Genomic DNA, 57,671 nt, shown 5'->3' with positions numbered 1-57,671 from the left:
TGCCGCCACCACCGATCTCGCGTTCGAGGGTGTAGCCGTCACCGAGCGTGGCTAGGAGTTGCGCGCGGAGGTCGGTCACGCCGTCGCACTCACGCGAGCACGCAGTCCGTCTGTGGAAAGTCGTCGCCCACGCACAGCAGCGGCGCGCCGGCCACCACCGCGATCGCGTACGACAGACAATCGCCGAAGTTGAGCGCCGCGGGATGTCGGCCCTTGCCGTAGCGCAGCCACGCGTCCATCGCCACGCCGAAGTGCGCTTCTGTCACGTCAACGACGGTGATGCCGCTTTCCTGCAGCACACGCGCCAAGAGCCCGCGCGCGTCATCGTGCAAGCGGGCGGACAATACGATGCCGGTTTCGAGGAGCGTGGCCGCACCGATCGCCAGAAAGGACGCATCGCGCATGCGCTGCAACAGTCGCTCGGCGGCCTGTTCCTGCAGCACGATGGCTACCAGCGCTGAGCTGTCGAGGATCACGCGCCGTCGGGTCCGTAGCCGAGGATCTGCTCCTCTTCTGCTTTGCTGAGCCGTGTGCCGCGCACGTCGGCCGGAATGGAGGGCCAGATTTCGCGTTCCAGCAGTCGACGGAGGCGGTCGGCAGGATGGAGTTGTGCGCTGCTCCGTGCGAGACGATCTCGACGCTCTTCGAGGGCGCGCCGGATGGCTTCGGTCTTTGTCTCACCGGTGAGCGCCGCCACCTCGTCGAGGAGCCGCTCCACGCGTTTGTTCTTGATATTGACCGCCACGGAGCCTCTTCTTGGTGGATATGAAGAAAAACTACACCGTTAAAGATTAAATGGCAAATCGGCCCGGCAGGCCATCTGCCTGCCCGCCTTCGAGCAGCGCGGGAGGGTGTCGGGTGCATTCGCCACAGCTGCGCCCCATCTCCTCGGCCAGCACCAGGGTGGATCGGCCCGCTCCCCGCGGGTCAGAGGTTCCGCTGGCTCGCATGGAGCGTGCGAGAGCCCGTGGACAGCGGAATCTCAAAATGGGTATACCGACAGACCTCCCAGGAGGTGTGTCCGTGGAACCATACATTCGCTAAGCCGCTGTCCGAGTCGGCATTTGACGCGAGGCGCTTTCTCGACGGCGTCGATGCGGTGCAATTAGCGCGCAGGCTACTCGCGCTCTGCCCGGACGAATACACATCGGCATTCAAAGGCTCCCCGATGAAGCGGGCCAAGCGCCGCGGACTCGCACGGAACGCCGCGGTAGTCTTGGGCAACGTGGGCTCCGCCGCCGACGTGCCACTGCTAGTTGCTTCGCTCAAACACGAGGAGCCGCTCGTCCGATGCGTGTCGCGTGGGCGCTCGGAGCGATCGGTACAGCCGAGGCCCTGCTCGCATTGAGCACACGCTTGCCCGTCGAGGACGCCGAGCCAGTGCGTTCGGAAATCATGGACGCGCTGGGACGCAAAGTGTGCTGACCTACTTGAAGCTCAACGTACTTTGGAAGGCCGGCTGTCGTAGATAGGTCGACAAGTACGGTCTGAACAGCGATGCGCCCGCGCGTCTACTACCGCCTGACGCGCCCACAGCTGCGCGCGACATGCTGCCTGCCTGACGGGCGCGACAGCCAAGTAATCGCCTGCCCAGTGGAAGCGTGCATCGACCTGCAGCACCGTTGGCAGCGTGCCCGGCGTGCCGTGCTCCTCCGACACCTAGCTTTCGTCGCCCTCACGCGTTTCGTGGATCGGCAACAACGGCTGCGGGGCTCAAGTGCCCGGCTGGTGCAACCGATACGTTCCAATGGATGCGACGCGGCACCCATTGCTCGCCATCGTTGACGGTGAGCAGCCGACCGTCATACTCCACGAGCGAGTTGCTGCCGATGGCTGACCGTGATGGTACCACGCCTGCGCTGGTAAACACCTCCCGCGACGATGCGACCCTTCGCATTCTGGGCGAAGCCGTGGCCTCGGCGTACGATGCCGTCATGATCACGGACGCGCGGCTCGACTTGCCGGGCCCACGCATCGTCTTTGTGAACGCCGCGTTTGAACGCATGACGGGATGGAGCGCCGCTGAGCTCACGACGCTCACACCGCGCATTCTGCAGGGTCCCGAGACAGACCGCACCACACTCCAGCGTCTCCGCGCGAATCTGAGCGCCGGCGAGCCGTTTCAAGGCTCCACCGTGAACTATCGGCGCGATGGCTCCCCGTTCATCATGGAGTGGAGCATCAATGCCGTCACCGACGACGACGGCGCGCCCCGATACTTCGTCGCGGTGCAGCGTGACATCACGGCGTTTCGCCGTCGCTTGGCCGAGGCAGAGGAAGGCGCGCGGACGGATGCGCTCACCGGGCTCGCCAATCGCCGCGCCTACGATGCCCGATTGTCTGCCATGCTCGCGCAGCCCGATCTGGTGTTGGGGTTGCTGGCGATGGATATCGACCGCTTCAAGAGCGTCAACGACACGTACGGACACGGCGCGGGTGACGCCGTCCTCGTCGAGGTGAGCCGACGCATGGCCTCTATTGCCGCATCGACGCCAGGCGCCCTCCTCGCTCGGACGGGTGGCGAAGAATTTTCAATGCTGATGCCAGTCACGAGCGCAGATTCCGCCGCCGCCATCGGCGAACGCATCCGCGCGACCGTCGCCGCCCAGCCCATCGTGATCGATACAGGTGAGCTGGACATCACGATCTCCGTGGGCGCCGCGACCGCGGATCCATCGATGCTCGCCGCCGACCGACTCAGTCACGCCGCTGACCGCGCGCTGTATCGCGCCAAGGAAGGTGGCCGGGATCGCGTCGAGCTCGCCGGCGTCGGCGACGCGTAGGTCGACGGCCTCTCCGCCGTCGCGAGCCACCCCATGCCTGCCACACACAACCTACCGGTGCGGCACGGATATCGCTGTGCAGAGCACGTTGTACGATGTTCCTTGGTCCTGCGTTCGCCACGACAACCCGTCGTGTCCGTCTGACGGCGGCCCGCCGCTTTACCCAACGGACAACTGATGGCAGACGCGCCCACCGCCGTGCCCGCGACGCCGAACGCCGTGGGAAGCGCCTTCGAAGGCATGGGCTCGCACATCGCGATCCTCAACGCCATTCCGGCACACGTGGCTGTGCTCGATCACATGGGGATGATCCTCGTCGTGAACGAAGCGTGGCGGCGATTCGGTACCGCGAATTCGCTGCAGTCGGAGGACTTCCTGACCGGCCACGACTATCTCGCCGTGTGCGAGGGCGCCACAGGCGAAAACGCCGACGATGCCGCGGAGGTCGCTGTCGGGATCCGCGCCGTCCTCGACGGACGGCTGTCCGAGTTCGATATTGAGTATCCTTGCCACTCACCCACCGAGGAGCGCTGGTTCCGACTCCTGGTGGCGCCGCTACAACTCGGGGAGCACCAAGGCGCGGTCGCGATGCACGTCGATGTCACCATTCGCAGGCGCGCGGAGGTAGAGGCGCACCGCTTGGCGAGCATCGTGGAATCGTCGGAAGACGCCATCATTGGCAAGACGCTGGACGGTCGCGTCACCAGCTGGAATCGCGGTGCAGAGCGCATGTTTGGCTACACCGCCGCAGAAATGATCGGCACGTCCATCACGCGACTCTTTCCCGTGACGCGTCTGGCGGAAGAGGCGGACATTCTCGACCGCCTTCGTCACGGCGACAGCACGGAGCACTTCGAGACGTCCAGGGTGCGTAAGGATGGCCGACCGATTGAGGCGTCGTTGACGGTGTCGCCGATGCGCGACAGTACCGGCGCGGTCGTCGGTGCCTCAACCGTGGCTCGCGACATCTCGGATCGAAAACGACTGGAGCGACAGTTGTTGCAGGCCCAGCGACTCGAAGGCATCGGCACGCTGGCTGGCGGCATCGCCCATGATGTAAACAACGCGCTGTCGCCGATCATGCTGGCGGTGGATCTGCTGCGCATGAGTCCCCAGGATGCGTCGAGTCGCGAGTTACTGGATGCCATCGACAGCAACGCACAGCACAGCGCAGACTTGGTGCGCCAGATCCTTACGTTCGCCCGCGGCGTCGAGGGAGACCGCATCGACGTGAACGTCAATCGCCTCGTCAGTGACGTCGAGCGGACGGCGCTTGGCACATTCCCAAAGGAGATCGAGGTGCGCACGTCGGTGGCCGACAATGTCTGGCGTGTCGGCGGCGACCCCACGCAGTTGCAGCAGGTTCTCGTCAACCTGTGTTTCAACGCGCGCGATGCGATGCCGACCGGCGGCACGCTCATCATCTCGGCCGACAACGTCACGCTCGACACGAATGACGCGGGCCGCTACCTCGGCGCGAAGGTGGGACCGTACGTGCGGCTGCATGTTGAGGACAATGGCACCGGAATTCTTCCTGACGACTTGGAGCGCATCTTCGACCTGTTCTTTACGACCAAGACGGTGGGAAAAGGCACCGGCCTTGGCCTCTCTACGTCACTGGCCATCGTCAAGAGTCATGGGGGGTTCGTCCGCGTCGATAGCGAGCCGGGCCACGGCACGAAGTTCGATGTGTATCTGCCAGCGCGTACGAGCGTCGTGCACGTGGCCCAAGACCGTGCCGTTGAACGGCCGCATGGGCATGGAGAGCTCGTGCTCGTGGTGGAGGACGAGCCCTCGATCCGGCAGATCACGCAGAAGACGCTGGAGGCATTTGGCTACCGCGTCATCGTCGCGACGGATGGGGCGCAGGCATTAGCGATCTATGAGCAGCATCCCGACGAGATCGCCCTGGTGCTGATCGATATGATGATGCCGGTCATGGATGGGCCGACCGCCATCCTTGCGCTTCGCACCCTGAACCCGACATTGCGCATCATTGCGGCGAGCGGCTTGGTGCGTAGCGGGCATGACGCGACCGCCAGTCTTGGCGTCCGCTACTTCCTCGCGAAGCCGTATTCGGTAGACGCACTCCTCGCCATGCTCCGGGCCTGTCTCGACGACGTGCTCTAACTGGCGTATGCCGCGTCGGGCAAGTGCCGTGCAAGGCATTGATACGTGAACGTCCACCAGCCCATGCTGGTGCGGGCACCGGTCGCGCTCAGGGCGTTACTCGCATCGGACTCGCGGTCTAAACTCACCGTAGAGTCGCGTTACACCGTCGGTACCCGTCGTGACTTTAGCTTCGCCGCGTTCGTGTCGATGAAACGGTGAGAGGCTTCGCGTGCGTGGCGGAGACCCTGTCAGTGACCATTATCGACGACGACGCCGAGCAAATTCAATGCAATCCTGGTTCAACGATCTCAAAATTGGCAGCAAGCTGCAGATGACGGTCGCCGTCGTCCTTGCCTCAACCGCACTGCTCGGCGCCTATTCGCTGCAGCAACTCGCCACGGTTCGCCGCCAGGGGGATGTCATTGCACGCGAATGGCTACCCGGCGTGGAACGCATCGCGGCCGTGCGATCGTCGGTCGCGACGTATCGCGCACTGCAGTACGCGAACATCGATGCGGCCAGCGACAGTAGTCGCCTGCAACTCGAGTACGAGATGGCCGCCGAGCGTTCGGCGATTGCAGAGGCCACGGCGGAGTATGGCCGTGCGATGACGCTCGCCGCGGACAGCACGCGCTTCGCGACCTACTCGGCGCGGCTGGTATCGTTTTTTGATGAGTGGCCCACCGTGCAGTCGCTCGCCAAGAGCGGTCAGGCGGCGCCGGCGCACGAGCTCATGCGGGGCCGCATGCGACAGCGCTACGACGAGCTGCACGACGCTATCGATACGCTCGTCACGTTTAATCGCGAGGCCAGTCAGCGCGCCGCCAGCGTGAGTGCCCGCGCCTACAGCACCGCCAAACTCGGCATCACCTCCGGCGTTCTCGTGTGCGCGCTGTTTGGCCTCTGGTTCTCGTGGTTCGTAGGACGCACCCTGTCGCGGTCCACCGCGCGCATTATCAAGCAGGCCAGCTCGCTGCAGGAAAACTGCTTGGCCGGACTACGAAACGCACTCGAGGCATTGGCGCGCGGCGAGACCGCGTCCGAAGTAAAGCCGGTCACGACACCGATCAACATCACGAGTCTCGACGAAATCGGTGACATTGCCCGCACCGTCGATCGGATGATTGCCGCCACGCAGGCGATGATTGTGTCGTTCGAACGCACGCAGCAGTCTATCAACGCGGTCATCGGTGACGCGCGTCAACTCACCGACACGGCACGTCAGGGTCGTCTGAGCGAGCGCGCTACAGCGGACACGCACGCCGGCGCCTACCGCGAACTGGTGACTGGAATGAACCACATGCTCGACGCGGTCACGTTGCCGCTGACGGAAGCGAACACGGTGCTTGCCAAAGTCGCCGAGCGCGATCTATCGACACGCATGACGGGCGCGTATCAGGGCGACTACAACACGCTCAAGGCCGCGATCAATACGGCGGTGGCAAACGTCTCAGCCTCGCTGGCGGAGGTGCGCATCGCGGCGGAGCAGGTCGCGAGCGCCGGCACACAGATCTCCAGCGCCAGTCAGTCGCTGGCCGAAGGCGCAAGCGAACAAGCGGCCGGGCTCGAGGAGATTGCGTCAAGCACGACCGAGTTCTCCGCGATGTCCCAGCAGACGGCGACCAGCACGAAGCATGCGCTGACGCTGACTGAGCGCGTGCGCGAGCAGGTGGACGAAGGACAGACGCGCATGAACCAGCTTACGTCCGCCGTACAGGACATCCAGCAGGGAAGCCGAGAGACGGCCAAGATTGTCAAGACGATCGAGGAGATCGCCTTCCAGACCAATTTGCTGGCGCTCAACGCCGCGGTCGAAGCGGCGCGCGCCGGTGATGCGGGCCGTGGGTTCGCGGTCGTGGCCGACGAGGTGCGTGCCCTGGCCATTCGCTCCGCTGACGCGGCCAAGCTGACGGCCGATCTCATCGAGCGCGGTGTGAGCAACGCCGAGCGCGGCGTCACGTTGAACGTCGAGATGCTGGGCAGCCTGCAGCAGATTCACGCGCAAATGGCCGAAGTGATTAGCGTCGTCTCGGAAATCTCGGCGGCGAGCGCGCAACAGGCGCTCGGCGTGCAGCAAATCAACGTGTCGGTGGATCAGCTCAATACGACGACACAACATGTGGCCTCGAATGCCGAGCAATCGGCCAGCACGGCCGAGGAGCTGTCGAGTCAGGCGCAAATGCTGCGAGCGACCGTCGCCTCGTTTGTGCTCGAGGACGGCGACCACACACCAAAGCGCGGCCATCGGCATCCGTCTGCTCCACGACTCCGGGCGCGCGAGCTCACGACTGCGTAGCAGATCGAACCGTACCATTTGACGGGCCGCGCGCGGCTCCGCCTGCTGCGCGACGCGACTCGCGGCTGTGGGGAGGAGACGCGAGGTGTGCAGGACATCTTGATCGCGGTCGTCGATGGCCGACGTCCGCTTGGCCGATGAAGCCGAGGCGGCGGTGCTGGAAGAAATCGTGCCGGCGCTTCGCGCGTAGCGATCGCAGGCCGCAGTGTCGCCTCAGGCGATGATGTCGTGGACCACCTTGCCGGCAACGTCGGTCAGCCGGAAGTCGCGACCGCTGTAGCTGTAGGTCAGCTTCTCGTGGTTGATGCCGAGCAGGTGCAGGATGGTCGCGTGCATGTCGTGGATGTGCACGGGGTTCTCGGCGACCTTGAAGCCGAAGTCGTCGGTGCGGCCGTAGGTCATGCCTCCCTTCACACCGCCGCCCGCCAGCCAGATGCTGAACCCGTACGGATTGTGGTCGCGCCCGTTCGTGACTCGGCCGCCGGCGCCACCACCGCCGGTCTCGAGCACCGGCGTGCGTCCGAACTCGGTGCCGCAGACCACCAACGTGTCGTCCAGCAGGCCCCGGGACTTGAGGTCCTTCACCACGGCGGCGAATGCCCGGTCCGAGTGCCTCGCGTTGATGCGGTGCTTGGTGATGTCGTCGTGGTGGTCCCAAGGGTCGCCCTTGGCGTAGTAGACCTGCACCATGCGCACACCCTGCGCGACGAGCCGCACCGCCATGAGACAGCCTCGCGCGGTGCTTCCCGGGCCGTAGAGCTTCTGCGTGGCCTCGCTCTCCTTGCGGATGTCGAAGACGTCGGGCGCTTCCGTCTGCATGCGGTAGGCGGTCTCCATCGCCTTGATGGCGCCCTCGAGCTCCTCGTCGTGCGGCCCGACGCGCGCCATGCGCATACGGTTCAGCTTCTCGACCAAGTCCACCTCACGTCGCTGGTCGTCGAGCGACGTCGAGTCGGAGTGGATGTTGGGGATCAACTCGTAGGGGTCGAAATCGTCCGCGAGCCGCGGCGCCTTGTCGGCGATGAACGTGCCCTGGTGCATCGCGGGCAGGAAGCCGTTGCTCCAAAGCGGCGGCCCGACCACCGTCGGCTGGTCGGGACAGAGGACCACGAACCCCGGGAGATTTTTGTTTTCGGTGCCGAGCCCGTACGTGAGCCACGCTCCCATCGACGGCCGGCCGGGCTGGATGTGCCCGGTGTTCATCATCAGCAGTGATGGCTCGTGGTTCGGGATCTCCGTGTGCATCGACCGGATGACGCAGATGTCGTCCGCGATCGACCCCACCTCGGGGAACAGCTCGCTGACCTCGAGACCGGACTTCCCGTAGCGCGAGAATTTGAACGGCGACTTCATGAGCGAGCCGGTCTTCCGCTCGGTCTTGATGGCGTTCGGAATCGGCTTCCCGTCGTATTTGGTTAACTCGGGCTTGGGGTCGAAGGTGTCGACCTGCGACACGCCCCCGTTCATGAACAGGAAGATCACGTGCTTGGCGCGCGGCGCGAAGTCGGGCTTGATCACCCGCTCACCCATCGACGAGAGCACGGAGCTCGACGCCTCCGCGATCGAGGCGCCCACCATCTGCGCGAACGCCATCATACCAAATCCGGCGCCCATCGTCCTGAGCGCCTCGCGTCGTGTGCGTGGCTGGGAATTGACCCCGCAGCCATCGTCATGCCCGCCCTGCCCGTGCCCTGTTGACATCCGTTCTCCTAGATAGCGCTTCTCAATCGATGAATCGGAATTCTGCCGCGCTGAACAGCGCCCGTGCGTACTGCGTCCACGCCTTCATGGACACTCTGCGCGCGAGCAGGTCTTGGTCTTTCTTTGCCTCGGCCGCGGCCTTCGTGGTGTCGGCCTTCGTGGTGTCGGCCTTCGTGGTGTCGGCCTTCGTGGTGTCTGCCTTCGTGGCGTCGGCCTTCTTCGTCTCGGCTTTCTTCGCCTCGGCCGCGGCCTTCGCGGTCTCGCTCACCAGCAACGACGCGCGTTGATTCGCGAGGAACGCGAGTCCGAGCTCTATCTCCTCCCCGGCCGCCTCCCGTCCGTACAGCAGCGGATAGGCCGCCCGTATCATCGCGCGATCGTCGAATCGCTTTGGCGGCGGAGGGCCGGCGGCAGCCGCGCCCGTGTCCGTCGACGTCGTCGCCATCGGCTTCAAGGCGGTGCGGCGAGGGGCCGCCGGCCCGCCTGTGCCAGAGTCCTGCGCAACGACCGTCGCCGCGGTCGAGTCGGCGAGGCGCCTCACCAGTGCCTGGGCCTGTCGCAACACGAACGGGGAGTTCATGAAGTACAGGCTCTGGAGCGGAACGTTGGTGGCGAACCGCCGCTCAGCGCTCAGGCTCGGGCTCGGAAAGTCGAACGTCTGCAGGAAGATGTTCGGCTGGAATCGGCTCACGCTCGCGTACAGCGTGCGACGGTTGTTCTTCTCGTCATCGAGCTCGAGCGATGGCCCGCCGATCGAGTCGACGAGTTGGCCGGACACCGACAGCAGCGCGTCGCGGATGCCCTCGGCGCTCAGGCGCTGACGGTTGAAACGCCACAGGTACTGGTTCTCGGGATCGATCGCCGCCGACTTCGCGTCGTGGTCCGACGCCATCTGATAGACCGAAGACAGCATGATGTCCCGGTGCAATCCCTTGATGGATCGTCCGTTCGCGACAAAGCGCGCGGCCAAGTACTCGAGCAACTCGGGATTCGTGGGCCGCGCGCCGGCAAAGCCGAAGTTGCTGGGCGTGCGCACGATGCCCGCACCCATGTGCCAGCCCCACACGCGATTCACGATCACGCGCGCGGCGAGCGGATGCTTGGCGATGTCCTGGGCGAGCTGGAGCCGGCCGCTTCCCTCCTGATAGACCACCGGGGTGCCGGGCTGCAGCACGAGCGGGAAGCCGCGCGGTACGCGCTCACCAAGGCTCAGCGGGCTGCCGCGGATGTGAAGCGCGATGTCATCGAGCGACTCCTTCGGCTTGTCCTGCACGCCCATCACGAACGGGATGTCCGGCAGTGCCTTCTGGAGGCGCTTCACTTCCTCGCGCATGGAGGCGAGGTAGTCCGCGGAGACGCGGCTGAGCTGCCGCTCCAGCCCCCAGCCGTTGAAGCGCAGCAGCGCCGGCTTCGGGAAGAACGTGTCGAGCTCGTTGTCGAGATCGACGGCGAACACGTCCAGGTACAGGTTGAAGCGCGACCGATCCATGGTCGCCAGCTCGAGCTGGTGCTGGTCGAAGAAGCTCTCGAAGCCGTTGGGCATCGGGATGGACTTCACCTCATCGAGCGGCGTGCCCTTGGCGATGATCCTCTTGTTCTTCTCCTCGAGCTTCTTCTGCTCGGCCGTCACGTCGATGAGCAGGCGCTGGAAGGCATCGGCCAGCCCCTGGGCCTTCTTCTTCGCTTCGGCCTTGGCTTCGTCGGTCGTGCCCACCGGCGCGGCGATCATCGCCTGCCAATCGGTCAAGAATGGGTAGTGTTTGGGCGGATCGTTCAGGAAGTCGATCCACCGTTCCAGCGTCTCCAAATCCAGGCGCGCCTCGAGGGCCGCGCGCTCCTTCGGGAGCTGCTCACGGGCAGTCACCCGCCACGCCGCCATCATGTACTTCGAGACTTGGAGCGTGAGCACGCGCGCGAGCTGGTCCGACTCGGTGCGCATGTACTCACCCATGCCGTCGTTCAGCTTCTTGATGAACTCCTTGTCCTTCTTGAATCGGTCGGCGCGAGCCGAGTCGGCGATCGGATACTCGTGGTAGTTGGCGTTGTTGAAGATGCCGGCGATCGCGTAGTAGTCGTGCGTGCCGATGGGGTCGTACTTGTGGTCGTGGCAGCGCGCGCACCCGACGGTGAGCCCGAGGAAGCCGCGCGTCGTCACATCCACACGGTCGTGGCGCTCGTCCGCGCGCGCCACCGGGGGATCGGCGAGGTCGTAGTACCAGGGGCCCTGGCCGAGGAAACCAAGGGCCGGGAGCAGATCCTTCCGGCGCGGCTCCGGCATCTGGTCCGCCGCCAGGTGCGCCATCACGAGGGTGTCGTACGGCATGTCCGCGTTGAAGGCGTCAACCACCCAGTCACGGTACACGTGAGCCATCGGGTATCGCTCCCGACCCGAGCCGTCCTGTGCCAGGCCGCGGGTGTCGTCCTCTCCGTAGCGCGTGACATCGAGCCAATGCCGGCCCCATTTCTCGCCGTACTGTTCGGACGCGAGCAGCCGGTCTACGACCTTTTTGAACGCGACGACGGTGGTGTCGGCGAGGAAGGCGTCCACCTCCTTCCTCGTGGGCGGGAGCCCGATGAGGTCGTACGTCGCCCGGCGAATGAGCGTGCGCTTATCGGCAGCACGGGCCGGGGTGAGCCCGCGCTGCTCGAGCGTGGCGAGCACGAAGCGATCGATGTCGGTTTTGGCCCAGTCGGATTTCGCCGGCGTGGGGACCTTGATCACCGGGTGCGGGCTGAACGACCAGAACTCGCGCTCCACCTTGGTGACGGCGCGGCGCTGCATGGCGATGGGCGCCTCGGTCTTCGCCCACTCGGCGCCGGCCTGGACCCACTCGACGAACCCCTGGATTTCCGCGTCCGACAGCTTGGCCGCGTTGCGGGGCATGCGCAGATCCTCGCGCTCGTGGCGCAGCGCCGCGATGATGAGACTCTGCTCGGGGTTGCCGGGAATGACCGCGGGCCCCCGCTTCCCACCCTTGAGGACGCGCTCGCGCGAGTCGAGGCGCAGGCCCCCACGCTCCTCGCTGGTGTGGCACGCGAAACACTTCTGTTCGAGCACCGGGCGGACCTTGCTGACGAAGATTCGGGCGCCGGGTGTCATCCCGCCTTCTTCTGCTGACACGGAGGCAGCAAGTACGATACGGGGCGCGGACTCCGGCCACGGCGCCCCCATTTTCACCCACTCCACCAGCCCCTCGATATCGCGAGGCGAGAGGGGCGGTGCATCTCGCGGCATCTCCATCTTCGCGATCTGGTGCCGAACCGCCTTGATGAGCAGGCTGGCGTCGGGGTCACCGGGGACAATGGCGGGGCCCGACTTCCCGCCGGTGAGGAGCTCGGCACGCGTCGTGAGTTTCAGGCGGCCGCGCGTGCGCGCCTCTGAATGGCACTCGACGCACTGCCTGGCCAGAACCGGGCGCACACGCGATTCGAAGAAGTCGTCGGTTGACTGCGCCGCGAGCGGAGTGGCGGATGCAGCCACGGCAGTGGCGAAGGACGCAAAGAGCGTGACGAGGGGCTTCATGGCATTAAACTACAGGAAGTTCGTTGTCCGGGCCTCATCGTGAGGCCGGCACGGGGCGGCAGCTCTCGTTTCCAGCGGCGTCCACCGCGCAGACCCGGAGACCGCCGGCGTTCGTCGGGACCACCGCGCGCCAGAGAAACTCCCCGTACCAGGAGAGCGGTGTCGCGCCCGCGCCAGCGGGAGAGGTCCATCGCACTTCGACACGTCGCCACTCGGTCGACAGCGTCGGACCCTTGCGGTCGTGGACGCGCGCGCGGACGACCACACCGTTGCTCGACGGCACCTGCGCGACCGGCCCCACGACCGGCGGGGAGACATCGGGCACGAGGCCCCGGCCCAGATAGATCCGCTCACGTTCGGCGCCCTTCACCTCGCCCTGCGCCTGCACGACGTCCATCCTCCCGTCGCCGTCCAGGTCGCCCAACGCTAGCCCAAGCGTGCCCGGGGTGCTGTCTCCCACGAAGACGTCGTTGGCGGTCCGGAGGTGGCCACGGCCGTCATTCAGCAGGAGACGGTCCGGCCCACTCAGCGAGCCGATCACGAAATCGGCGTCGCCGTCCGAGTCGACGTCGAGGAACGCCACGACGTTATCGTCTTCGCCGATGTTCTCGCGGTCGGGCCACCAGGCGTCGGTCGCGTCGAGATAGCGGCCCTTTCCGTCGTTGCGGAGCACGTGCTCACGGCGGCTGGAGCCGACCCCACCCACGATCTCGCCGTCGTTCACGGTGACCAGATCGAGGAAGCCGTCGCCGTCCAGGTCCATCGCCTCGTACTCGTAGTTGTTCGTGTACTGCGGAAGGCCACGAGGGTCGTTGGCAAACTTTCCTGACCCATCGTTGCGATACAGCGATCCGCCGCCGCAGCGCTTGCAGGACACCAGGACATCGAGGTCGAAGTCGTTGTCGACGTCGACGAGTTCGAGATCCCACGAGAACCGCACCAGTTCGTCGGGGAGTTGCGCGGCCGTGGCGTCGGTGAAGTGCCCCGCGCCGTCGTTGAGCCAGAGCCGGACGCGACCTCCCGCATTGCTCATGTTGTTGCCCGGCCCCCAGTCGGCGAGCACGAGGTCGAGGTCACCATCACCGTCCACATCACCGGGCTCGGCGTCGCCCACGCTCAGCAGAGCGACAGGCAGGTGGGACGCGGTGCGCTCGACGAACCCGCCCTTGCCGTCGGCTAGATACAGCCGGCTCTGCGTCTGATACGTCGTCCCGACAAAGACGTCGACCCGACCGTCGCCGTCGAAGTCGCGCGCCTTCACGACACGGGCAAGGTCCGGCGTTCTCCCGAAGACCTCTGTAGTGCGCTCGACGAACGGCTTGCCCGCACCGACGTTGTAGAATGCCCGGTTGAGCTCCGGCTTGCCGGGCGTCGAGTAGTCGCCTCCGTTCGCAAACAGGAGGTCGAGGAGTCCGTCCCCGTTGAGATCCGCCAGCTCGACCTTGTTCGTCCACTCGGCGGTCGGCGTGAGCAGCGCGTCAGTCGCTTCGACCCACAGCGCCCGGGGAACGGGGGGCTGAGCCGCCGAGGCGTCCGACCGGCCGGCCACAGTGCGCGGCGTGCAGGCCGCCACGAGAAACGCGACGGCAGCGGCGAGGGCGAGATGACGGGGCACGACGGGTGGGTGATCGATTCGCATTATCGGCAACTCGATTGGGGTCGGTTGACTATACGGCCCGATGGCCGATCGCGCGACGATGGCGTTGTGGCTTTGCCAGCGCACGGATGGCGGCCTGCGGCTCGCCGCTACCCATTCGACCCGCTTCACGTCCGTCGCGCGTCTTCGCGCGGACACCGGGCGCTGCGCGCGCCTACTCTGGGTGCATCACTCACCTCGAACAGGAGCGCATCACCATGTGCCATGCCATGAATCGTCACCGCCGTCGCCCAACGTGGCTCGTCGCGAGCCGCTCGGCGATCTCCGTTGCGGCGCTGGCCGCCAGTATGCTGGCATCCCGAGCGGCCGGCGCGCAGTCGACGCGGACAACGGCCGCGATGCCTCCCGACCAGGCTGCCGCCACTGCGCCCACGCGCGGGGGCGACGCCGACCTGCAGGGGATTTGGGACTTCACGATCCGCGCGGGTGAACGGACCTCCCCCGGCTTCATCGCGCTCGGTCCGGTTGAGCGGGGATGGGCAGGCTCAATCACGATGTACCTCACGAACACGCTGGCCGTCCGCGAGTTCACTATTGAGCGGGACTCGGTCCGGATGGTCGTTGCCTCGCGGGAAGGCGATGTGCTGTTCCGCGCTCGGTTGACCGACGACGCGCGTACGATGGAAGGCATCGTGGAATACCACGGCGGCGCGCGTCTTCCGATGACGGCCACGCGCCGCGCTCAACCCGTCGTGCCGCCCGTCGTGCCGCGCTGACTCCGGTCGAACGCGCGGCGTGCCGATTGGCCCACCCTTGATCGCGCCGAGTCCTGACTTCGATATTGCAACGTGACGACAAGCACGCAGGGGTCGGGGGACATCGGCTCTCCGGAGCCGTCCATGGAGCGGCGCATCGTGCCTGTCGGGGCCGTCGTACTGACGACGTTCTTTGCCCTGCTCTACGCGTTGCGCGGCAGCATCGCGCTCCTCGACCGTGGCGAGGATCCGCGCTGGGCACAGCAGGTTGGCTGGTCTCTCGCGATGTGGTGGACGTGTTTGCCACTGCTGCCGCCGCTCGCGGCTCTCGTCCGGCGCTTTCCGGTCGGACGCCCTCGTCCATGGCGCAACGCGGGCATCCTGCTGCTCGGCACGACGGCGGCTGCGTGGCTCCGGCACGTCCTGATGACCCCCGTCGTGGTGGCGATCACCGGCGTCCCCGACGTCACGGCGAGCGCTGCCGCACGCACCCTCACCTACTTCACCGTATTCCTCGTGATGGTCGCGCTCCTCCACGCGGTCCACTACTATCGCGCGGAACGCGCCCGTGAACTGCGCGAGGCTTTGCTCACCCGCGGACTGGCCGAGGCGCGGCTCGCCGCGCTGCGGACGCAGCTGCAACCACACTTCGTCTTCAACGTGCTCAACGCGGTCACCACCCTTCTGCACGCCGATCCCATGGCAGCCGACCGCATGCTCACGCGCTTCGCCGCGCTCTTGCGCATGATCCTGCACGAGGAGACGGAGGAGCACGCACTCGAGCGCGAACTCGATCTACTCGCGCGCTACGTCGAGCTGATGCAACTGCGTTTCGGTGACCGCATCGTCGTGGAGTGGGCCGTGGCCGATGCGGCGTGGGGCGCACGGGTGCCGTTTCTGGTGTTGCAACCTCTCGTTGAAAACGCCTACGAACACGGGCTTGCAAAGCGGGAAACGGGAGGACGCGTGCGAATCGGCGCCGCACGAACGGGCGACGCGCTCCAACTCATCGTCGAGGACGATGGGGAGGGAATCGACGTCGAGGCACGGGCGATCATCGGTCTGGGGAATGCGGAAACGGGCAGTGGCATCGGCCTGCGCAACACACGCAATCGCCTCTCACAGCTCTATGGCGCGCGCGCCTCGATGGTGCTCGAGCGAACGCCTGGTGGCGGCACGCGTGCACTGGTAACGCTGCCATTCATTGACGGCCCGCACGAGAGCGAGGGGCCTCGCGCGTGAACGAACCGACGCGCACTCGGGGTGAGAGACCCATCGCGAGCGACGGACGTTCCTGGAAGGTGCTCGTCGCCGATGACGAACCGCTCGCCCGCGCACGACTTCGTGCGCTACTCGCGCGACACCCCGAGTTCGAGCTCAGTGCGGAATGCGGCAGCGGTACGGCAGTTCTCGCCGCGCTCCGCGATGGACCCGCGGACGTACTGCTCCTCGACATCCGCATGCCCGGCCTCGATGGCATGGCAACGGTGGAGGCGCTCGCCCAGCAGGCGCCATGGTCGCTAGACCGCCCGCCGTGCATCGTCTTCGTCACCGCGAGCGAGGAGCACGCCATCCGGGCGTTCGATCTCGACGCGGTCGACTACCTCGTCAAACCGGTTGACATCGACCGATTTGACCGCGCAATGCGGCGGCTGCTCGAAAAACTTGGCGCACCGTCGCGAGTCCCCGATGCCGGAGCCATTGCGGCGGCCGATACCGCGCTTCGGGCTGCGCTGCAGGCGCTTCGGGGAGACGCCTCCGCGCCGGCCGGCGATTCCGGTAGTCGCACCGCTTCCCTCGCAGGAAGTGAGGCCGCGTCGGAGGCCGGGTATGCAAAGCGATTCGTGATCCGCGACGCAAGCGGAATGTACTTCGTGCCCGTCGTGGACGTCGATCGTGTGGAGGCGGACGGCAACTACGTGGCGGTCGTCGCCGGCGGGCGGCGCCACCTCCTGCGTGAATCGCTGCATCTCCTCGCGTCGCGCCTCAATCCGGAGGAGTTCGTGCGGGTGCATCGATCGCATCTGGTGCGGATCAACCGGATTCGACGGCTGGAACCCTGTGGCCACGGCGAGTACGAACTGACGATGACCGACGGCACTCGACTCACTTCGAGCCGGAGTTATGGGGAGCAGGTGCGGCGGCTACTCCGCTGACCACAGCGCGCGAGCCGTGCTGCACATCCATCTTTACCCCATCCCTAGCTCACGGCCTCGCCCGCCCCATTCCGCGATATCGATTGGCAGAACGATCTCAGACCGATGCGGGTTCGGCCTGCGCATTGCGCCCCGGCGTGGCCGTGCTGGTGATTGCCACGTGCACACTGGCCTTTGCCTACCTCGCGTCACACGTCTCGACCACCGGGGCACTGGCAGCTCTCGACCTCCAGATAGCGCGTTGGCTTCACGCCAACGCGTCGCCGGCGTTGGTCACCGCCATGTTCTGGGTCAGCAACGCGCAAGGCATTGCCGGGATTAGCGTGCTGTCGCTGCTGATGGGCGCGTTCCTTGCTAGGAAGAGGGAATGGAACTGGCTGCTGGTACTGATATTGTCCGTCGCGGGAGGCATGCTCTTGAACGTGCTGCTCAAGGAAACCATCCGTCGTCCCCGACCGATGTTCGACGACCCGCTGTTGACCCTGGCGACGTGGAGCTTTCCCAGCGGCCACACCGCCGGCGCCACGGCATTCTATGGCGTCGTCGCGGCGTATCTGACATCGAATACGATGTCGAGGCGACGCCGCACGCTCGTGATCGCCAGCGCCATCACGTTGCTGGTGTTGGTTGCATTCAGTCGCATGGTACTTGGCGCGCATTATTTGAGTGACGTGTTGGCCGCCTTTGTATCGAGCACGGGGTGGCTGGCGCTCTGTTTCGCCGTCGTCGGTCTCTGGGGCCGGCATCGCCTCACCCGCGCATGATCTTTCGATTCCTGACAGGCCGATGCTGAAGATGGCCGTCATCATCAACCACGACGCGGGGACGAGCCACGCCATCGACGTCGCGGACCTGGCTGAGTCGTTGCGCGCGGGCGGGTACGAGCCATCCATCACGCTGAGCCGAAACGGCGCGGACACCGTCACGGCCGCGAAAGCCGCACGCGCCGACGGAGCGAACATCGTCGTTGCCGGTGGCGGAGACGGCACCATCAATGCGGTCGCGGCGGAGCTGGTCGGATCCGACATCGCGCTCGGCGTGCTTCCGCTCGGCACCCTCAACCATTTTGCGAAAGCCCTCGGGATTCCGCTGAAGCCGAACGACGCGATTCATACGCTCGTTGCGGGATACCGCACGCAGGTGGATGTCGGAGAGGTCAACGACACGATCTTTCTGAACAATTCGAGTATCGGCATTTATCCCGAGATGGTACGGGAGCGGGAAGTGACGCAGCGGCGCTTCGGCCGATCCAAGTGGGTCGCATTTTTCTGGGCGAGTCTGAAGGCGCTCGACCGCTATCCGTTCCTGAATGTCCAACTCGATGTCAACGGCACACGGCTCCACAGGCACACGAGTTTCGTATTCATTGGCAACAATGAATACCTGATCGACGGTTTCGAGCTGGGCGAGCGAACAACGCTCAGCGCTGGCTGCCTGAGCCTCTACGTGTCGCAGCGAACGGGACGTCTGGGACTGCTCGGGTTCGCGTTACGCGCGCTGTTCGGGCGACTACGACAGGCGCGTGATTTCGACATGCTCCTGACAGCGGGGATCGTGATCAAGACAGGACCCGATCGAGTGAACGTGGCCACCGACGGCGAAGTCACGACGATGAACACGCCGCTCCACTACCGGATCCGAGCCGGCGCGCTCAGCGTGATCGTGCCGCGACCCACATCAGCCTGAGTGTGAGGTAATGCGCACGCTCGTTCATCTGTCAGATCTGCATTTCGGCCGCGTCGACACGCGGCTCCTGGCGCCGCTGATTGATCGCATCGTGAAGATCCAGCCGGACCTGGTGGTGGTGTCCGGCGACCTGACGCAGCGCGCGCGCAGCGATCAGTTCAAGGCAGCGCGCGAATTCCTGGACGTGCTACCACGTCCGCAGATTGTCGTTCCGGGCAATCATGACATTCCCCTGCACAACGTGTTCGATCGATTCGTCCGGCCGCTGCAGAAGTACCGCCGCCATATCAGCGACGATCTCGAGCCGGCGTACGTCGATGGTGAAATCGCCGTGTTGGGGGTCAATACCGCGCGTTCGGCTACGATCAAGGGCGGGCGGATCAATCAGGACCAGCTCGGTCGCCTGCGCGCGCGCATGACCTCCGTTCCCGGAGGGACGATCAAGGTCGTCGTCACGCACCACCCGTTTGATTTACCAAGCCATTACCACGATGGCAATCTCGTCGGACGCGCGCCGGCGGCGATGCAGCTGTTTGCCGAATGCGGGGTGGACCTGCTGCTCGCCGGTCATTTCCACGCGAGCCACGCGGGCGACACGGCCGTGCGTTATCGTATCGGCGGTTATGTCGCCGTGGCAGCGCAGGCCGGTACCGCCACATCGACGCGTGGCCGTGGCGAAGTGAATGCGTTCAATCTGGTGCACCTCGATCCGTCGCACATCACGATCGAGCGGTACGGGTGGGATGCCGAGAGCGGCACGTTCACAGCATCCCACGCGGATGTCTTCACGCGCACGGCTGGCGGGTGGTCACGGTCGACCCCCAGCGATCACGCACGGTAAGCCGACGTCGGCCGCGCGGTTCAACGACTCTGACCCCTTGAACCGGAGCGTTCAAGGGGTCAGAGTCGTTGAAAATCCTCAATCCTGCACCAGCTTACGCAGTGCTTCGAGACTCCGCAGCGCGGTTTCCGTCGGTGCGATGCTCCCCGACACGGCCTTCACCAGCGCCGCATCACGGCTGTACAAATCGTTGCCGAAGTAGAGTTGTCCGTCGCGCTCGTAGGCCGTCGCGTACACGATGTACACGGGAATTTTCTTCGCGAGCTTCGTGGACTGGTTGTCCGTGCCCTGCTGCATCGCGGAGTCGACGCGCGCTGGCTCCCAACCGAGTACCCACTGCGCGAGCTCGTCGGGCTTCTCGAGACGAATGCACCCATGGCTGAAGGCGCGCACATCCTTCGCAAACAGCGCATCGTCGGGCGTATCGTGGAGGTAGATGTTGAACGCGTTCGGGAACAGGAACTTCACCAGACCCAAGGAGTTCTTCGGCCCCGGCTTCTGCCTGATACGCGTCTCGCCACCATCCTTGAAATACTCCAGATCGTTCGCCTCCATGTACTTCGAGTCCTCAGCGATCTTGGGCTCCGTTTCCTTCTCTTGAATGTCCGGCGTGATGTTCCAGTACGGACGAAACACGACGGTCTCCATGGAGTCGGCGAATACGGGCGTCGTCTTGCCCTCGAATTCCTCGCCGACGATCACCTTCATCTCGAGCGTACTCGTCGAATCGTGCGCCTCGAGCCGGAACGCGGGGACATTCACGATGATGTACCGACCGCCGAACGAGCGCGGCAGCCAGCGATACCGCTCGAGATTGGCGGCAATCTGCGCCAGTCGATACTGCGCGGGCACGTTCAGCGACTGCATCGTTTCGGCGCCGAGTGCGCTATCAACGGCAATGCCGTGTCGCGCCTGGAAGTCGGCGACGAGCCCCGCCAGCTCGGTGTTGTAGACGTTCGCGCCTGCCGCCCCGGACGGCGCCACGTCCGATGCCGCCCCCGATGCACCGCCCGGTGCACCGAAACCCTCGACCCGAAGACGCTCACGAAGCGCTGCGATGCGCGCCGGTTTGTCCGCCTGACGGGGCTTGAGTGCCTTCCCAGCCGGCACCACCGCCCATCCGCCACCAGCCACGATAGACTGGAAGCGCACGAGCGACCGACGCAACGCGTCGTAGTCGGCGTCACGCGGACGCATGCGAGCGATGGCCGAGTCGAGTTGCGGATCACGAAGGCTGCGCGCGACCGCACTGTCGATCGGCTCGTGACCCACCGCAATGTGCCAGTCCTGCTCGATCGACTTGGGGTCGACTTGTCCCGTGAGGAGATCCTCGGCGAGCTCCACGTAGGTCGCCGTGAGAAGTACGTCAGCGTTCGCCAGCTGCGTCGCACTTGCCTGTTTCGTCGCCTGCACGGCACCCACCGTCGCGACCAGTTCATCAAGTGGATACCCGTCGAGTCGGAGGGCGTCGGTGCGCACATCGACCACCGCGCGCAACAACGCCTTACTGCGCGATTGACTGAATCCGTCCTTTTCAAGCCAGAGCGGAACGTTCCCGTACGTCGTGTACAGCTGCTTGATGTGCCGCCACCGGTCGGCGGGGACGCTTTCCGGCCGCGTAGCGAGCTGCGCCTGAATCGATGACGTGACGTCGCCGATCGGCACGCCCATCACCAAGTCGCCCGGGCTCGGCGTCCATTCCTTGGCGGCATTAGGTGCCGTGCGCCCCTTGCAGCCGACAACGAGTAGCGCCGCGAGGCTGCAGGTGAGCAGCACGCCGCGTCGCGTGGCGCTCATGACGCCAGTTCGCCGCGCCGGGATTCCGTGTCGAATGAGCCGTTGTGCCACGCCGAGCCTCCGAAATGAGCAGATGTCTGCGACCGGACCCGGCCGTAAGTGCTGTTCAGTGCGAAAGTGGTGCCACCACGAGCTCAGCGGGCAAACTGGGATCGCGGCGACGCCGGTCGGCGTGGGACGGCCGGCGCACGATCCATTCGGCCGCCAGCACATTGATGACCCATCCGGCGCCCATCATGACAGCGCGCGGAAGCTCGCCGGGCGGCTCGGCCATCAGCAGAAACCATGGCAGGTGCGCGAACACCTGCGTGCCCGCGCCGAGGCCAATGGCGTACGCGCGGATCATCCAGCGTCCGTGCGCGTGGAAGTCGCAGATCCGAATCGCCGTGACGGCCAGCACGAGCGAGAGCAGCATGGCCGTGCCGAACACGAGGCGCTCGAGATAGAGAATCTGCCCATCTCCGCTGGGCCAGGCGTAGCGGAGCGTCATCCAGAGCCCGGTCGTGGCCGCCAATACGCCGGCCGCCACCAGCACCCGGCCCGACGCGCGATGCCAGCGGCTCGACCGACGACGGATGCCGGCCGAGAACTGTACGGCGCCGAGCATGCTGTAGATCACGACCGCGATGATGTGGAGTACCACCGGCCACGGTGCGTCCATGAATCGGGCGTTGGCCGGAGTGACAGCAGCATTGCTGGCGATTTCCACGAGTCGTGCTGTTCCGGCGATGGCCGGCACAGCGCTGAGCGCGACCAGGGCGAGGGGAATGCGCCATTCAAAGATCGTCGGGCGCATGCGCTGACCCCGCCCGGGCGTGCCCCGTGCGCTACTCAGGCGTGGCATGGTGCCGATTGAAACGCACGCCGGCCATGAGCATTACGTCGTTGCGCGTGTCGGAGCGCCCCGCGCCGATGAGTGGCTTGAAGCCAGTCGCGTAGTCTCGCACTTCAAGGCGCAGGCCGACGCGGCGGAAACCCAACTCACCGCCGGCGGCGAGATAGCCTGCCACGTTGTTCGTGGCATCCACGTCGAGCTTGCGATAGTTGTAGCTCCGCACGCCGGCACCGGCGCCGACGAATGGACTCAGCGACACCTTCCGCTCGGCGAACCACTGGGCTGGCCGGAGCTCCGCACCGAGGTCACCGGTGAAGACGTCGAGCTTCGGCGTGTTCACGAGAAGGCGATCGCGGCTGCGCGCCCATCCGGCCGTACCGGTGATCGCGATCGCGGGGTGGACAAGCCACGACAGCTGAACGGCGCTCAACTGGCCGTCCTTGACCGCGTTACGCTGTTCGCCGGTGGCAACGAGGGCGCCGCTGGTGAAGCGCAGTTCCCACGTCGGCGACGACGGCGCGACGGTCGTGGCCGCGGACTGGGCGGATGCCACTCCGGCCGAGGCGGCGGCGAATCCGAGTACGCCGGCGGCGCGGCGAAACGTGGTGGCGAACGCGCGATGCCGTACGACGGCGGCGGATGAGATCGACATGCGGATATCCTTGTAGAGAGAGATGGTGAAGCGGCGCGAGAGCGCTTCCGTTCGTGCGCCGCCTGTATTAGTGTACTACATACACTGTACGGGTGTATCATATACACAGTTTCAGGATTGTCAACAGTTTCTTTGGCGAGGTGCGATGACGAAGCGAAAGACGCCGGAGGCACTGACTCGAGACGACCTCATGCAGGCGGCGGCGACGGTCGACCCGGAGCTGCGGCGGCGCAGTCAGCTGTTGTGGGAGGACCGGGTCCAATCCACGCGTGGCCCGAAGGCGGCGCTGACCCCGGACGATGTCGTACGGGCGGCCATGCAGCTCGCCGACGAGGACGGCCTCGGCGCCGTGACCATGAGTGCGGTCTCGACGCGGATCGGCTACACGACGATGGCGGTGTATCGGTACTTCCCCAGCAAGGAAGCACTCCTCGATGCGATCGTGGATGCGGCACTGGGCCTGCCGCCGCGCCCCTCGGAGCCACGCGATGATTGGCGGAGCGAGCTGGCGCGGTGGGCGCGGGCGAAACGCGCGATGCTCTGTGCACGCCCATGGCTGGCCGAATTGCCGTTCGTGGCGGCACCGCACGGACCGAACTGGCTGAGCTGGTCGGAGGCGGTGATCGACGCCCTCTCGACCACCGGCCTGGATTCGGCCGACATAGGCGAGATGCTCAGTGTGCTCGACGGCTACACGCGCGGCGCGTCGGACACCGCAATCTCACTCGCGCGGGCGCGGGCGCGCGGCACCTCGGATGCAGAGTGGGCCGCTGCGGTTGGCGCCGATCTCGGGCGCGCCATCGGCGATCCGCGATTCCCGCGCTTCGCGGCGCTGCTTACGACGCCGCCGAGCCGGCCGTCGCGCACGATGGACGAGTCGTTCGAGTTCGGACTCGCGCGCGTGCTTGACGGCATTGAACGCTACGTCAACGGGGGCAGGCGCTAACGCACCGTCGTCAACTCAGCCTCTACGTACAACGCGTTAGCCGCTTCGTCCAAGAGCGCCGATCCCCGATGCCATAACCTGAGGCCACGTCTACCAGACGTGGCCTTTTCGTTTTCCAACGCCCTTCTCGAGGATCACATGTCCACTCTCATCGACTCACGCGTACGTCGCTCCGTGGCGCGCGCCGCCGCTGTCGCACTTGCTCTGACCGCGCTCAGTCTCCTCACCGGTTGCATGATGTTCGCCAAGGCACCGTCCGACCTCGACTACGCGCGGACGCGTCGAAGCGAAGTCGGACTGTATGTCGCCACGATTCATCCGACGGGCGATTCGATACCGCGCGGCAAGCTGCACCAGTGGACGCTCCACCTTGAGACGTCTGCCGGCGTGCCCGTGGACAGCGCGAACGTGTCGATTGATGGTGGCATGCCGCAGCATGGGCACGGGCTCCCCACCAAGCCTCGCGTGACGCGCGCCCTCGGCCACGGAGACCACATGGTGGAAGGGATGAAGTTCAACATGGGTGGATGGTGGGTGGTCAAGTTTCGCATCAGCGCGGCGAGCGGCCGGGATTCACTCGTGTTCAACCTGTCACTCTGATGCGCTCGACGTCCGAACGCACGCCGCGCGTGGGTCTTCGACGCCTGCTCGGTGGGCTGCCCTCGCGGCCGATTGCGACGTTAATGGGGGTGGCCGCCTGGACACTGCTGCTAACGATGGTTCCCGATGCGATCGCCGGTCCTGCGTCGCGCTGGACCGCTGGGCAGCGCGAGGTGCTCCGCTCGTTGTCGATCGCGTCACTGGCGCCGCTGCCGGCCGATCCCTCGAATGTATACGGCGACAACCAACGCGCCGCCGCACTCGGGCACCGGCTGTTCTTCGAGCCACGCCTGAGCGGCAACGACCGCGTTTCGTGCGCGACCTGCCATTCGCCGACGCGCGACTTTCAGGACGCAAAACCGCTGGCCGACGGCGTGGGCCGTACAGCACGACGGACCATGCCGGTGGCCGGTACGGCGTACAGTCCATGGCTGTTCTGGGACGGACGCGCTGATAGTCAGTGGGCGCAGGCACTCGGTCCACTCGAGAGCGCGGTGGAGCACGGCGGCACCCGGACGCGCTACGCGCATGTCATTGCGGAGTCCTTCCGAGCCGAGTATGCGGCCCTCTTCGGCGCGCTCCCGGATTTGTCGGGACTACCGCGCAACGCCGGCCCGGTAGCGGACACAGTGTGGGGCGCCGCGTGGGGCCGCATGCCCAGCAGCCGGCGTGACGCCGTGTCTCGCGTCTATGCCAATATCGGAAAGGCCATCGCTGCGTACGAGCGAACGATCAACTACGCGCCGTCACGGTTCGACTACTTCGTGGACGCGGAGCTCGCACGCAGACCGCACACCACACGGAGTGCATTCTCGAAAGACGAGATCGCCGGCCTGCAACTGTTCATCGGCAAGGGCAACTGCGTGAACTGCCACAACGGCGCGCTGTTCACGGACAGCCACTTTCACAACACGGGCGTTGCCGCGTCTCGCGAGGTGGCAGGGCCCGATAGCGGTCGCGCGGTCGGCGTGCACCAGGCCCTGACCGGAGAGTTCAACTGCGCGAGCCGCTACAGCGACGCCAAGCCGGATGCGTGCGATGAGCTCCGCTTCGCGGTGACCGACGGTGACGAATTACTGCGGGCGTACAAGACGCCTTCGCTACGGAACGTGGCCGCACGAGCCCCGTACATGCACGCCGGGCAGGTCACGTCGCTGACGGCCGTCGTCGAGCACTACGATCACGCACCGCAGGCGCCATTCGGCACCACCGAACTCAGACCACTGCGCCTGAGCGCGACCGAACGGCGACAACTCGTCGCATTTCTGCAGACTCTGACGGGGCCGCTGTCGGCACCCGCCGATTTTCTCCAACCGCCCGCTACACGTCGATAGCGAGTCGCCGCGCCCTCGCTTCACGCACGCATCCTTCGCCCCCTAACGCCGGAACTCTTGCCATGCCATTCGCCACGCGCCATCGCGATGACCCCATGCCGCTACTCCGCCCGCTTCCCACCCTGCACGTCACCACCGAAGCAGACGCCGGCGTGATGGCTCAACTTCAAGGCCGACCCATTGATGACATCTCTCGACGCTTCGACGCGGGGCACCGGGCGTACGTCGCGACGCTCGGCGACATTCCCGCCGCCTGGGGGTGGGTCGCCACACGCACGGCGGAGATCGGCGAAGTCGGTGCCAACTTTCTCATCCCGGCGAGTGAGCGCTACCTCTGGAACTTTGTGACGCTGGCCGCGCACCGCGGCCGCGGCATCTATCCGCAATTGCTCCAAGCCATCGTTCGTGCCGAATCGATCGACGCCGAGCGCTTCTGGATCGCCTACGCACCAGAAAATCACGCGTCGGGGGCTGGCATCGCAAAGGCCGGCTTCCATGCGCTTGCGGAGATGTCGTTTGACGCCGACGGACGCCCGGCACTGAGGGCGACGGTCGAGGGCGGAGCCGCCATTGCCTCGCGCGTGCTTGGTCTGCGCGAAACCAGCGAATCGTTGACGCCGTGCTGGCGCTGCGTGCGTGCAGGCCGCACCGGAATGACGTGTGCGCCGGGCAGCTGCCGTTGCGACTACCAACGGACAGAAGTCGCGTGCGCCGACTAGTCCGTGCGCAACGGAGTGTGAGGATGTGACGAGCCCCTGCACACAACGGACGTGTGCAGGGGCTCATTGCAGGCGAGTGAGAGGGATCTCAGTGGATTGCACGTACGACATCGCGTTCGGCGGTGATAACCACCGTGGGTCGCTCACGTTGAATGTCGCAAGAGGCGCAGACATAAGTCTGCGCCCCCGAAGGCGTCGCGCATGGCGGTCACGCCGACAACCCCTGATACGACGTCAGTTGCGACTCCCCTGCGGCTCGCCCCGCGCATACCGCGCGTCGATGCGCGCCGCCGCCATCTCGGCGAGGCGCTCGATGCGCTGCACGCGCGCGGCCGAGAGCGACGCTTGGGCCGTGATCACTTCGGCATTTCCGACTACGCCCGCCTTGAAGCGGTCGAGCGTTTGATCGAGCTCGCGTACGGCGAGTGTCAGTCGCTCATTTGCCGCTTCGACCGCAGCCTGCGCCGTCGCCTCCGCAAGCCGTGCCTCACGTACCTCGAGCTCCACCTGCTCCTCCAGGTCACGTCGTATGATGGCGGTGATCTGGAGCAGCGCCTCCTGCTCGTCGACCCGACGGAGGCGGCGCAACCCGTCGAAGATGGGAACGGAGAGCTGAACGCCCCAGCTGTAGGTGGGCAGCAGGCGGTTCCGCGTCGTGCCCAGCGCGCCGCGATCGGCGACCACGGAGAGCGTGGGGAGATACTCTGCGCGCAAGGCGCTTCGCACCCGCCTGGCAGCCGTCACCTGGGCGTCGGCGCTCCGCATATCGTCGCGCGTTCGCAGTGCACTCGCGACCGCGAGGCGCAGCCTGTCGCTGTCCGCTGCCGTCGGTATGCCTGAAGGTTCGTCGCCGGAGCGCGCGAAGGCGCCGAGGGAATCGGCGAGTACGAGAGTCGCGTCAACGGCGAGTCCCATCGCACGCTTCAGGTTCAAATCCGCCCGCGCACGTTGTGCCCGCGCTGCCACGAGAGCCGCTCGTGTTCCCACGACCTGCGCATCCGCCCGTGTGACATCAAGCGCGATCGCGAGACCGGCCGCCTGTCGGCGTGCGGCATCGGCGGCAAGCTCCGCCGCCATGCTCGAGTCCTCCGTGATCGCGGAGAGCTGCGCTGCCGAGCGCAGGACGCTGATGAACGCGTGAGCCGCCGCCGTGGCAGCCTTGCTCGTCGCAGCGCCGGTCGCGGCTTCGGCTGTGACCTGCGCTGATTGGGCCGCACGGACCTGGGCGATTGCCGCGGGATCGAGCAGTGGCTGCGTGATGGTCGCGCGCACATCGAGAGCGCGAATCGGGCCGAGGATCTCGCCGGGCGGATTCAGCAGGGGCTGGCCGCCTGCGTCGCGCATGACGAACCCGAACTCGGCGCTGTTCCTCGTCCATTGTGATCGCACCGCCGACGCGTTCACCTGAGGCAGCAGCGCCGAGCGCGCCTGCTTCACGCGAGCGCCGGCCGCGGAGACCTGCTGCTGCGCCACTGCCACGGCGGCACTCTGCGCGACCGCGCGCCGTACCACCATATCCATCGTGAGCGCCACGGGCGCCTGGGCGTCCCCCATCGCCTTCGCCATGGATTGCGCGGAGATGGGCGTCGGGATGATGACCGTGACAAGTTCGGCCAGGACGACGCACACTGCTGCCGTTGCCCCCCTGCGGAGCCGAGCGCCTCGTGAGCGCAGCACGAGGGGGCTCATGAGCGCGGCCCGACTGAGGCCGTCGCGGATGACGGGATCACGCGGCGTGCGCGTGGCGTGTATCCCCACACCCGCTGACCCGGAACGAGGGCAGGCGATGCCGGCACATCCACGAAGACTTCACGGATGCGAACATCAGCGCGGGCGGTCGGCGACTCGAGTGTCAGCGCGCGGCGACCCATGCGCGGCGCGAGCCGGACAATCGTCCCGGTCGCCAGCGGTGCACCGGCATCGGAGACAACTGACGTGCGCGCACCAACACGTATGTCCTGCCCGTCGATCTCGTCGAGTTCGAGCCGCACCTGCAATCGAGTGAGGTCGCCCAACGCGAACAGTGGGGCGACGTGGGGATCGTAATACTCACCGGCATGGAAGCGACTGAGCAGCACCGTGCCGGCGCGTGGCGCATGCACACGTCGCCGAGCGAGCGCGCTCGTCGCCATGGCGAGTCGGGCGCGCGCCGCATCAACCCGCGCGGCCGCGGCGTCACGGTCCTCGCGGCGTGCACCACGGCGAAGCTCCTGGAGCCGTGCATCGGCGTGTTCGGCCAGCGCCCCCTGCGCGGCTGCCTCTGCCTCGACTCGCTCGATTTCATTGACCGACGTGCCAGACGTCGCCCGTAGCTTGCCAAGGCGGGCCGCATTCGACTTTGCAAAGACGGCCCGCGACCGCGCGGCCAGGCGATCCGCTTCCCCCTGCTGCAACTCTTCCGCCGTCGCACCACGTGCCTGTTTGGCGCGCACCGCTTCGGCCTCGGCAAGATCCGCCCGTGCCGCATCGACCCCATGACGCTGTGCGGCATCCGCCAGCACGGCCAGCAGCTGTCCGGCGCGAATCTCCTCGCCCTCCCGCACGAGGATGCTATCGATCCAGCCGGGTTCCTGAGCCGCCAGCTCGACCTGCGCGTCCCACGGCTCCACGACGCCGGGAGCGACGACAGGCGCTGCACTATTACTGTCGGTGGACAGCCCGCCCGCTGTGGTCGCGAGTGGGGGAGCGTTGCGCACGTTGTCCGCTGATCTCCGCTCCACTTTCGGCCGGTCGTGAAGTCCGCAGGCGGCCATCGAGACGAGCAGGATCGCGGCGCATACGGTCCGCGCGATGGAGATCTGGCGGCGCGTGTCGCGCGCGCGTGTCATATCAGTCATGCTGCACCTCTGAGTGGGTCGAAGAGACGTGATGGATGGAGCCGTCGTCGGAGGTGACGCGGCCATCTACGACGTGGACAAAGCGGTCAGCGATGGCGCGCACGCGGTCATCGTGGGTCACGATCACCACAGCACGCCTCTCGCGATCGGCGAGTTCCCGAAGCGCGGCGAGAATGCCGCGGCCGGTCTCCCCATCGAGCGACGCGGTTGGCTCGTCACAGAGCAGTACCGGAGCACCGGCGACCAGCGCCCGTGCGATCGCCACGCGTTGCTGTTGGCCGCCCGACAGGAGCCGAGGCCGGTGCGACGCGCGCGCGCTCACCCCCACCAACGCCAGTGCATCAGCGGCGCGCGCGAGGCGCTCGCGGCGCGGAACGCCCGCAAGCAGCAGCGGTACGGCCGCGTTCTCGAGCGCGGAGAGACTCGGCAGGAGATTGAACTGCTGAAACACGAATCCAAGGCGCTGGCGGCGAATCAGCGCGAGTGCATCGGCCGACGCGTGTGTGACGTTGTCGCCGCCGAGCCGGACCTCTCCACCGCTCGGGCTCAGCACCAGGCCGAGCATACTGAGGAGCGTGGTCTTGCCGCTGCCAGACGGTCCCATGATGACGAGCACCTCGCCTTCGTGCACGGCGATATCGGTGGGATGCAATGCCGTAACCGCGAGTTCACCGGCGCCGAACACCTTCGTCAGGCCACGCCCCTCGAGGGCGATCGTGCGGGAATGGGTTGTCATCGGGCTATCCGCGGAAGACGATGGCGGGATCGACACTCAGGACGCGGCGGACCGCGACGAGCGATGCCAGCGTACACGCGACGAACGCGCCGATACCCACACCGAACACAAGATGCGGTGATGCCGCCATCGCGAGTTCAGTAAACGTGGCGCGCATCGCGAAGAAGGCGCCCATACCGATCAGATACCCGGCGGCGCAAAAGAGCCACGCCTGCATCAGCAACAGCTGCACGATCTCGGCGCGTCGGGCGCCGATGGCCTTCAACGTTCCGTAGTCGCGCGAGCGATCCACTGCGGTCGAATACAGCGTGACGGCGACAATGGCCGCCCCGATGAGCGCCGCGACAGCCGTCCCGAGACCGAACAGCACACCGACAGGCGTGCGCACGAGGAAGAAGCGCTTTTCCATCTCGCGCATCTCGTCGCGCGTGCGCACCAGCACTTCAGGCACGCGCGCCTGCAGACGGTTCTTCACCTCGTCCGCGTGTGCGCCTGGCGCGAGCCCGACGGCGACGTAGGTGACGCGATCGAGCGGAAAGCTGGTGAGCGATCGAGCGTCGTCGAGATTCGCGAAGACGTAGTAGAACGGATTGTGCGGATTGACGCTGGCGAAGAACCCCGAGACGACGCTCGCACGACCGTTGATCTCGATGCGGTCACCGACGCGCGCGTCCGCGAACGTGGGTCGATCGACCCAGTTGAGCAGGATGCGGCCGGAGCCGCGCAGCGCAGCGATGGTGGTGCCGCCCGCCAGGGTGCGCGGGAGTCCCGCGTAGCGCGGTGCCTCGACGCCGAGCACCTTCACGTTCTCCTGCACACCATCGGGACGCGTGACGCGACCCAGTCCCTGAACAATCGGTGCTGCCCACGCGACGCCTGCGGTCCCCGCCACGGCCGCCACCTTGCTCGCCGGCAGGCTGCCCGTAGCGTCGGTGCTTTCGGTGGCGGGCGAGACGACCCAGATGTCAACGCCGGTGTTGTCGATGAACGACGTGACGCGGCCGAGAATTCCGGTGAGCAGCGAAAGCTGCTGTGCCATGAGAAACACCGACACAATGACCCCGATCAGGGTGCCCAGACTTTTCACCGGCGCATCGAAGAGCATGCGCCACGCGAGTTCGCCGAGCTCCGCTGAGCGTCGCCACACGCGTGGCGGTGACGCGCGGTGCGAAGTAAGGCCGACGGCAGCCGGGGTGACGCGGAGCGGGTGCATGGTAAAGCCCATGAAAGCCTCGTGACGGTAGCGGGACAGGTGCAGTGAATCGAGTCCCGTACCGCGCACGTCATCACGCGTCGGGCTCACATGCCGAGTCTACCGCTCGCGAGGCGAGCATCCTTGAACGGAAAGGCTGCGTCGTTGAACGCAGAGGCTATCGTGGCATCACGCTCCGTCGTCGGTGCGCTACGCACAGACGGGGCACGACTCGAAAGTCGCGCCCCGTTTGTACTGGAGCCGTCAGCTGGGTGACAGCGTCCCTACGTCGCACCATTCAGGCTATGGCCAGCACTTCCGGCAACGACCTGCGGGCGCGAATCCTGCGCGTGGTGATGCGCCAGGCCAAGTACGCCGCCGCCGTCACGTCGTACGTCGAACAGAACGCGGGCCACCACGCGGGAACTCCGGGATTGTCGATGATGCTGCCATGGCCAATATCGAGCAGTCCGTGGAGCGCGAGCGCGCCGACCACCAGCCAGAGTGACCGCGCGAATCCCCATGCAGCCGCGACGAGAAACATCGCCCCGATCAGCAGCTCGACTGCGACGACCTCGGTAGGCGCGCCCATCAGCGCGAACAACACATAGTACGATGCCACGATCATCGCCACGACAGGATAGAAGCTGAGGTCGCGGTCAACGCCGAATCGACTGGCGAGTAGTCCGATGGCGCAGGCCAGACCTACGCCGATAATGATCCCCATAATTCCTCTCCGTGCGGTTGATATGTGGTGAATTGCTACGGGATGCGGGCGGACGCCCGCGCGACAGTGTCACGACGGCGATTCAGCTTGCCGGCGCTCCGCTCGAGCAGGGCGCGAACAATGTCGGCAGGCGCGTGCTGCGGCGACCCGCTGTCGAACGGAGGGTCGGGACAATATTCGATCGCGAGTTGGATGCTTTGCGCGACCGAGACGCCGAACAGCTCCGACGCCACCAGGAGGGCGAAGTCGATGCCAGCCGTCACCCCCCCTCCGGTGATCCGATTACGATCGCGGACCACTCGATCGTGCACAGGCTCGGCACCGAACGATGCGAGCAGATCGAGCGACATCCAATGTGTGGTGGCGCGATAGCCGCGCAGCAGGCCCGCAGCGCCGAGCAGCAATGCTCCGCTGCAGACGGATGTGACATATCTCGCGTCCACGGCTCGCGCGCGGAGGAAGCCAAGGATGCGCTCGTCCTCGAGGCAGTCGTCCACGCCCCAACCGCCGGGCACACAGAGCAGGTCGAGCCGCGGGGCGTCTTCGAGGGTCGTGTCCGGCGAGATGCGCAGACCCCACTCCGTTCGCACCGGAGCCAAACTCGCCGCGATGAGGTGAACGTGGGTATTCGGCATTCGGGAAAACACCTCGTATGGTCCCGTGAGATCGAGTTGGGTAACCCCATCGAAGAGCAGGATCCCGACGTCTACTGGCTTCCACGCTGAATTCACAAAGCTCTCGCTGGTGAAGGGAGGCGACTGCGCATCCTCCAGTCTATGGACGCCGGCGCTGCGGGAGCTTGAATAGACGGGCTATTGTTGCCGCGAGGATCGGTCGGCACCTCGCATTCGCCGAGCGGGGCAGCAGATGATAAGATGTTCGGACCTCATCACGAGCAGACCATATGAGTGCGATGATCGGCGCCGGCGATTTCATTCCCTGGGAGGGTGGCTGTGCGCTCATCGGGCGGGCGCTCAGCATCACGCCCATGCACGCCCACTACGCGATTCAGATCGGCGTCGGGTCCGAATATGGAATCCGCTTCCGGCCCGACGAAGAATCGGAATGGACGGCGTATCAGGCGGCCATCATTGCCTCCCGACAGCCGCACATGATGGACGCGACGGGCGTGACGTACGATGCCGTCATCTTCGTCGAACCGGAAACGCCTCAAGGACGCGCACTGGTGGAGCGCTACCTGGACGGCGGCATCGCACCGATTACCGCCGAATCGTTTACGGCGGCATCGACCGCCCTCTTCGACACATGGCTCGCCCATGGGAATGCCCCGCCCACCGTCACCGCACTGCAGCGCGCCATCGACGTGCTTACCCATGGAGCCCGAGCAGCGGTGGTGTCCGACGAGCGCATCCTTCGCGCGGTGGCATATATCAAGAGCCACCTTGATGCGCCGTTGACGCTGGAGCAGGTCGCCGACGTGGCCTGTCTTTCTCCGAGCCGTTTCCGGCACCTCTTCGTAGAGCAGACGGGAACAGCGCTGCGCCCCTACCTGCTGTGGCGTCGATTCCTGCTGGCCTGGGAACTCGTCATGCGTGGCGAGTCACTCTCCACCGCCGCGCACGCCGCCGGCTTTGCCGACGCGGCGCATCTGACCCGTACGTCGCACCGCATGTTCGGCTTTCCGCCGTCGGCGTTGCAGATCAATACACCCTCGCCGGGTAGTGAGCGGTTTTAGCAGCGAGAGGACAGCCGCTGCGTTCAATCCGCATCGTGAGGGAATCGGTAGCATGAGTTCACGTCACATCGACACGCAGACTCATGTCCTTCACCGGTTCGACCTCCCATGCCCTCTTCGCGATCCGCAGCGCCCGTCACACCGACGCGCGTCGAGCGATACGAAACGCTCGTCATCGGCGGCGGACAGGCCGGCCTCGCGGTCGGCATGCAGCTTGCCAAACGTGGCGTCGATTTCGCCATCCTCAGCGATGAGAAACGCGTCGGTGATAATTGGCGGCGACGATGGGATTCCCTGCGTCTGTTCACGCCGGCCCGATTCAGTGGACTACCGTCGATGCCGTTTTCGGCGGCGCCGACGCATCTGGCCGACAAGGACGAAGTTGCCGACTATCTGGAGCGGTACGCCGAGCGCTTCGACCTGCCCGTCCGGCTCGATTCGCGGGTACGCGCGCTCACTGCGCGTGGGACGCGCTTTCAGCTTGTGGTCGACGACGGGACGGCTCTGCTGGAAGCCGACAACGTGGTGGTCGCTACGGGGCCTCTGCAGATCCCGTGTATCCCGGATGTGCGCGCACACCTGTCGGATGCGATTCACCAGCTGCATTCGAGCGAGTACCGCAATCCGTTCGCCCTGCCCGACGGCCCCGTGCTCGTTGTCGGCGCCGGGAACTCGGGTGCACAGATCGCCATGGAGCTGTCGCGCTTTCGGAAAGTCTGGCTGGCCGGAAGCGTCGCGGGGCACATGCCGCGACGACTGCTGGGCCGCGACATCTTCGACTGGATCTGGCCCATCATCACGCGTTCGAGCGTGCAGACGCGGTTAGGGCAACGCATGCGCGCCAACACAGAGCGCACCAGCGATGCGCGTATCGGCATTTCGGAGCGCGATCTCCGCGCGGCGAACGTACAGCGGGTAGGCCGTGTGACGGAAGCGCGCGGTGGCCTTCCGGTATGCGGAGACGAGGTCTTCGATCCGCGTGTGGTCATCTGGTGCACCGGCTTCCAGGCGGACTATCGTTGGATCGATCTCCCCGGCTTCGACGCCACCGGGGGAATTACGCACGAGCGAGGCGTGCTCAGTGGCATTCCCGGGCTGTACTTCGTTGGATTGCGATTCCAGCACCGATTGAACTCGTCACTCATCGGCGGCGTAGGGGCGGATGCCGAATTCATCGCCGAGCACATCGCCCGCCGAACCGAGGCCGCCCTGCTGCGGTAGGTGGGCATCGCCTGTGGAGAGTCGGCCTCTTCGCCCAAGATCGCCGACGTCGGATCCCATACCAACGGCCACGTCCACACGACGTGGCCATTCGACTATCCGCGAGCGCACCGGTGGACCGTGTCTGCGTCCTGACGCACCGCCTCGACCACCTCGACAATGGCATTGACCACGGCATTGGGCCGATCGATCTGAATGAAATGGGAGCTTCCCGGCACGATCTGATGACGGCCGCGGCACGAGAGGCCGGCAAGCTCGGCGTGGAGCTGGTGTTGAACCTGGAGCAAGCGATCACCTTGGGCCTTCGACAGTCTCATCGCATCGAGTGCCGCCACAGACTGCGGGTTCGCCGCGCTGAGCACGACGATTGGCCGACTGCCGAAATCGCGAATCGTCCGTACGTCGCGCAGAGTGGCCGGAATTGCTGCGGCCTCGTCGCCAAGCGCAGCGAGGGACGTCGGCAGAAAGGCCGCCGACGCAGCGCGGAGTTCCAACGGCCAGTTCGGCGGGCTTTGCAGCGGCAGGAGGCGCAGAAGTCCTGTCCACGCCAGCGCTGCCCCCACACGCACAATCGTGGTCGACGGCTCGAGGGACTTTCCCGTGACGGCCTTGAACGCCGCAAACTGATCCGGATGCGATGGATCGACCAGCACCAGCCCTTTCACTTCATCGGGGTACATCGCGGCGAAGCGCATCACATACGCCCCGCCGATGGAGTGCCCGACCATCACCCAGGGCGGGATCTCCCCCGCGGCACGTAGCGCGTCGTGCAGTTGTCGCGCAGCGTCGCGGCTGGCGAACGCGGTGCTGGCCGTATGGCTCCACATGATGCCCGAACGACTGTACGCGCACACTCGAGCGGTGCGCGCGAGAGTGTCATGTACCGCGAGCCAACTCAGCGAACCAAGATTATCCAAACCCGATTCGAGCACGACGGTGGGCGCCCCCGCGCCACGGCAATCGATCTGTAGCTGCTGTCGATCATGCGTAGTCACCATGCGACCGCGAAGCGGGGTATCGGCCGCCGCTTGGCGTCGCGCATCCCGTTCGGCGCGCGCGCCACAACCGACCAGCATGGCCACCAGCGCGAGTGCGCCCAAGCCCACGACTCTGAGCGCACGCACGGTGGTCGATTTCATGGCTGCACGCGCGCGCCGAGGCGGATGATGGCCATGTGTGTGCGGCTCTCGCGCGGCGTCACGGCGATCTGCGCGCCAGGCAAGTCGACGATGCTGCCTTTGGTGAGATAGCGGGCGGATCGGCCACCGACATACTGCACACCCAGATCGAGCTGCACCCGCGTTCGGCCGGCAACGAGCGGCATGTACGCGCCACCACCAAGCGACCACGCAGCGGCCGACGCGGAGTGATTCGTGGTACTGGCCAGCACAGTTCCGGACGTGGTGCCTTGAGCGCGACTCTCCGAGAAGAGGAGCTGCCCGCCCACGCCGACGTGCGCGTATGGGCGAACCGGACCTCGCGGCCAGCTCACCTGCGGCCCGATGCTCATCGGCACGATGTAGTTGCTGGTCGTGACCTTGACCTGCACCCGACCGCCAACCGACTCGCTCAGCGCGCTCTCGCGCGACTCGTTTCCGTAGCTCAGCGCGCCCACGCTCGCACGAACACTGACGATGCCGGCGCGATCGAGACGCAGCAGATACGCGCCGTCGATTCCATAGCCAAGAGCCACATGGCGTGCGAAGCCACCCTGCGGTCGGCCTTGGATGACCGAGAGACTCGCGGCGCTTCGCCGTGCGAGTTCTGATGCAACGCCAGTGCTTTGCGCTGCCGCCGGTGCGGCCACTATCATCGCGAGCGATGCCGCTCGGCGAACTGACCATTTCAACATGATGCACTCCGACTGTTGACGGTTGGGATCTGACCTGTGCTGCGCGCTCGGGCATGCACCCGTGCAGCGTGAAGGTCAATCTTGATCACCATCACATCGACCGTCTTGAACGAAGCGGCTGCATCTCATTTGGCCGCGCGGGCTGTCCGGCCGTCGGGCGACCATCTCCAGCAGCACCGCGATTCCCGCACTTCGCGGCGCTGCTCACGACGCCGCCGGGCAGGCCGTCGCGCACGATGGACGAGTCGTTCGAGTTCGGACTCGCGCGCGTGCTCGACGGCATTGAACGCTACCGATACAGCTGCGCGATCACCTGCTGCAGTAGCGTCGCCGGCACATTGCTGAATCGCAACTGGTCAGTGCCGGGGCTCACGATGGCCCGACGCTCCGAGCCGTCGGGCATTCGGTAGTACACGTATTGTGATTCACCATACGGTGTGATGCGACGCACGGGATAGCCGTTCCGGCCGAAGATATCGCCCAGCACCGTCGCGCCCTCGCGCGTGCCGTAGCGCTTCTTGTACTGACCGGGTGGCATGCCACCGGGCTTCTTTGCGAGCCCAGGCGGAATGTTTTGTCCCGAAGTGTTGCCCGACTTCTTTGCCTTCCCGTGGCTCGCGCCCTGCGCGTGAGCGGACGCGCCGCCGACGGTCAGCGCAAAGGTCGACAGCGCGATAGCGCGAATGAATGCATGACGCATACGAAGCCCTCCCTGAAGAGAATATCATCCCGCGCCGATACGGTGCGGCGGGTGACTACTACTCTACACCGCAGCTTTTGAGCCAGCTCAGCGGTGCGAGTACGTGGAAATCAGCGTCCGATCAACACATCCAGAAACGCCGAGCCGTACCGCTCGAGTTTTGCTTCGCCGACTCCCGGCACTTGCAGCAATTCGCGCGGGCTGGCCGGCCGTCGGGCGACCATCTCGAGCAATACCTTGTCGCCGAAGACGATGTACGCCGGCACGCCCGCTTCATCGGCGAGTTCACGCCGTACCGCGCGTAGCCGCTCGAACAGCTCGCGTTCATCGTCGTCGAGCATGGCCGCGTCGGGACCACGCGATGTGCGCCCGCCCGTACCGGCTGGCACCGCCGCCCGACGACCACGCGCCGTGCCCACCTGCGACTCCACCAGCTCCGCGATGCGCTCGTCGGCGCGATGTCCCGTACAGACATCGCACGACGATCCGCAGGATGCGATCACTTCGTCGAAATGCGCGACCAGCGCCTGATGGCGGCACCGCGAGCGCTCCACGAGATCGAACAGCGCGACGGTCGCGAGGCGCGTCCGTTCACGAACACCGTCGTCATCGAGATTGTCCAGAAAGCGCTCGTGCAGCTTCACGTCGGCCCAGGAGTAGAACATCACACAATCGCTGGGCAATCCATCGCGACCGGCACGGCCGATCTCCTGGTACCACGATTCGATGTCCTTCGGCATATCGCGATGAATCACGAATCGCACATTGGACTTGTCGATGCCCATGCCGAATGCCACCGTCGCGACGATCACGTCGATGTCATCGCGCTGGAAGGCTTCCTGATTGCGGGCGCGCTCGTCGGGCTCGAGACCCGCGTGATACGGCCGCGCGCGAACGCCCTGTGCGGCGAGGAAATCGGCCGTCTGATCCACCCCTTTGCGGCTCTGACAATACACGATGCCGCTCTCGCCGTCGTGCGCGCGAATGAGCGCGAGAATCTCGGCGCGGGTGTTGCCCCCCTGCCCTTTCTTGCGCGTCGCGATCTGCAAGTTCGGGCGGAAGAATGAGCCCTTGAAACCAGCCGGCTTTCGCATGCCGAGCTGTCGCAGAATGTCGAGCGCTACGCGTCGTGTTGCGGTCGCGGTGAGCGCGAGGACCGGGACGTCGAGTTGCTCCTTGAGTCCCTGCAGGCGACGGTACGACGGGCGGAAGTCGTGTCCCCATTGGCTGATGCAATGGGCTTCGTCGACCACCAGAAGCGAGATCGGACAATCGCGCACGAAATCACCGAGGTAGCCATCGAGTGCTTCGGGGGCGAGGAACACCAGTTCGTACTCGCCGGCGCGAAACGCGTCCATGCGGGCGCGACGCTCGTCGAACTCCAGCGTGGAGTTGATCGCGGTGACCTTGAAGCCGAGTCCGGCCACCGCGTCGACCTGATCCTTCATGAGCGAGATCAGCGGTGAAATCACCAGCACGGTGCCTTGGAGCAATCGTGCCGGGAGCTGGTAGGTGAGCGACTTGCCCGCGCCCGTCGGCATCAGCGCAATGCAATCCTTGCCGGCCAGCACCGCGTCGATGACCTCGCGCTGTCCCGGTCTGAACTCGTCAAACCCGAAGACGTCGCGGAGGACATCTTCGGGTGTGCGTGACGTGGCGGAAGGCGTGTGGGGCATGCTCCATCAAACGTAATGGAGCCACCCCACCGCAGACATTGGTATCGAGTCGCTGCTTACTTGGCCGGCAGCAGCACGTGGTCGATCACGTGGATCACGCCGTTCGACTGCTTGACATCGGCAATCGTGACCGTGCCCACGCCGCCCTTCTCATCCTTCACCACCACGTTCGCGCCCTGCATCATGGCCATGAGCTTGCCACCGTTCACGGTCGTCAGCGTAGCGGTGCCGTTGCCGGCCTTGATGGCCTTCACGATCGCGGCGGCGTCGAGGTTACCGGCCACCACGTGGTACGTGAGCACGCCGGTGAGCGCGCCCTTCATTTCGGGCTTGAGCAGGTTGTCCACCGTGCCGGCCGGCAACGCCGCGAAGGCCGCATTCGTGGGCGCGAAGACCGTGAACGGCCCCTTTCCCTTCAGCGTTTCGACCAAGCCAGCAGCCTTGACGGCGGCGACGAGCGTGGTGTGGTCCTTGGAATTGACGGCGTTGTCGATGATGTCCTTGGTGGGGTACATCGCGGCACCGCCCACCATCTTGGTGCCGTCCGACATGCCCTGCGCCTGCACGGCGGCGGGGAGAATCAACATCGCGGATACGGCGAATGTCTTGAGTACGCTGCGCATTGGAAAAATCTCCGGAAAGTCGCGTTGAGGAGGCAGCCCGGTCGGCTGCGCTGTGCGAGGGCTACGCCTCGCCGCGACGCTCGGATTCATGGCGTTCCATGTCTCGTGTCATTTCCAGCATGGTGGGGCGAAATCCGTGACGCGCGAACAGTTGTTGCGCGTGCGCATTGCGGGCGGCGGTGGACAGCACCACTTGTCGGGCTCCAGCCGCTTCCAGCGCGACGATGGCCGCCTCGAGCAGCAGACTGCCGATGCCGCGTCGTCGGTACGACTCGTCAACGACGAGATCGTGCAACACGCCGGCCGGGCCGCGGAGCGACATGTAATCGATTCCCTCCAAACTGCCCCACGCGTAGCCGACCACCGTTTCCTCGACGGTAGCCACGAGCACCGTCGTATCCCGCTCAGCGAGTTGCGAACCGAGATACGATCCGTAACCGCGCTCGGTCTGGTCGGTGGCCGCCATGAACCGTGCGCGGTCAAAGTCGTGATGCAGACGCACCAGCAGCACGGCGAGGCGTCCGAGGGCCGGCAGATCGGTCTTCGTGGCTGAACGGATGACGACTGCGGCGGACGGTATCACGTGATCGGTACCACCACCACCTTCCCCACCACCCGTCGCTCCAACATCGCCCGCAGCGCGGCGGCGCTCTGCTCCAACGGATAGCGCGCGCTGACGACCGGCGCGATCGTACCATCCACCACCCACTCCATCAACCGTGCGAGATGGTGCGCATTTGCGGCCGGCTCGCGCTGTTCGAACGCACCCCAGAACACGCCGACTACCGAGGCGCCCTTCAGCAGCGGCAAGTTGAGCGGTAACGACGGGATCGTGCCGCCGGCAAAGCCGACCACGAGGTACCGCCCACCCCACGCGATGCTGCGGAAGGCGGACTCGGTGAAATCGCCCCCCACGGGGTCGCAGATCACGTCGGGCCCGACCCCGTTGGTGAGTGCCTTGAGCCGATCGCGCAGCGACTCCGTGGTGTAATTGATCACCTCATCCGCGCCGTGGGCGCGACACAGCGCCAGCTTGTCGTCGGTGCTCGCGGCCGCGATCACGCGCGCACCGAGTGCCTTGCCGATCATGACGGCGGCCAGTCCGACGCCACCGGATGCGCCCAGCACGAGCAACGTGTCGCCCGAGGCGAGGTGCGCACGATCGATCAGGGCGTGCATCGCCGTGCCGAAGGCCAGCGGCAGCGTGGCGGCAACATCGAACGACAGCGCCTCGGGAATCGCCGTGACGGCCGACGCGGGCGCACTGAGGCGTTCGGCGAATGCACCCGTTCGCGTGAACGCCACCACGCGCTGACCCACGTGCAAGTGGCTCACGCCCGAGCCCACCTCGATGATCACGCCAGACGCTTCGCCGCCGGGCGTGAATGGTAGCGGCGGACGCACCTGATACTGTCCCAGCACCATCAGGGCGTCGGGAAAGTTCACACCGGCGGCGTGCACGGCGATGACCACCTCACCGGCCGCGGCTACGGGATCAGCCACGGTGTTTACCGTGAGCGTTTCGGGTTGGTCGAAGGCACTACACAGCACAGCACGCATACGGATCAGCCGGTCGAAGTCGGAAGTGTTGGCGCAGGCGCAACGCGCAACGTCTCGAGGGCGCGACGCACCGTATCGGGAATCGCCACGGACGTGCGTGAGCCACGATCGACGTACACGTGCACAAAGTGCCCGGTCGCCGCCGGCGCCTCGTCGTCGTTGCGAAAGAGCGCCAGCTCGTAGCGCACGCTCGAACGGCCGAGATGCACCACGCGAATACCAGCCGTCACACGATCCGGAAACGTGATCGGCGAGGCGTACCGACACTGCGTTTCCACCACGAGGCCGATGGCCTCACTGCCGGCGATGTCGAGCAGGCCACGCTCGATCAACCAGCGATTCACCGCCGTGTCGAAGAAGCTGTAATAGACCACGTTATTGACGTGCCCATACGCGTCGTTGTCCATCCACCGCGTATCGATCGCCGTCAGGTGCGCGTAGTCCGCACGTGCATCCGAGGCCGTACTCACAGCGCCTCGCGGTAGAGGGCCAGCGCCTGGTCGTAGTCCACGTCGCGCGGGTTGTTCACCAGCAGTCGCTGCACTTTCATGGCGTCGGTCGCGAGACTCGGCAGGTCAGCTTCGATGATGCCCACCTCGCCGAGCGTGCGCTCGAGGCCGAGTTCGCCCACGATCGTCGCCATCGCATCGACGAAGGCGCGGCCGCTCGCGCTCCGGTGCCACGTGCGCTCACCAGCCCGCACGGCATCGGCCAGCTCGCGATACAGTGGCTCCGCTTCCGACAAGTTGAACTCGAGCACCGGCAGCAGCACGAGCGCGTTGCTCAAGCCGTGTGGCACATGGAACTGACCGCCGAGCGGATACGCGAGCGCATGCACGGCGCCGACGGGCGCGTTGGCGAACGCCATGCCGGCCAGCATCGAACCCTGCAGCATCGCGCGACGCGCGGCGAGATCGGTACCATTCTCGATCGCCACGCCGATATGATCCGACAGCAACCGTAGCGCGCGCACGGCCAGCGTGTCGGAGAGCACGTTCTTCGCGTGACGGCTGGTGTACGCTTCGATCGCGTGCACCATCGCGTCGATGCCGGTCATCGCCGTGACGCGCGCCGGTAGCCCGAGCGTGAGCGTCGCATCGAGCACCGCTACGTTGGGATACAGCAGCCGCGATACGACGCCCTGCTTTTCGCCGCTTGGTGTCGTGACAATCGCGATCGGCGTGACTTCCGAACCCGTGCCTGCGGTGGTCGGCACCTGAATGAGCGGCCAACGCGGGCCACCCGCGAGACCCACGCCGTAGACTGCCTCGAGCGACTCTCCGGAGCGCGACAGGAGCGCCACCAACTTGGCCACGTCGAGCGAACTTCCCCCGCCAAAGCCAATGACGCCGTCGATGTGCGACGCCTGCGCCGTCGCCACCGCGGCCTCGACGCATGACGCAGGCGGATCAGCCACCACGTCGTCGAACACGGTCACGTCGATACCCAATGCCCGAAGCGATGCGAGCATCGGCTCCAGCAGCCCCGCGCTCACGATGCCAGGATCGGTGACGACCAGTGGCCGGTTGATCCCAAACTCACGGAGCAGACCACCCAATCGCTCGCTCTCGCCGTCAGCACAGATCACACGCGGCGTCGTTTCGAAACTGAAGTTGGACATACTCAAGGTTAGCCAGCAGGCCTACACCGAGTAAGGCTCGGCAGACCTCGCTATCCGCCGGCCATCGCACCAATGATGAGCAGCGGTTCGTTCCCCGCCGCCACACTCGGCGGCAACGGCGCGTCAGGCGAGTCATGCGACAGATCGCGCTCGCAGGCGAAAAACCGGACGAACGCCCGCCGCTGTTGTGTGACCTGATCGCGAATCGTCCCCCGTAGCGCGGGATGCTGCGCTTCGATCACATCGAGTACGCGGCGCAGGGTGACCTCGCCGCTGACGGGCACGGAGATCTCCGCGCCCACCTGGGCGAGTGCCCGCAACGGCGAGGGAAGGACCACACGGATCATGACAACGTCTGCACTTCGACCGAGAGCACGGCCGGCAGATCGTGGACGATCGTGTCCCAGTGGTCGCCTGCATCACTCGACACGTATACCTGTCCACCGGTGGTGCCGAAGTAGATGCCGCACGAATCGAGCGTGTCCACCGCCATGGCATCGCGCAACACGTTCACATAACAGTCCTGCTGCGGCAACCCGTCGGTGAGGGCCTCCCACTCATCGCCACCCGTGCGACTGCGATACACGCGCAGCTTGCCGTCGGGCGGAAAGTGATGCGCATCGCTCGTGATCGGCACTACGTAGATCGTATCCGGCTCGTGCGCGTGCACATCGATGGGAAACCCGAAGTCGCTGGGCAGATTGCCGCTGACCTCGCGCCACTGATCGCCACCATCGTCGCTCCGCATCACGTCCCAGTGCTTCTGCATGAAGAGGCGTTGGGGGTTGGACGGATGCATGGCAATGCGATGGACGCAGTGGCCCACTTCTGCGTCTTCGTCGGGGATGCCTCCCGAGCGCAATCCCTTGTTGATGGGTGTCCATGTGACGCCGCCGTCGACCGTGCGAAACGCGCCGGCGGCCGAGATGGCGACGTACATGCGATTCTCGTCGGTGGGGTCGAGCACGATCGTGTGCAGGCACATACCACCGGCGCCGGGCTGCCAGTGGGCGCCCGATCCATGTTTGCGCAGTCCCGAGAGTTCGTGCCAGGTGACACCGCCATCGGTGGACTTGAACAGCGCCGCATCTTCGGCGCCGGCAAAGACCACGTCGCGATCGGTGAGCGACGGCTCGAGATGCCAGATGCGCTTGAACTCCCAGGGATGCGGCGTGCCATCGTACCACATGTGTGTGCCGGCGATGCCATCGTAAGCGAACGCGTTGCCCACCGGCGCCCACGTCTTACCGCCGTCGTCGGAGCGCTGCATGACTTGCCCGAACCAGCCACTCGACTGCGACGCGTAGATGCGATCGGGATCGACCGGAGAGCCCTTGAGGTGGTACATCTCCCAGCCGGGGAAGTGAGGACCATCTACCGACCAGTTTTTTCGCGCACCGTCCGACGTCAGGATGAAGGCACCCTTCCGCGTCCCAACCAGTACACGCACTCGGCTCATGACAGGCTCCTCGCTTGCGGTGATGTCCGCAAGTATATGGGTCGTTTCTGGAATCGTCACGATTGCGAGACGCCTCGCGCGTGACCAACGTGTTCCTGGGTTTGACTCCACTTCCTTCCGGAATTCATCGTGGACGGACAAGATCACGGCCACGCTGGTGCCCACTCGGCGCTCCCGCCGCTCAGCACCGACGAGCTGAACCGCTATAGCCGGCATCTGACCCTCCCCGGCGTCGGCCTCGAAGGGCAGCAGCGGCTCAAGGCCGCGCGGGTGCTCATCGTCGGCGCCGGGGGACTCGGCTCTCCCACCGCGCTCTACCTCGCGGCGGCCGGCGTCGGTACTCTCGGGCTGGTAGACCAGGACGAGGTCGACGTGACGAATCTGCAGCGACAACTGCTGCACGGCACGCGCGATGTCGGGCGGCCGAAACTCGAGTCGGCCCGTGACCGCCTGCTCGACGTGAACCCGCATGTGCAGCTGGAGCTGCACGCGACGTGGCTGACGTCAGAAAATGCGCTCGAGTTACTGGGTCGCTACGATGTGATCATCGACGGTACTGACAACTTCAATACGCGCTACCTCGTGAACGACGCGTGCGTGCTGCTGGGCAAGCCGAACGTGCACGGGTCGGTGTTTCAGTTCGACGGCCAGGCGTCGGTGTTCGCGACCGAACATGGTCCCTGCTACCGCTGCCTGTATCCCGAGCCGCCACCGCCTGGGATGGTGCAGAACTGCGCAGAAGGTGGCGTGCTCGGTGTGCTGCCGGGACTCATCGGGACCATCCAGGCCACCGAAGCACTGAAGCTCATTCTGCAAACCGGTGAGACGCTGGCCGGACGCCTGCTCATGATCGACGCACTCGCGATGCAATTCCGTTCGGTAACGATCACGCGCGATCCACAGTGCCCGGCGTGCGGCACGCGCACGCTCACGCAGCTCGTCGACTACGACGAGTTCTGCGGCGTCGCGGGGCCGGCGACCGCGACCGCCCTTGCGGCGGTCACTGAGATCACACCGGCTGCGCTAGCGTTGCGCCATGCGCGTGGAGACGATTTCGACGTGATCGACGTGCGCGAGCCACACGAGGCAGCACAGTCCCGTATTGCATGGTCCCGCCTGATTCCGCTGGGCAGCTTGCCCGGCGCCCTCGAGACGCTCGACCGGACACGCGATGTGGTGGTCATTTGCCGAAGTGGCAAGCGTAGCGCTGATGCAGCCCGACTGCTGCAGGCGGCAGGGTTCTCCGGCGTGACATCGCTGGCGGGCGGCATGCTGCGCTGGGCGCGCGACTCTGAGGGCGAGGGGGCGGCCTCCTGAGCTCGTGGCACCACCATTGCACTGAGAATCGTCGATCGGTGCGATGTGCCCACACTTGGGTACGCCGCGCCGGATACCAATGACCACCTCTTTCGGGAACGCACCATGCTCATGACACTCGCCATTATCCTCGTCGTCCTTTGGCTGCTCGGCATGGTCAGCGCCTACACGATGGGCGGCCTCATCCATATCCTGCTCGTCATCGCCGTGATCGTGATCCTCGTGCGCGTGATTCAGGGACGGAAGGTCCTCTAGCCTCGTTCGCGCACGCGGCGTCCCCTTCCACATGAGGTAGGGGGCGCCGTTGGTCGCTCCTTACGCCTGCGGGTCCGCACCGTCGGCGCCGGCATTCGGTCGTGTGTCCGGAATCGTGAGTGTGAACGTGCTCCCCACGCCCTGTTCACTTTCCACCGTGAGGTCACCGCCGAGCCCACGCGCGAATTGCCGACTGATGGCGAGACCGAGGCCGGCGCCGCCGAAGTGCCGGTGGGCGGAATCGCGCACCTGCACAAACGGCTCGAACACCTCCTCGTGATGATCGACCGCGATGCCGATCCCGGTGTCGTGGACGCGCAGTCGAATCGCGCCGTCGAGCCGGTCCGCGACGAGCAGCACATGCCCCCCGGCGGGCGTATACTTGGCCGCGTTCGACAGCAGATTCAAAATGATCTGCGTGAACTTGCGACTGTCGGTGTGCAGCGCCCCCAGCGTCTCATCGACGCGTAGCTCCAGCTGCACATGTGCCTGCGTGAACTGCCATGTCGCCATGTCGGCGGCGACCGCGACGGCCGACGTGACGGATACCGGCGCGATCTCGAAGTGCATCTTGCCGACGGCGATGCGCTGCAGATCCAAGAGTTGATCGACCAGCGACATCACGTGCTCATGACTTGTCGCCATGCGATCCAGGACGGCCCGTTGCAACGCCGTAACCGGGCCGCAGATCTCGAGCTGCAGGATCTCAATATTGTTGGCGATCGCACCGAGCGGTGAACGCAGTTCGTGGCTGATCATGGCGATGGCGCCATCCTTCGCGATGTTCTCCGTCTGCGCCACGTTGCGTGCGGCCTCGGCCTCGAATCGACTGATATCGGCCGTGACTGACATGGCGTGCTCCGTCTCGAAGCGCCGCGCTCCTTCCAGCGCTTGGGCGCAGCGTGCGGCCAACGCCTCGCTGTGCGCGATCTCCTCGACGCTGAATGGCGCGTTGGAGTCCGGTCCCACGAACGTGATCGCCCCTAGCAATCCGTCCTCCCCGAGCAGCGGCACGATCAACACCGGGCCGACGCCGAGCCATTCGACCACGCGAATTGCGCCGGGAACGCGTTCCGCCGCCTTTGCTATCGCTCGCGTATCGACCAGCGCCACCGTGGTGTGTGCGAGTCGCAAAGCGGGAACGCCGATGACGTCGTCGTCCGCTGGCGTCCAGGAACTCGCCAGGGCAAGGGCGGCCGCGTGCTTGAGCGGGTCGGGATGAATGACCGCGACGCGACGCAGCAGTCCTTCCACGTCGACGACGTCGACGACGCACCACGCCGCACGACGCGGCAGCACGAGATTGGCAATCGCACTATAGGTCGTCTCCTGATCGAGCGACGCATTGAGCTCGAACCCAGCGTCGGCCAGGAATTGCGCGTCGCCCCGCTTGTGCTCGGCCGCGTCGGCAGCATCCTGCTCACGCAGTGCGCTGAGCAGGATGCGCTCGGTGAGGTGCTGCAACTCGATCACCGGCGTCTCATAGTGCGGACGAACGCCGAGTGGGGCTCCCAGTGAGAAGGCCGTCAATATCCGTGATCGCGTCGCCGATCGTGGCGCCTCGGTCGGTGATCTGATATTTGCGGAATTCCGTGCTGTGAGCGCTCCCTCGCATTTTGATTATCGAGACGACTTTCACCAATTTCCCCTCGACTTCGACGTACCGCTGCACGATGATATCGTCGGTGATGAACGACACGCGCTCGCCGGTAAATCCAACCTCATCCGAGGTCGACACGGCCTCGAGAGTCATGAATACCGTCACGCCGGTTGCCGTCAGTGCACCAACCAGACGATACAGCGACTCGCGGAAATCTTCCCGGAAGGTCGGGGCTAGCGCGATCTCGAAACCGGTGAGTGAGTCGATCACCACGCGCGTCGCCCCGGTTTCTTTCACGTTCGACAGAATATCGGCCAGCGTTTCATCGACCGACAGATCGAGAGGGCGCAGGTACGACACCCGTAGCTTCCCGGCGGCAACTAGGGCGTCCGGATCGATATCGTGAGCACGGAGCCGCGCGAGGTAGGCCTCCGGGTACTCCTCGAACACCGCCACCACGACCGACTCGCCCTGCCGAAGTCCTTCGGCAGCGAACTGCATGCCGAAGGTAGATTTGCCAGTGCCGGTGGCGCCGGCGACCATCACCGCGTCGCCCACGGGAATGCCACCGCCCAGCATCGCGTCGAGTCCGGGCACACCCGAACTGAGGCGAACAGCAGACGCCGGATACGTACGGCGCCGATCGGCCTGCTGTTCAGGAATCCGCGGGAAGACTTGCAACCCGTCGGTAGTGATGCGAAAGGTGTGCAGTCCAGGCATCTGCGCCTGGCCACGCACTTTCACCGCCTGCAGCTTGCGCACGACCGAGTTCCGGTGAGTCTCCTGCGTGAGCCAAACGATGCCGTCGGCGATCGTGAACAGCGGCTGGCGCTGCTCCGGCTCATCGTATTCGCCGATTAGCAGCGAGGTCACTTCCCACGAGGTGAGGTGCAGGGCCAGTCGCTGCACAAATTGCTCGAGACCCACGGCGCTGAACGTGGCCGGCGCCGAGATCCCGCTCGCCCGCTCGCCGGCGGAAGGCTGAATGGTACGGAATGAATCCACCACCACGATACCGGGATTCAGCCGCTCCACCTCGCTGGTCAACCGGCCGAGTACCGCGCTCAGGTCGCCGGCAAGCGCTTCCTCGCTGAGATTCAAATAGTGCACGGCGTTCCCAACAAGTTCAGGCTTGAAAAAGCTGAACTGCTGTTGATAGCGGAGCATCTTCACCGTGGGTTCACCGAGTACGGTGAAGTACAGCGCCGGTCGCTCTCTGGTGGCGTTGGCGAACAGAATCTGTTGCGCCAAAGTGGTCTTGCCCGCACCGGGACCGCCCGCCAGCATGTTGAACGAAAACTCCGGCAGGCCGCCGCCGAGCACCGCATCGAGTCCCGGGACTCCCGTGCGCAGGTGCCTCAGCACCTTCTGGCCAGGTGCCGGGCGGCGGGTAGGCGAATCAGCGCCTTCCGTACGGTCGCTACGAGTTGCTTCGTCGTTCATGGATCGCTCGCGTTCGAGGAGACAGGCATCTCCGTAGTGCTTGGACCCGCTGCCACGTCGCGCTGTGTCAGCAGCGTTTCGGCGAGGTCATCTCCAATCAGTCGGATCAGTGCTTCATGCAGCGAGGAAAGCACGGCGATCGCCGCTTCCCTGGTCGCCACGGATCCTCCGGCAGTGCTGCCGCTCGTCCAACCGGTGACATGCGGCACGTCCGAGGCACTCACGGCAACGTCGGCTAACAACGCATGTTGGGTGCGTGCGCGCGAAACGGCGCGCATCACAAGCGCGTGCGCTCCGTAGGGACCAAACCATCGGGACAGCCCGACGTACACGCGCTCCACGAGCAGCGACGTTGCCGCCGCTTCGTTTCCACTCGCCCCTGACAGCTCCTGCTCGACGAGTCGACGCGCCAATGACTTCGGCGTCTCGTCGCTCGCTGGATCGGTACTCGGTGACACCACCAACGCTCCCTGCTGACGAAGGCCCGGCATCGTGAGTGGAATATACCCGTCTCGTGCGCTGCGCGGAGCAAGCTGAGTGCGGCGTTCGTTTTGGCTCATCACGACGGGTCGTCGTTTCGTCAACGGCGCTGGCAAACTCAGCTGGTTCGCTCCAAACCTTTCGCCATGTCCGTGCCCCCGTTCGCTCCGAGCGACGTGACCGGTCGAAACGCTCAGCGCTTCGCAGCAGCCGGCGTGTTCGGTCGAACCGGCAGCAGTTCCGACACGGCCGAACCATCCTTGCGCGGATCCGACGCGCCGGAGTTGATCCCCGTGGTGTAGTTGCGCATAACGGCCTGACCGGCCCCCATGCGGGTGCTCGAGTAGTCGCCGCGCATCACGATCTCGTGTCCCATCGCGGCCAGCGCTTTCAGCACGGCATCTGGGATACGTGATTCGAAGTTTACGTCGCATCCAGGAAACGTTTCCTTGGAAAAGCGCGGTGCATCGAGCGCTCCCTGAATGTTCATGCCGAAGTCGGCGATGTTCGACACGAATTGGGCGTGCGCCTGGGCCTGATTCCAGCCACCCATGATCCCGAACGCCACACGCGTATCGCCCTTCTCCATGAACGCCGGGATGATCGTATGCAGCGGCCGTTTGCGTCCGGCGAGCACGTTGGCGCTGGCGGGATCGAAGGAGAAGCCGGCGCCGCGGTTGTGCCACACAAAACCGGCATCGGCCACGGTAATGCCAGCACCAAAACCCACGGTGGAGTAGTTGCTCTGGATCAGGGAAATCATGTTCCCCTCCTTGTCCACCGCGCTCAAATAGGTCGTGCCGTTGTCGGTGCCGCCGGGCGTACCAGCACTGAGATCGCACGTGGCCTTCGACGCATTCACCAGCTTGGCCCGTTCGGCTGCGTACGACTTCGATCGCATCGCGGTCACCGGGATCTTCACGAAGCGCGGATCGCCGTCGTACTGCTGCATGTCGGCGTACGCAAGCTTCTTTGCTTCGATCATGTGATGCAACGCCGGCGCGGAGTTGTGGCCCATCGTGGCCAACGGAAACGTCTCCATGATATTCAACATCTCGAGCGCGGCGATGCCCTGCCCGTTCGGCGGCAGCTCATAGACCGTCCACCCGCGATACGTCGTGGAGATCGGCTCCACCCATTCGCTGTCGAACTCCGCCAGGTCGGCGGCCGTCATCGTGCCGCCATGCGTCTTGCTGCTGGCCAGCAGCTTGGCGGCGACACTGCCCTTGTAAAACGCGGCCGCGCCGCCGCTCGCGATCTGCCGATAGCTCCACGCCAGCTCGGGATTACGAAACAGCTCGCCTGACTGCGGCAAGCGGCCACCGGGAAGGAACGTCTTCGTGGTGGCGGCGTCTTCGCGTAGCACCTTCTCACTGTCCTTCCAATACACGCTGACCACCTCGCCCACCGGGAAGCCGGCCTCCGCGTAGGCAATCGATGGCGCCAGCACATCGGCGAAGCGCTTCTTCCCGAAACGGGTGAGCAACTTCTCCCAGCCATTCACCGCGCCCGGCACCGTGGCGGCATCGATCCCGCGGGCCGGCATCGACGTGCGCCCCTTGGCGCGCAGGTGCTCCACCGTCAGAGCTTTCGGTGCCCATCCTGACGCGTTCAACCCGAAGAGCTTTCCCGTCTTCGCTTCGTAGATGATCGCGAACAGATCGCCACCAATCCCGTCGTTCATCGGAGCGACGAGTCCCATCATCGCGTTCATGGCGACGGCGGCGTCGATGGCATTGCCACCTCGCTCCAACACCGAGGCACCGACCTGCGAGGCCAGTACGCTCTCGCTGGCCACGACGCCCTGTTTGGACGACACCATGGATCGCGACTGCGAGCGATCCTGCGCCATCGCGATGCGCGGCGTGATTACAGGAGAGAGCAGCGCGGCGAGCACGGCTACGCGGAACGTCGAACGAGTAATCATCCTGCAACTCCGAAAATGAAGACGGGTCGGGGCCGGCGGGCACCCCTCAAATATGGGCTACCCGCTCGGCGCCGGCACAACCTTCATACCGCCGTCCACCACCGGGACTACATGAACATCGCCGGATTGATCTCGAGGGAGACCTCGGAAATCTTGTTCGCGGGCATACCACTTCGGCGCGCATGCTCGAGTACCGCCTCCGGGTTCGGCGCCATGTACTCGCAGTAGATCTTCCCCTCGGCATCGGATACGTAGCTCTTCACCCAGACTACCTCGGGCATCCCGGCGAGCACGGAATTGGACATGCGCCCGGCGGCGCTCAATTGGTCGGCGGTAAGGGTTCCGACGTTACGCTCAATGATGTATTTCGGCATGAAGCCTCAGTGTGAAAGTGAACCGACATCCTGCGCGATCACCTCGGCCGCACACGCGGCCTCGGCGGCTTCGGCGGAATTGCCGAGGGCGCTGTGGGCACGCGCCATCTTTTCCAACAGCCATCCTTCGCCTCGGCGATCGCCGAGCGCGCGTCGGATGTGCATCGCAGGGTGAAGATGCTCGAATGCCTCGAGGTACTGTCCACGGCCGATACAGACGTCGGCGAGCGCCGACAGGGCGTGACCGAGCAGCTGCTGCTCGCCTGTGGCCGTCGTCACCCGCACCGCATCGGTGAGCGCCGTCCGTGCTTCGTCCCATCGGCGCAGTTTATTGAGCGACGCGCCGAGGCTGTTCAGGATCAATCCTTCATGCACCGTGTCGGAGGTCTCACGGCAAATGCGCAGCGCCGCCTCGTATTCGCGCACCGCATCCGCGAACGCGCCGCGCTGCCAGTGCACGATGCCGAGCGCATTCCCAATCGCCAACTCGCGGGCACGATCACCTTGGCGGACGGCGAGCACACGGGCCTCTTCGTACCGCTGCACGACATCTTCAGCACTGGTATCGAGCTGACGCTCAGCGCGTGCAATGCCTTCGACGGCTTCCGACTCGCCACTCTCGTTCAACCGGTCGCGGTAGAGATCCCGCATCCGTATCCAGGCCTCCCGTGCGTCTGCCGGCGCACGCATGTGCTCGTGGACGGCTGCCAGACGGCGCCAGACGAGTGCCTCGTTGCGGAAATCCTCGATCTGCCCGAAAAGCACGGCGGCCTCCTGCAGATACGGCACGGCTTCACCGTGTCGCTCGAGGCCAGCCAGCACATCACCCAACGAGCGGCAGGCCTGCGCGATACCTTCGACGTAACTGGCCTGACGATTCAGGCGCAGCGCATCGCGGTACGTGTCCAGCGCTTCTTCGACGCGCCCCTGTTGCAACTGGATGTGCGCGATGGCGGTCTGCGTGAACGACGCATACACCGTGACCGTGAGGTATGCCTCGGTGCGCCGGAAGAACTCGAGCGCGGTATCGAGGTTTCCGAGATCCCGGTGAATCGAGCCCATCACGTTGAGGAGCGCGCCGTAGCGGGCCGGGTGATCGCTGGCGGCCGTCCGTTCCAGCGCGGCCTCGAGCACGGCGAGCGCGCGCTCCAGCTGGCCAAGCGCCCGCAGGATGTTGCCCATCGTGGCAAGGTCGCCGGCCTGGGCACGCGTATCACCCGCGGCGGTGCCGAGCGCCATCACTTCCTCGATCATTTCCAGCGCGTCGTCGTGACGTCCTTCGTGCGACCGGAGGAAGGCGATGCTACGTAGCGCGTTCCGTTCCCCTTGCGAGTCCCCGAGTTCGCGGGACAGGTGCAAGGCGGTCTTGAGTGCCCGCTCGGCGGTTTCGAATCGCTTGAGCAGCGTAAACACATCGCCCTGCCGCAGATACGCCTGCGCCAGGCGGGCCGACGCACCGAATGGGGCGAGCAGCGCGATGAGGCCATCCACAATGGCCAACTGTCGCGCCCGCAGGCCGAGCATTTCGCTGAGGCGTTCCTGACGGAGCAGCGTATCGGACAGCAGTTCACGACGCACGTCATCGTCGGGTAGGCGCATTACCCACTCTTCGACGCGCGCGAGCGTAAGGAGCGCATCGGCGTTCTGGCTCAGCCCCATGGCGCGATCGGCGGACTGCATGCCGTAGCGCACGGCATCGGCCCATGCATCGGCGCGACTGAAATGATGGGCGAGTCGTTCGACATGTTCGTCGATACGCGCCGCGTAGCGTCGTTCGATCGCGCGGCCGACCGCGTCGTGCAGCGTGGCGCGCTGGTGTTCCAGCAGGCTGTCGTACGCGACTTCCTCCGTGAGGGCATGCTTGAAGCGGAAGGCCGGTTCGGGCACCACGGCGATCTGCTGCACCAGGCCGGACGTTTTCAGGCGCTCCAGCGACCGCGTGAGATCACCAGGGGACTCGACGACGTCGTCCAACACACCACGCGAGAACTCCCGGCCGATCACGGCGGCGACGCGCAGCACCTCGGCCGCTTCGTCGTCGAGCCGGTCCATGCGGGTACGGAGCACCCCCTGCACGGTCTCCGGCACATGCAGCGCGCTGTCGGCCGCGGCGGCGACCGCTTCTCCGTCGCGCACCGTGACGCTGCCGTCTTCGCGCAACGCCTCGCAGACTTCTTCCAGAAAGAACGGATTGCCGCCGGTGCGCTCGTGCAGTCGTGCCAACAGCGCAGGGGCCAGTCGCTCCGCCCCGAGCACGGCGCGCGCGATGGCGGCCGTCGCGGCGCCGTCGAGCGGCGGCAAGTGCATCAACGTTTGATGTTCGGCGCTCCCCCAGTCGGTGACGCCATCGGGGCGAGAGGTGACCACCAGCAGCAGCGGAAACGCCGGCACGACTTCGGCCAGCTGCCGCAGCGCGGCACGCGAGGCGTCATCTGCCCAATGCCAGTCCTCGAGGAGCAGCAGCGTCGGCGTCGCGCGGGATCCCAGCGTGAACAGCGCTGCGATCGCCTCGAGCATGGCGCCCTGAAACCGCTCACCCCGCAGCGCTTCCGGCACTGGATGCGCTTCGCTCGGAATCGCCAACAGCGTGAGAAAAAAGGGCAGATACTCTTCGAGCGACCGATCGATGGCGCGGACGGCGGCGACCGCCGCTTCATGACGCTCTGGCGCCGAGTCCTCCCGGGGCAGGCCGAGCGCGTCGTGGGTGGCATCGACAAAGGGGAGAAATGGCGTGTTGCCTCCGTAAGCATCACAGCCCCCGACGATGACGCGCAGCGCCTGCGCTGCCGCAATGTCACGCAGTTCGTGAAGCAGGCGACTTTTGCCGGCGCCGGCTTCGCCGATCAGCACCGTGAAGCGGCCCATGCCTGCCCGCGCCGCGTCGACGTGATCGTCGAGGGTGGCGCGCTCTCGGGCGCGTCCGACGAAGGGCGTGAGCCCGGCGTGGGCGGTTCCGTCAAGGCGCGAACGCACATCGGACGCGCGCAGTACGCGATGGGGCGTCATCGATGCACCATCGCCCGCGTGGATCGCCAGCGTCGACGGCTCCGTGTGTACAAATGGCGCGACAAGTCGGCGCACTTCCGGACTCACCAGAATCGCATCGCGATCGGCAGCGGCCGCGAGTCGCGTCGCCATGTCGGCCGGCGCCCCACTGATCCGGAATCGTCGATCACCGCTGCGCAGGCGCTGCGCCACGAGCGCGCCCACGTGAATGCCGGCCCGCAGTCGCAGCGTACTGGCGAGGCGGGCATCGAGGCGTGACGCCTCGTCGGCGACGCGATCGCGAAAGGCGAGCGCCGCGCGCACCCCACGCACCGCGTCATCTTCATGGGCCGTCGGTACCCCGAACAGCATGACGAGATCGTCGCCCGCGAACTGATTGATGATGCCGCCGTTCTGCGCGGCTACCTCGCTCGCCGCCTCGCGCAACCGGCTCATCACCCGCTCCGACTCGTCGGCATCGAGTCGTTCCACGAGGGCATCCTGCCCCTCGATCGAACAGGCCACGACGGTCACCTGGCGACGCTCACCCCCACGCGTGAGCGCGCTCTCTCGGCGCTCCGAACGATCGCGGTCCGTCTCGCCGGTTAAGGGTCCGGCCGCGGCCGGTGCAACGACGGCGGGCGCGGCCGCGCTGGCCGCGATCGCCCCGATCAACTCGGCGGCATTCGCGACGCGATCGGCGGGTCGCTTGGCCAGCATGCGACGGACCAGCGACTCCACAGAGGCCGGGACGTCGGCACGAAGCGTGGCCATCGGCGCCGGGTCAGCCGAGAGCGCCGCCACAAGGACTGCGTGGTCGGCGGGCCCGCGGAAGGGACGGACACCGGTCACCATCTCGTACAGCACGACGCCCAGCGACCAGATGTCCGTTCGATGATCCACCGATTCGCCGAACGCCTGTTCAGGGCTCATATAGGCGGCCGTACCGATAGCGCCCACGGTCTGCGTGCTGACCACGTCGGTGAGCTTGGCGATGCCGAAGTCGAGAATCTTGACGTGACCATCCTGCGTGACCATCACATTGGCTGGCTTGATGTCGCGGTGCACGATCCCGCGTTCGTGCGCCTTGGAGAGTCCCCGCGCAATCTCTCCGGCGATGTGCAGCGCGTCCTCGACCGGGAGCGGACCGCGCGCAATGCGACGGTCCAACGTTTCCCCGTCGTAGCAGGCCATGACGATGTAGAGCAGCCCATCTGCCGTGTCACCGATTTCGTGCACCGTGCAGATGTTCGGATGCTCGATCGCCGCCGCAGCGCGCGCCTCGATCAGAAAGCGTTTCTTGGCGGCAGGATCGGCGCTCAAATGCGCCGACAGAAACTTGAGCGCGATATCGCGATCGAGCCGTTCGTCTCGCGCCCGGTAGACCACGCCCATGCCGCCACCACCGATACGCTCGATCACGCGGTAGCGCGAGTCGGCCGGCATCGCGTGCGTCAGCATCGGCGCCGGCGTGCGCGACGGCAGCATGGGCGCCATGACGTCGTCGATCAGTTCGTCGAGCACGCCACGACGGCCGTGCGCGTTCAGCAAGGCCTCGACATCGGCTCGCACGAGGGGATCGGGGCAAGCGTCGGCCAACCACATCCGACGCGTCTGCGACGGCTGCTGCAACGCTTCGTGAAAAATCGACTCGACCGACGTCCAGCCACCGCCGGCCGCGCCCTCGCCCCGATCGCTCATGCGCTCAGCTCACGGTTCAACCACGCGCGCGCTGCGGTCCAATCCCGCTTCACCGTGGCCGGTGACAGCTCCAACGTCTCGGCGGTTTCTTCGACACTCAGCCCAACGAAGAAGCGGCATTCCACGACCTGGCTTTGCCGTGGATTGAGGGCCGACAAGCGCTCGAGCGCTTCGTCCAACGCATGCAATTCGTCGGCGCGGCGATCGACGGCTGCCATCGCGACATCGGCCATGTCGAGCGTGACCGCCAATTCGCCGCCACCGCGCTTGTGCGCGCGGCGCTGCTCGGCATAGTCGATCAGTACGCGACGCATCGTCCGCGCCGCCATGGCCAGCAGATGCTGCCGGTCGCGCCACTGAATACGATCGAGTCCCTCGAGGCGCAGATACGCCTCGTGCACCAGCCCATCGGTTTCCAGCGTATGCCCTTCTCCTTCTCCCGCGAGTTGGCGGTGCGCGATCCCTCGCAGACGGTCGTGCAGCAGCCCAAGCACGCGCTGCAACGCCGAGGCATCACCGTCGCCGGCATGCCGCAGTAGCTTGGTGATGTCGCCCTGATCGCTCGTCTGCGGGGTGCTCATGTCGAATCCGTGGGGAAGGGGTCGCGCACCTGAATGATTGTGGCATGGAAGGCACCGGATGGCCAGCATCCGGTGCTCCCACGACCAAGAGGCGGGGAATCCGCTCAAATCAGCTCATGAGTGGCTCGCGATCAGTCCTGGAACTGATATTTGCAGCTCACGGCCGGATTCCACGGATAGAAGGTGCCGTTGGAATTCGGACGCCAGGCCCAGATGTGTAGCGCCCACACCTCGGCCCCCTGCACGTTGACCTCCACGAACTCCATCCCGAGCAGCGGGGCGGGCTTGGGAAACGTGCGCGGCACCACGTAATCGACGCCCACGAGTTGCAGCGAGCCGTTCTTCTGCGGTTCGTACATGAGCAACTCGGGGTGCTCGAGATCGATCACCCCGTCATCCACGAGCGCTTTGTTCATGTAGTGGTAGGCCTGTGCTCCCTCGCTGGGATCGTCGGGTCCACTGCTGGCGTCGACCGCACACCCCGCAGGAAACTGAATGCTATAGCCCGCGTCCTCGGCTGCCTTGAAGTTGTGGAAGCGTGCCGTTCCGTTACGGGCAAGGGCAATGCCCTGCTTCTGTTCCACGGTGAGTGCGCCGGTCAGACTTTTGACGTGCGCTCCGTGGCTGTCGAGCAGGGCGGCGTTGGCCGAGGTCGGCGCGGCCGTATCGCCGGCGCAGGCGGCGAGCATCGCGGCGACCGACGCCGCGAGGATGAACAACGGGGTGCGTAGGGTCATCAGAGAGTCCGGTGAACGTGGCGTTGCGCGGTGTCGAT

At 65.7% G+C, this 57,671-nt stretch carries 50 protein-coding genes and 1 pseudogene; 18 read left to right on the top strand and 33 right to left on the bottom strand.

Annotated elements, in window-relative coordinates:
• Positions 1–89: 89 nt before the first annotated feature.
• Both HKW67_RS21320 and HKW67_RS21315 read right to left on the bottom strand, forming a co-directional pair.
• Positions 90–476, bottom strand: coding sequence for a type II toxin-antitoxin system VapC family toxin (locus tag HKW67_RS21320; protein ID WP_171227319.1), 387 nt, complete (start codon positions 474–476; stop codon positions 90–92).
• Positions 473–745 carry a type II toxin-antitoxin system VapB family antitoxin gene (locus tag HKW67_RS21315; RefSeq protein ID WP_171227318.1) on the bottom strand — a complete coding sequence of 91 codons (273 nt, stop codon included), beginning with the start codon at positions 743–745 and terminating at the stop codon, positions 473–475. The genes HKW67_RS21320 and HKW67_RS21315 overlap by 4 nt, the downstream gene beginning before the upstream one ends.
• Positions 746–1,829: 1,084 nt before the next feature.
• On the opposite strand from HKW67_RS21315, the gene HKW67_RS21310 reads away from it, so the two are divergent.
• From HKW67_RS21310 to HKW67_RS21300, 3 genes are all read left to right on the top strand, one after another.
• Entirely contained in the window at positions 1,830–2,783 is a 954-nt protein-coding gene (locus tag HKW67_RS21310) for a GGDEF domain-containing protein (protein WP_171227317.1), read from the top strand.
• Positions 2,784–2,960: 177 nt separating this feature from the next.
• On the top strand, positions 2,961–4,913 hold the full coding sequence (locus tag HKW67_RS21305; RefSeq protein WP_171227316.1) for a hybrid sensor histidine kinase/response regulator: 1,953 nt from the start codon (positions 2,961–2,963) through the stop codon (positions 4,911–4,913).
• A gap of 268 nt (positions 4,914–5,181) precedes the next feature.
• Positions 5,182–7,191, top strand: coding sequence for a HAMP domain-containing methyl-accepting chemotaxis protein (locus HKW67_RS21300; RefSeq protein ID WP_171227315.1), 2,010 nt, complete (start codon positions 5,182–5,184; stop codon positions 7,189–7,191).
• A gap of 213 nt (positions 7,192–7,404) precedes the next feature.
• On the opposite strand, the gene HKW67_RS21295 is transcribed toward HKW67_RS21300, so the two are convergent.
• From HKW67_RS21295 to HKW67_RS21285, 3 genes are all read right to left on the bottom strand, one after another.
• Positions 7,405–8,787, bottom strand: a complete 1,383-nt coding sequence (locus HKW67_RS21295; protein ID WP_206044526.1) for a DUF1501 domain-containing protein — start codon at positions 8,785–8,787, stop codon at positions 7,405–7,407.
• Between the two features lie 127 nt (positions 8,788–8,914).
• Positions 8,915–12,415: a PSD1 and planctomycete cytochrome C domain-containing protein gene (locus HKW67_RS21290; protein ID WP_171227313.1), complete on the bottom strand. Its 3,501-nt coding sequence runs from the start codon at positions 12,413–12,415 to the stop codon at positions 8,915–8,917.
• A 34-nt stretch (positions 12,416–12,449) separates the two neighbouring features.
• Entirely contained in the window at positions 12,450–14,054 is a 1,605-nt protein-coding gene (locus tag HKW67_RS21285) for an FG-GAP repeat domain-containing protein (RefSeq protein WP_171227312.1), read from the bottom strand.
• A 227-nt stretch (positions 14,055–14,281) separates the two neighbouring features.
• Between HKW67_RS21285 and HKW67_RS21280 the strand changes: the two genes are divergently transcribed.
• From HKW67_RS21280 to HKW67_RS21255, 6 genes are all read left to right on the top strand, one after another.
• Entirely contained in the window at positions 14,282–14,788 is a 507-nt protein-coding gene (locus HKW67_RS21280) for a hypothetical protein (RefSeq protein ID WP_171227311.1), read from the top strand.
• Positions 14,789–14,860: 72 nt separating this feature from the next.
• Positions 14,861–16,009 carry a sensor histidine kinase gene (locus tag HKW67_RS21275; protein ID WP_171227310.1) on the top strand — a complete coding sequence of 383 codons (1,149 nt, stop codon included), beginning with the start codon at positions 14,861–14,863 and terminating at the stop codon, positions 16,007–16,009.
• The gene (locus HKW67_RS21270) at positions 16,006–16,923 is read left to right on the top strand and encodes a LytR/AlgR family response regulator transcription factor (protein WP_330998920.1); all 918 of its coding nucleotides are present in this window, start codon (positions 16,006–16,008) and stop codon (positions 16,921–16,923) included. The genes HKW67_RS21275 and HKW67_RS21270 overlap by 4 nt, the downstream gene beginning before the upstream one ends.
• 83 nt (positions 16,924–17,006) lie before the next feature.
• Positions 17,007–17,687, top strand: a complete 681-nt coding sequence (locus HKW67_RS21265; protein WP_171227308.1) for a phosphatase PAP2 family protein — start codon at positions 17,007–17,009, stop codon at positions 17,685–17,687.
• Between the two features lie 22 nt (positions 17,688–17,709).
• Positions 17,710–18,609 (top strand): diacylglycerol/lipid kinase family protein, encoded by a 900-nt coding sequence (locus HKW67_RS21260; RefSeq protein ID WP_171227307.1) that lies wholly within the window; start codon positions 17,710–17,712, stop codon positions 18,607–18,609.
• 10 nt (positions 18,610–18,619) lie between these two features.
• Positions 18,620–19,450, top strand: coding sequence for a metallophosphoesterase family protein (locus HKW67_RS21255; RefSeq protein ID WP_171227306.1), 831 nt, complete (start codon positions 18,620–18,622; stop codon positions 19,448–19,450).
• A 78-nt stretch (positions 19,451–19,528) separates the two neighbouring features.
• Here HKW67_RS21255 and HKW67_RS21250 read toward each other — a convergent pair whose 3' ends face one another.
• The 3 genes from HKW67_RS21250 to HKW67_RS21240 all read right to left on the bottom strand — a co-directional run bounded on the left by HKW67_RS21250 (position 19,529) and on the right by HKW67_RS21240 (position 22,734).
• On the bottom strand, positions 19,529–21,247 hold the full coding sequence (locus HKW67_RS21250; protein ID WP_171227305.1) for a L,D-transpeptidase family protein: 1,719 nt from the start codon (positions 21,245–21,247) through the stop codon (positions 19,529–19,531).
• A gap of 106 nt (positions 21,248–21,353) precedes the next feature.
• The gene (locus tag HKW67_RS21245) at positions 21,354–22,043 is read right to left on the bottom strand and encodes a DUF2306 domain-containing protein (protein ID WP_171227304.1); all 690 of its coding nucleotides are present in this window, start codon (positions 22,041–22,043) and stop codon (positions 21,354–21,356) included.
• A 31-nt stretch (positions 22,044–22,074) separates the two neighbouring features.
• The gene (locus HKW67_RS21240) at positions 22,075–22,734 is read right to left on the bottom strand and encodes a hypothetical protein (protein ID WP_171227303.1); all 660 of its coding nucleotides are present in this window, start codon (positions 22,732–22,734) and stop codon (positions 22,075–22,077) included.
• Positions 22,735–22,879: 145 nt separating this feature from the next.
• On the opposite strand from HKW67_RS21240, the gene HKW67_RS21235 reads away from it, so the two are divergent.
• From HKW67_RS21235 to HKW67_RS21220, 4 genes are all read left to right on the top strand, one after another.
• The gene (locus tag HKW67_RS21235) at positions 22,880–23,680 is read left to right on the top strand and encodes a TetR/AcrR family transcriptional regulator (RefSeq protein ID WP_171227302.1); all 801 of its coding nucleotides are present in this window, start codon (positions 22,880–22,882) and stop codon (positions 23,678–23,680) included.
• Positions 23,681–23,818: 138 nt separating this feature from the next.
• Entirely contained in the window at positions 23,819–24,280 is a 462-nt protein-coding gene (locus HKW67_RS21230) for a FixH family protein (protein ID WP_171227301.1), read from the top strand.
• Positions 24,280–25,614 (top strand): cytochrome-c peroxidase, encoded by a 1,335-nt coding sequence (locus HKW67_RS21225; RefSeq protein ID WP_171227300.1) that lies wholly within the window; start codon positions 24,280–24,282, stop codon positions 25,612–25,614. Before HKW67_RS21230 ends, HKW67_RS21225 begins: the two co-directional genes overlap by 1 nt.
• Positions 25,615–25,676: 62 nt before the next feature.
• Complete coding sequence (locus HKW67_RS21220) at positions 25,677–26,333, top strand: GNAT family N-acetyltransferase (protein WP_171227299.1); 657 nt, start codon at positions 25,677–25,679, stop codon at positions 26,331–26,333.
• Between the two features lie 234 nt (positions 26,334–26,567).
• Here HKW67_RS21220 and HKW67_RS21215 read toward each other — a convergent pair whose 3' ends face one another.
• The 6 genes from HKW67_RS21215 to HKW67_RS21190 all read right to left on the bottom strand — a co-directional run bounded on the left by HKW67_RS21215 (position 26,568) and on the right by HKW67_RS21190 (position 32,556).
• Positions 26,568–28,022, bottom strand: a complete 1,455-nt coding sequence (locus HKW67_RS21215; RefSeq protein ID WP_171227298.1) for a TolC family protein — start codon at positions 28,020–28,022, stop codon at positions 26,568–26,570.
• The gene (locus HKW67_RS21210; protein WP_171227297.1) at positions 28,019–29,170 is read right to left on the bottom strand and encodes an HlyD family secretion protein; all 1,152 of its coding nucleotides are present in this window, start codon (positions 29,168–29,170) and stop codon (positions 28,019–28,021) included. The genes HKW67_RS21215 and HKW67_RS21210 overlap by 4 nt, the downstream gene beginning before the upstream one ends.
• Complete coding sequence (locus HKW67_RS21205; protein ID WP_171227296.1) at positions 29,163–29,906, bottom strand: ABC transporter ATP-binding protein; 744 nt, start codon at positions 29,904–29,906, stop codon at positions 29,163–29,165. The genes HKW67_RS21210 and HKW67_RS21205 overlap by 8 nt, the downstream gene beginning before the upstream one ends.
• 4 nt (positions 29,907–29,910) lie before the next feature.
• Positions 29,911–31,209: an ABC transporter permease gene (locus HKW67_RS21200; RefSeq protein ID WP_171227295.1), complete on the bottom strand. Its 1,299-nt coding sequence runs from the start codon at positions 31,207–31,209 to the stop codon at positions 29,911–29,913.
• Positions 31,210–31,396: 187 nt separating this feature from the next.
• Positions 31,397–31,825, bottom strand: coding sequence for a hypothetical protein (locus HKW67_RS21195; protein WP_171227294.1), 429 nt, complete (start codon positions 31,823–31,825; stop codon positions 31,397–31,399).
• A 35-nt stretch (positions 31,826–31,860) separates the two neighbouring features.
• The gene (locus HKW67_RS21190) at positions 31,861–32,556 is read right to left on the bottom strand and encodes a DJ-1/PfpI family protein (RefSeq protein ID WP_171227293.1); all 696 of its coding nucleotides are present in this window, start codon (positions 32,554–32,556) and stop codon (positions 31,861–31,863) included.
• Between the two features lie 173 nt (positions 32,557–32,729).
• On the opposite strand from HKW67_RS21190, the gene HKW67_RS21185 reads away from it, so the two are divergent.
• Both HKW67_RS21185 and HKW67_RS21180 read left to right on the top strand, forming a co-directional pair.
• A complete protein-coding gene (locus HKW67_RS21185; RefSeq protein ID WP_171227292.1) occupies positions 32,730–33,521 on the top strand; it encodes a helix-turn-helix domain-containing protein in 792 nt (263 codons plus the stop codon).
• 108 nt (positions 33,522–33,629) lie between these two features.
• Positions 33,630–34,742 carry a flavin-containing monooxygenase gene (locus tag HKW67_RS21180; RefSeq protein WP_171227291.1) on the top strand — a complete coding sequence of 371 codons (1,113 nt, stop codon included), beginning with the start codon at positions 33,630–33,632 and terminating at the stop codon, positions 34,740–34,742.
• Positions 34,743–34,837: 95 nt separating this feature from the next.
• Here the strand turns inward: HKW67_RS21180 and HKW67_RS21175 are convergent, their stop codons facing one another.
• Both HKW67_RS21175 and HKW67_RS21170 read right to left on the bottom strand, forming a co-directional pair.
• Positions 34,838–35,881 (bottom strand): alpha/beta fold hydrolase, encoded by a 1,044-nt coding sequence (locus HKW67_RS21175; protein ID WP_171227290.1) that lies wholly within the window; start codon positions 35,879–35,881, stop codon positions 34,838–34,840.
• Positions 35,878–36,435, bottom strand: a complete 558-nt coding sequence (locus HKW67_RS21170) for a hypothetical protein (protein WP_171227289.1) — start codon at positions 36,433–36,435, stop codon at positions 35,878–35,880. The genes HKW67_RS21175 and HKW67_RS21170 overlap by 4 nt, the downstream gene beginning before the upstream one ends.
• Before the next feature lie 212 nt (positions 36,436–36,647).
• Between HKW67_RS21170 and HKW67_RS22865 the strand changes: the two are divergent.
• A pseudogene (locus HKW67_RS22865) lies at positions 36,648–36,872 on the top strand (TetR/AcrR family transcriptional regulator C-terminal domain-containing protein); the annotation flags it as partial.
• 11 nt (positions 36,873–36,883) lie between these two features.
• On the opposite strand, the gene HKW67_RS22490 reads toward HKW67_RS22865, so the two are convergent.
• The 9 genes from HKW67_RS22490 to HKW67_RS21125 form a co-directional block, all read right to left on the bottom strand.
• Positions 36,884–37,294 (bottom strand): hypothetical protein, encoded by a 411-nt coding sequence (locus tag HKW67_RS22490; RefSeq protein WP_230981080.1) that lies wholly within the window; start codon positions 37,292–37,294, stop codon positions 36,884–36,886.
• Between the two features lie 110 nt (positions 37,295–37,404).
• On the bottom strand, positions 37,405–38,970 hold the full coding sequence (locus tag HKW67_RS21160; RefSeq protein WP_171227287.1) for a RecQ family ATP-dependent DNA helicase: 1,566 nt from the start codon (positions 38,968–38,970) through the stop codon (positions 37,405–37,407).
• Positions 38,971–39,026: 56 nt separating this feature from the next.
• Complete coding sequence (locus tag HKW67_RS21155) at positions 39,027–39,557, bottom strand: fasciclin domain-containing protein (RefSeq protein WP_343212897.1); 531 nt, start codon at positions 39,555–39,557, stop codon at positions 39,027–39,029.
• Positions 39,558–39,654: 97 nt separating this feature from the next.
• Entirely contained in the window at positions 39,655–40,176 is a 522-nt protein-coding gene (locus HKW67_RS21150; protein ID WP_206044524.1) for a GNAT family N-acetyltransferase, read from the bottom strand.
• Positions 40,173–41,153 (bottom strand): NADPH:quinone oxidoreductase family protein, encoded by a 981-nt coding sequence (locus tag HKW67_RS21145; RefSeq protein WP_171227285.1) that lies wholly within the window; start codon positions 41,151–41,153, stop codon positions 40,173–40,175. Before HKW67_RS21145 ends, HKW67_RS21150 begins: the two co-directional genes overlap by 4 nt.
• Before the next feature lie 5 nt (positions 41,154–41,158).
• Entirely contained in the window at positions 41,159–41,560 is a 402-nt protein-coding gene (locus HKW67_RS21140; protein ID WP_171227773.1) for an acyl-CoA thioesterase, read from the bottom strand.
• A 59-nt stretch (positions 41,561–41,619) separates the two neighbouring features.
• Positions 41,620–42,774 (bottom strand): iron-containing alcohol dehydrogenase, encoded by a 1,155-nt coding sequence (locus tag HKW67_RS21135; protein WP_171227284.1) that lies wholly within the window; start codon positions 42,772–42,774, stop codon positions 41,620–41,622.
• Between the two features lie 50 nt (positions 42,775–42,824).
• Positions 42,825–43,121: a MoaD/ThiS family protein gene (locus HKW67_RS21130; protein ID WP_171227283.1), complete on the bottom strand. Its 297-nt coding sequence runs from the start codon at positions 43,119–43,121 to the stop codon at positions 42,825–42,827.
• Positions 43,118–44,233, bottom strand: a complete 1,116-nt coding sequence (locus HKW67_RS21125) for a WD40/YVTN/BNR-like repeat-containing protein (RefSeq protein WP_171227282.1) — start codon at positions 44,231–44,233, stop codon at positions 43,118–43,120. The genes HKW67_RS21130 and HKW67_RS21125 overlap by 4 nt, the downstream gene beginning before the upstream one ends.
• A gap of 129 nt (positions 44,234–44,362) precedes the next feature.
• Between HKW67_RS21125 and moeB the strand changes: the two genes are divergently transcribed.
• Positions 44,363–45,550 (top strand): molybdopterin-synthase adenylyltransferase MoeB, encoded by a 1,188-nt coding sequence (gene moeB, locus HKW67_RS21120; protein WP_171227281.1) that lies wholly within the window; start codon positions 44,363–44,365, stop codon positions 45,548–45,550.
• Positions 45,551–45,655: 105 nt separating this feature from the next.
• Positions 45,656–45,805 carry a lmo0937 family membrane protein gene (locus HKW67_RS21115; protein ID WP_171227280.1) on the top strand — a complete coding sequence of 50 codons (150 nt, stop codon included), beginning with the start codon at positions 45,656–45,658 and terminating at the stop codon, positions 45,803–45,805.
• A 60-nt stretch (positions 45,806–45,865) separates the two neighbouring features.
• On the opposite strand, the gene HKW67_RS21110 is transcribed toward HKW67_RS21115, so the two are convergent.
• The 8 genes from HKW67_RS21110 to HKW67_RS21075 all read right to left on the bottom strand — a co-directional run bounded on the left by HKW67_RS21110 (position 45,866) and on the right by HKW67_RS21075 (position 57,633).
• Complete coding sequence (locus tag HKW67_RS21110; RefSeq protein WP_171227279.1) at positions 45,866–47,278, bottom strand: sensor histidine kinase; 1,413 nt, start codon at positions 47,276–47,278, stop codon at positions 45,866–45,868.
• Between the two features lie 7 nt (positions 47,279–47,285).
• Positions 47,286–48,848, bottom strand: a complete 1,563-nt coding sequence (locus HKW67_RS21105; RefSeq protein ID WP_171227278.1) for an ATPase domain-containing protein — start codon at positions 48,846–48,848, stop codon at positions 47,286–47,288.
• Positions 48,845–49,339 carry a hypothetical protein gene (locus HKW67_RS21100; RefSeq protein ID WP_171227277.1) on the bottom strand — a complete coding sequence of 165 codons (495 nt, stop codon included), beginning with the start codon at positions 49,337–49,339 and terminating at the stop codon, positions 48,845–48,847. The genes HKW67_RS21105 and HKW67_RS21100 overlap by 4 nt, the downstream gene beginning before the upstream one ends.
• A 182-nt stretch (positions 49,340–49,521) precedes the next feature.
• On the bottom strand, positions 49,522–51,255 hold the full coding sequence (gene ggt, locus HKW67_RS21095) for a gamma-glutamyltransferase (protein WP_171227276.1): 1,734 nt from the start codon (positions 51,253–51,255) through the stop codon (positions 49,522–49,524).
• Positions 51,256–51,362: 107 nt separating this feature from the next.
• Positions 51,363–51,629: a DUF4242 domain-containing protein gene (locus HKW67_RS21090; RefSeq protein WP_171227275.1), complete on the bottom strand. Its 267-nt coding sequence runs from the start codon at positions 51,627–51,629 to the stop codon at positions 51,363–51,365.
• 6 nt (positions 51,630–51,635) lie between these two features.
• Positions 51,636–56,315, bottom strand: a complete 4,680-nt coding sequence (locus tag HKW67_RS21085; RefSeq protein ID WP_171227274.1) for a serine/threonine-protein kinase — start codon at positions 56,313–56,315, stop codon at positions 51,636–51,638.
• Positions 56,312–56,896 carry an ECF-type sigma factor gene (locus tag HKW67_RS21080; RefSeq protein WP_171227273.1) on the bottom strand — a complete coding sequence of 195 codons (585 nt, stop codon included), beginning with the start codon at positions 56,894–56,896 and terminating at the stop codon, positions 56,312–56,314. Before HKW67_RS21080 ends, HKW67_RS21085 begins: the two co-directional genes overlap by 4 nt.
• A gap of 131 nt (positions 56,897–57,027) precedes the next feature.
• Complete coding sequence (locus tag HKW67_RS21075; RefSeq protein ID WP_171227272.1) at positions 57,028–57,633, bottom strand: hypothetical protein; 606 nt, start codon at positions 57,631–57,633, stop codon at positions 57,028–57,030.
• Between the last annotated feature and the right edge of the window lie 38 nt (positions 57,634–57,671).

It is taken from the genome of Gemmatimonas groenlandica (genome assembly GCF_013004105.1).
Taxonomy (GTDB): domain Bacteria; phylum Gemmatimonadota; class Gemmatimonadetes; order Gemmatimonadales; family Gemmatimonadaceae; genus Gemmatimonas; species Gemmatimonas groenlandica.
The sequence above is the reverse complement of the archived record's forward strand: the minus strand, read 5'-3'. Positions and strand labels throughout refer to the sequence as shown.

Excerpts from the sequence above, each read along its gene's own strand:
- HKW67_RS21285 (WP_171227312.1), bottom strand. The coding sequence starts at position 14,054 with ATGCGAATCGATCACCCACCCGTCGTGCCCCGTCATCTCGCCCTCGCC.
- HKW67_RS21180 (WP_171227291.1), top strand. The coding sequence starts at position 33,630 with ATGCCCTCTTCGCGATCCGCAGCGCCCGTCACACCGACGCGCGTCGAG.
- HKW67_RS21130 (WP_171227283.1), bottom strand. The coding sequence starts at position 43,121 with ATGATCCGTGTGGTCCTTCCCTCGCCGTTGCGGGCACTCGCCCAGGTG.
- HKW67_RS21135 (WP_171227284.1), bottom strand. The coding sequence starts at position 42,774 with ATGTCCAACTTCAGTTTCGAAACGACGCCGCGTGTGATCTGTGCTGAC.
- HKW67_RS21090 (WP_171227275.1), bottom strand. The coding sequence starts at position 51,629 with ATGCCGAAATACATCATTGAGCGTAACGTCGGAACCCTTACCGCCGAC.
- HKW67_RS21155 (WP_343212897.1), bottom strand. The coding sequence starts at position 39,557 with ATGTTGATTCTCCCCGCCGCCGTGCAGGCGCAGGGCATGTCGGACGGC.
- HKW67_RS21235 (WP_171227302.1), top strand. The coding sequence starts at position 22,880 with ATGACGAAGCGAAAGACGCCGGAGGCACTGACTCGAGACGACCTCATG.
- HKW67_RS21185 (WP_171227292.1), top strand. The coding sequence starts at position 32,730 with ATGAGTGCGATGATCGGCGCCGGCGATTTCATTCCCTGGGAGGGTGGC.
- HKW67_RS21215 (WP_171227298.1), bottom strand. The coding sequence starts at position 28,022 with ATGAGCCCCCTCGTGCTGCGCTCACGAGGCGCTCGGCTCCGCAGGGGG.
- HKW67_RS21305 (WP_171227316.1), top strand. The coding sequence starts at position 2,961 with ATGGCAGACGCGCCCACCGCCGTGCCCGCGACGCCGAACGCCGTGGGA.
- HKW67_RS21290 (WP_171227313.1), bottom strand. The coding sequence starts at position 12,415 with ATGAAGCCCCTCGTCACGCTCTTTGCGTCCTTCGCCACTGCCGTGGCT.
- HKW67_RS21125 (WP_171227282.1), bottom strand. The coding sequence starts at position 44,233 with ATGAGCCGAGTGCGTGTACTGGTTGGGACGCGGAAGGGTGCCTTCATC.
- HKW67_RS21225 (WP_171227300.1), top strand. The coding sequence starts at position 24,280 with ATGCGCTCGACGTCCGAACGCACGCCGCGCGTGGGTCTTCGACGCCTG.
- HKW67_RS21255 (WP_171227306.1), top strand. The coding sequence starts at position 18,620 with ATGCGCACGCTCGTTCATCTGTCAGATCTGCATTTCGGCCGCGTCGAC.
- HKW67_RS21160 (WP_171227287.1), bottom strand. The coding sequence starts at position 38,970 with ATGCCCCACACGCCTTCCGCCACGTCACGCACACCCGAAGATGTCCTC.
- HKW67_RS21240 (WP_171227303.1), bottom strand. The coding sequence starts at position 22,734 with ATGTCGATCTCATCCGCCGCCGTCGTACGGCATCGCGCGTTCGCCACC.
- HKW67_RS21260 (WP_171227307.1), top strand. The coding sequence starts at position 17,710 with ATGCTGAAGATGGCCGTCATCATCAACCACGACGCGGGGACGAGCCAC.
- HKW67_RS21140 (WP_171227773.1), bottom strand. The coding sequence starts at position 41,560 with ATGGACAACGACGCGTATGGGCACGTCAATAACGTGGTCTATTACAGC.
- HKW67_RS21250 (WP_171227305.1), bottom strand. The coding sequence starts at position 21,247 with ATGAGCGCCACGCGACGCGGCGTGCTGCTCACCTGCAGCCTCGCGGCG.
- HKW67_RS21145 (WP_171227285.1), bottom strand. The coding sequence starts at position 41,153 with ATGCGTGCTGTGCTGTGTAGTGCCTTCGACCAACCCGAAACGCTCACG.
- HKW67_RS21310 (WP_171227317.1), top strand. The coding sequence starts at position 1,830 with ATGGCTGACCGTGATGGTACCACGCCTGCGCTGGTAAACACCTCCCGC.
- HKW67_RS21115 (WP_171227280.1), top strand. The coding sequence starts at position 45,656 with ATGCTCATGACACTCGCCATTATCCTCGTCGTCCTTTGGCTGCTCGGC.
- HKW67_RS21295 (WP_206044526.1), bottom strand. The coding sequence starts at position 8,787 with ATGATGGCGTTCGCGCAGATGGTGGGCGCCTCGATCGCGGAGGCGTCG.
- HKW67_RS21230 (WP_171227301.1), top strand. The coding sequence starts at position 23,819 with ATGTCCACTCTCATCGACTCACGCGTACGTCGCTCCGTGGCGCGCGCC.
- HKW67_RS21210 (WP_171227297.1), bottom strand. The coding sequence starts at position 29,170 with ATGACTGATATGACACGCGCGCGCGACACGCGCCGCCAGATCTCCATC.
- HKW67_RS21280 (WP_171227311.1), top strand. The coding sequence starts at position 14,282 with ATGAATCGTCACCGCCGTCGCCCAACGTGGCTCGTCGCGAGCCGCTCG.
- HKW67_RS21220 (WP_171227299.1), top strand. The coding sequence starts at position 25,677 with ATGCCATTCGCCACGCGCCATCGCGATGACCCCATGCCGCTACTCCGC.
- HKW67_RS21300 (WP_171227315.1), top strand. The coding sequence starts at position 5,182 with ATGCAATCCTGGTTCAACGATCTCAAAATTGGCAGCAAGCTGCAGATG.
- HKW67_RS21085 (WP_171227274.1), bottom strand. The coding sequence starts at position 56,315 with ATGAGCGATCGGGGCGAGGGCGCGGCCGGCGGTGGCTGGACGTCGGTC.
- HKW67_RS21075 (WP_171227272.1), bottom strand. The coding sequence starts at position 57,633 with ATGACCCTACGCACCCCGTTGTTCATCCTCGCGGCGTCGGTCGCCGCG.
- HKW67_RS22490 (WP_230981080.1), bottom strand. The coding sequence starts at position 37,294 with ATGCGTCATGCATTCATTCGCGCTATCGCGCTGTCGACCTTTGCGCTG.
- HKW67_RS21175 (WP_171227290.1), bottom strand. The coding sequence starts at position 35,881 with ATGAAATCGACCACCGTGCGTGCGCTCAGAGTCGTGGGCTTGGGCGCA.
- ggt (WP_171227276.1), bottom strand. The coding sequence starts at position 51,255 with ATGATTACTCGTTCGACGTTCCGCGTAGCCGTGCTCGCCGCGCTGCTC.
- HKW67_RS21205 (WP_171227296.1), bottom strand. The coding sequence starts at position 29,906 with ATGACAACCCATTCCCGCACGATCGCCCTCGAGGGGCGTGGCCTGACG.
- HKW67_RS21245 (WP_171227304.1), bottom strand. The coding sequence starts at position 22,043 with ATGCGCCCGACGATCTTTGAATGGCGCATTCCCCTCGCCCTGGTCGCG.
- HKW67_RS21080 (WP_171227273.1), bottom strand. The coding sequence starts at position 56,896 with ATGAGCACCCCGCAGACGAGCGATCAGGGCGACATCACCAAGCTACTG.
- HKW67_RS21100 (WP_171227277.1), bottom strand. The coding sequence starts at position 49,339 with ATGCCGGGCCTTCGTCAGCAGGGAGCGTTGGTGGTGTCACCGAGTACC.
- HKW67_RS21105 (WP_171227278.1), bottom strand. The coding sequence starts at position 48,848 with ATGAACGACGAAGCAACTCGTAGCGACCGTACGGAAGGCGCTGATTCG.
- HKW67_RS21195 (WP_171227294.1), bottom strand. The coding sequence starts at position 31,825 with ATGGGGATCATTATCGGCGTAGGTCTGGCCTGCGCCATCGGACTACTC.